The sequence below is a fragment of the Draconibacterium halophilum genome, assembly GCF_010448835.1.
Classification (GTDB): Bacteria; Bacteroidota; Bacteroidia; order Bacteroidales; family Prolixibacteraceae; genus Draconibacterium; species Draconibacterium halophilum.
Genome location: NZ_CP048409.1, coordinates 1,886,716 through 1,944,386 on the forward strand (window position 1 = coordinate 1,886,716; position 57,671 = coordinate 1,944,386).

At 41.0% G+C, this 57,671-nt stretch carries 47 protein-coding genes (2 of these 47 only partly in view); 25 read left to right on the plus strand and 22 right to left on the minus strand.

From position 1 onward, the window contains the following. Nucleotides 1–99: the start of a YfcC family protein gene (locus G0Q07_RS07650; protein WP_163345528.1), read on the minus strand. 1,500 nt of this gene lie to the left of the window's left edge; 99 of the gene's 1,599 nt are visible here — the first part of the coding sequence; the start codon lies at nucleotides 97–99; its stop codon lies off the left edge, out of view. A gap of 148 nt (nucleotides 100–247) precedes the next feature. Then, on the minus strand, nucleotides 248–1,021 hold the full coding sequence (locus G0Q07_RS07655; RefSeq protein ID WP_163345529.1) for a class I SAM-dependent methyltransferase: 774 nt from the start codon (nucleotides 1,019–1,021) through the stop codon (nucleotides 248–250). A 296-nt stretch (nucleotides 1,022–1,317) separates the two neighbouring features. Here G0Q07_RS07655 and G0Q07_RS07660 point away from each other — a divergent pair, with 296 nt between their 5' ends. Then, complete coding sequence (locus G0Q07_RS07660) at nucleotides 1,318–1,827, plus strand: hypothetical protein (protein ID WP_163345530.1); 510 nt, start codon at nucleotides 1,318–1,320, stop codon at nucleotides 1,825–1,827. A 70-nt stretch (nucleotides 1,828–1,897) separates the two neighbouring features. Here G0Q07_RS07660 and G0Q07_RS07665 read toward each other — a convergent pair whose 3' ends face one another. Next, entirely contained in the window at nucleotides 1,898–3,052 is a 1,155-nt protein-coding gene (locus G0Q07_RS07665; RefSeq protein WP_163345531.1) for a N(5)-(carboxyethyl)ornithine synthase, read from the minus strand. Nucleotides 3,053–3,363: 311 nt separating this feature from the next. Further along, nucleotides 3,364–3,495: a hypothetical protein gene (locus G0Q07_RS21035; protein ID WP_262887997.1), complete on the minus strand. Its 132-nt coding sequence runs from the start codon at nucleotides 3,493–3,495 to the stop codon at nucleotides 3,364–3,366. Between the two features lie 27 nt (nucleotides 3,496–3,522). On the opposite strand from G0Q07_RS21035, the gene G0Q07_RS07670 reads away from it, so the two are divergent. From G0Q07_RS07670 to G0Q07_RS07680, 3 genes are all read left to right on the plus strand, one after another. Next, complete coding sequence (locus G0Q07_RS07670) at nucleotides 3,523–5,946, plus strand: ABC transporter permease (RefSeq protein WP_163345532.1); 2,424 nt, start codon at nucleotides 3,523–3,525, stop codon at nucleotides 5,944–5,946. Between the two features lie 208 nt (nucleotides 5,947–6,154). Then, nucleotides 6,155–7,465: a PAS domain-containing sensor histidine kinase gene (locus G0Q07_RS07675; protein ID WP_163345533.1), complete on the plus strand. Its 1,311-nt coding sequence runs from the start codon at nucleotides 6,155–6,157 to the stop codon at nucleotides 7,463–7,465. Nucleotides 7,466–7,648: 183 nt separating this feature from the next. Continuing rightward, complete coding sequence (locus G0Q07_RS07680; RefSeq protein WP_246223005.1) at nucleotides 7,649–8,065, plus strand: DoxX family protein; 417 nt, start codon at nucleotides 7,649–7,651, stop codon at nucleotides 8,063–8,065. 759 nt (nucleotides 8,066–8,824) lie between these two features. On the opposite strand, the gene G0Q07_RS07685 is transcribed toward G0Q07_RS07680, so the two are convergent. The 6 genes from G0Q07_RS07685 to G0Q07_RS07710 form a co-directional block, all read right to left on the minus strand. Next, entirely contained in the window at nucleotides 8,825–9,406 is a 582-nt protein-coding gene (locus tag G0Q07_RS07685) for a hypothetical protein (RefSeq protein ID WP_163345534.1), read from the minus strand. 852 nt (nucleotides 9,407–10,258) lie between these two features. Further along, entirely contained in the window at nucleotides 10,259–10,822 is a 564-nt protein-coding gene (locus G0Q07_RS07690) for a hypothetical protein (RefSeq protein ID WP_163345535.1), read from the minus strand. A 40-nt stretch (nucleotides 10,823–10,862) separates the two neighbouring features. After that, nucleotides 10,863–12,593, minus strand: a complete 1,731-nt coding sequence (locus G0Q07_RS07695) for a tetratricopeptide repeat protein (RefSeq protein ID WP_163345536.1) — start codon at nucleotides 12,591–12,593, stop codon at nucleotides 10,863–10,865. A gap of 198 nt (nucleotides 12,594–12,791) precedes the next feature. Continuing rightward, nucleotides 12,792–14,216 carry an FAD-binding oxidoreductase gene (locus G0Q07_RS07700; RefSeq protein ID WP_163345537.1) on the minus strand — a complete coding sequence of 475 codons (1,425 nt, stop codon included), beginning with the start codon at nucleotides 14,214–14,216 and terminating at the stop codon, nucleotides 12,792–12,794. Nucleotides 14,217–14,374: 158 nt separating this feature from the next. Further along, entirely contained in the window at nucleotides 14,375–15,481 is a 1,107-nt protein-coding gene (locus G0Q07_RS07705) for a nickel-binding protein (protein WP_163345538.1), read from the minus strand. Between the two features lie 89 nt (nucleotides 15,482–15,570). After that, nucleotides 15,571–16,062, minus strand: a complete 492-nt coding sequence (locus G0Q07_RS07710; protein ID WP_203532697.1) for a cupin domain-containing protein — start codon at nucleotides 16,060–16,062, stop codon at nucleotides 15,571–15,573. Between the two features lie 285 nt (nucleotides 16,063–16,347). On the opposite strand from G0Q07_RS07710, the gene G0Q07_RS07715 reads away from it, so the two are divergent. After that, nucleotides 16,348–17,331, plus strand: coding sequence for an aldo/keto reductase (locus tag G0Q07_RS07715; protein WP_163345539.1), 984 nt, complete (start codon nucleotides 16,348–16,350; stop codon nucleotides 17,329–17,331). 41 nt (nucleotides 17,332–17,372) lie between these two features. Beyond that, complete coding sequence (locus G0Q07_RS07720; protein WP_163345540.1) at nucleotides 17,373–17,936, plus strand: hypothetical protein; 564 nt, start codon at nucleotides 17,373–17,375, stop codon at nucleotides 17,934–17,936. Between the two features lie 130 nt (nucleotides 17,937–18,066). Here the strand turns inward: G0Q07_RS07720 and G0Q07_RS07725 are convergent, their stop codons facing one another. Continuing rightward, the gene (locus G0Q07_RS07725) at nucleotides 18,067–18,810 is read right to left on the minus strand and encodes an energy transducer TonB (protein ID WP_163345541.1); all 744 of its coding nucleotides are present in this window, start codon (nucleotides 18,808–18,810) and stop codon (nucleotides 18,067–18,069) included. Nucleotides 18,811–19,127: 317 nt separating this feature from the next. Continuing rightward, nucleotides 19,128–20,228: a helix-turn-helix domain-containing protein gene (locus tag G0Q07_RS07730; protein ID WP_163345542.1), complete on the minus strand. Its 1,101-nt coding sequence runs from the start codon at nucleotides 20,226–20,228 to the stop codon at nucleotides 19,128–19,130. A 272-nt stretch (nucleotides 20,229–20,500) separates the two neighbouring features. Here G0Q07_RS07730 and hutI point away from each other — a divergent pair, with 272 nt between their 5' ends. Both hutI and ftcD read left to right on the plus strand, forming a co-directional pair. Further along, nucleotides 20,501–21,754: an imidazolonepropionase gene (hutI, locus tag G0Q07_RS07735; protein WP_163345543.1), complete on the plus strand. Its 1,254-nt coding sequence runs from the start codon at nucleotides 20,501–20,503 to the stop codon at nucleotides 21,752–21,754. A gap of 175 nt (nucleotides 21,755–21,929) precedes the next feature. After that, nucleotides 21,930–23,627, plus strand: coding sequence for a glutamate formimidoyltransferase (gene ftcD / locus G0Q07_RS07740; RefSeq protein WP_163345544.1), 1,698 nt, complete (start codon nucleotides 21,930–21,932; stop codon nucleotides 23,625–23,627). A 136-nt stretch (nucleotides 23,628–23,763) separates the two neighbouring features. On the opposite strand, the gene G0Q07_RS07745 is transcribed toward ftcD, so the two are convergent. The 3 genes from G0Q07_RS07745 to G0Q07_RS07755 form a co-directional block, all read right to left on the minus strand. After that, nucleotides 23,764–24,516: a DUF5995 family protein gene (locus G0Q07_RS07745; protein WP_163345545.1), complete on the minus strand. Its 753-nt coding sequence runs from the start codon at nucleotides 24,514–24,516 to the stop codon at nucleotides 23,764–23,766. Nucleotides 24,517–24,589: 73 nt separating this feature from the next. Next, nucleotides 24,590–25,366: a tetratricopeptide repeat protein gene (locus G0Q07_RS07750; RefSeq protein ID WP_163345546.1), complete on the minus strand. Its 777-nt coding sequence runs from the start codon at nucleotides 25,364–25,366 to the stop codon at nucleotides 24,590–24,592. Between the two features lie 12 nt (nucleotides 25,367–25,378). Further along, complete coding sequence (locus G0Q07_RS07755) at nucleotides 25,379–25,756, minus strand: MotA/TolQ/ExbB proton channel family protein (protein ID WP_163345547.1); 378 nt, start codon at nucleotides 25,754–25,756, stop codon at nucleotides 25,379–25,381. A gap of 221 nt (nucleotides 25,757–25,977) precedes the next feature. On the opposite strand from G0Q07_RS07755, the gene G0Q07_RS07760 reads away from it, so the two are divergent. The 6 genes from G0Q07_RS07760 (at nucleotide 25,978) to G0Q07_RS07785 (ending at nucleotide 31,020) form a co-directional block, all read left to right on the plus strand. Continuing rightward, the gene (locus G0Q07_RS07760) at nucleotides 25,978–27,054 is read left to right on the plus strand and encodes a sensor histidine kinase (RefSeq protein ID WP_203532698.1); all 1,077 of its coding nucleotides are present in this window, start codon (nucleotides 25,978–25,980) and stop codon (nucleotides 27,052–27,054) included. Next, nucleotides 27,047–27,757 (plus strand): LytR/AlgR family response regulator transcription factor, encoded by a 711-nt coding sequence (locus G0Q07_RS07765; RefSeq protein WP_163345549.1) that lies wholly within the window; start codon nucleotides 27,047–27,049, stop codon nucleotides 27,755–27,757. The genes G0Q07_RS07760 and G0Q07_RS07765 overlap by 8 nt, the downstream gene beginning before the upstream one ends. 332 nt (nucleotides 27,758–28,089) lie before the next feature. Then, the gene (locus tag G0Q07_RS07770) at nucleotides 28,090–28,749 is read left to right on the plus strand and encodes a TetR/AcrR family transcriptional regulator (RefSeq protein ID WP_163345550.1); all 660 of its coding nucleotides are present in this window, start codon (nucleotides 28,090–28,092) and stop codon (nucleotides 28,747–28,749) included. A gap of 4 nt (nucleotides 28,750–28,753) precedes the next feature. Beyond that, entirely contained in the window at nucleotides 28,754–29,608 is an 855-nt protein-coding gene (locus tag G0Q07_RS07775; protein WP_163345551.1) for an ABC transporter ATP-binding protein, read from the plus strand. After that, entirely contained in the window at nucleotides 29,601–30,299 is a 699-nt protein-coding gene (locus tag G0Q07_RS07780; RefSeq protein ID WP_163345552.1) for a fluoroquinolone export ABC transporter permease subunit, read from the plus strand. Before G0Q07_RS07775 ends, G0Q07_RS07780 begins: the two co-directional genes overlap by 8 nt. Before the next feature lie 10 nt (nucleotides 30,300–30,309). Continuing rightward, nucleotides 30,310–31,020, plus strand: a complete 711-nt coding sequence (locus tag G0Q07_RS07785) for a hypothetical protein (protein ID WP_163345553.1) — start codon at nucleotides 30,310–30,312, stop codon at nucleotides 31,018–31,020. 17 nt (nucleotides 31,021–31,037) lie between these two features. Here G0Q07_RS07785 and G0Q07_RS07790 read toward each other — a convergent pair whose 3' ends face one another. Further along, the gene (locus G0Q07_RS07790; protein ID WP_246223006.1) at nucleotides 31,038–31,790 is read right to left on the minus strand and encodes an NUDIX hydrolase; all 753 of its coding nucleotides are present in this window, start codon (nucleotides 31,788–31,790) and stop codon (nucleotides 31,038–31,040) included. Nucleotides 31,791–31,952: 162 nt separating this feature from the next. Next, on the minus strand, nucleotides 31,953–32,828 hold the full coding sequence (locus tag G0Q07_RS07795) for an AraC family transcriptional regulator (protein WP_163345554.1): 876 nt from the start codon (nucleotides 32,826–32,828) through the stop codon (nucleotides 31,953–31,955). A gap of 127 nt (nucleotides 32,829–32,955) precedes the next feature. On the opposite strand from G0Q07_RS07795, the gene G0Q07_RS07800 reads away from it, so the two are divergent. The 4 genes from G0Q07_RS07800 (at nucleotide 32,956) to G0Q07_RS07815 (ending at nucleotide 37,114) form a co-directional block, all read left to right on the plus strand. Then, entirely contained in the window at nucleotides 32,956–34,083 is a 1,128-nt protein-coding gene (locus tag G0Q07_RS07800; protein ID WP_163345555.1) for an L-rhamnose/proton symporter RhaT, read from the plus strand. Then, complete coding sequence (gene rhaM / locus G0Q07_RS07805) at nucleotides 34,083–34,397, plus strand: L-rhamnose mutarotase (RefSeq protein WP_163345556.1); 315 nt, start codon at nucleotides 34,083–34,085, stop codon at nucleotides 34,395–34,397. Before G0Q07_RS07800 ends, rhaM begins: the two co-directional genes overlap by 1 nt. 24 nt (nucleotides 34,398–34,421) lie before the next feature. Then, on the plus strand, nucleotides 34,422–35,681 hold the full coding sequence (locus G0Q07_RS07810) for an L-rhamnose isomerase (protein ID WP_246223007.1): 1,260 nt from the start codon (nucleotides 34,422–34,424) through the stop codon (nucleotides 35,679–35,681). Between the two features lie 71 nt (nucleotides 35,682–35,752). Further along, on the plus strand, nucleotides 35,753–37,114 hold the full coding sequence (locus G0Q07_RS07815; protein WP_163345558.1) for an FGGY-family carbohydrate kinase: 1,362 nt from the start codon (nucleotides 35,753–35,755) through the stop codon (nucleotides 37,112–37,114). Between the two features lie 61 nt (nucleotides 37,115–37,175). Here the strand turns inward: G0Q07_RS07815 and G0Q07_RS07820 are convergent, their stop codons facing one another. After that, complete coding sequence (locus G0Q07_RS07820) at nucleotides 37,176–37,895, minus strand: GntR family transcriptional regulator (protein WP_163345559.1); 720 nt, start codon at nucleotides 37,893–37,895, stop codon at nucleotides 37,176–37,178. Nucleotides 37,896–38,089: 194 nt separating this feature from the next. Here G0Q07_RS07820 and G0Q07_RS07825 point away from each other — a divergent pair, with 194 nt between their 5' ends. From G0Q07_RS07825 to G0Q07_RS07850, 6 genes are all read left to right on the plus strand, one after another. Then, on the plus strand, nucleotides 38,090–39,403 hold the full coding sequence (locus G0Q07_RS07825) for a dihydrolipoamide acetyltransferase family protein (protein WP_163345560.1): 1,314 nt from the start codon (nucleotides 38,090–38,092) through the stop codon (nucleotides 39,401–39,403). Between the two features lie 141 nt (nucleotides 39,404–39,544). After that, on the plus strand, nucleotides 39,545–40,906 hold the full coding sequence (gene lpdA, locus G0Q07_RS07830; RefSeq protein WP_163345561.1) for a dihydrolipoyl dehydrogenase: 1,362 nt from the start codon (nucleotides 39,545–39,547) through the stop codon (nucleotides 40,904–40,906). 149 nt (nucleotides 40,907–41,055) lie between these two features. After that, nucleotides 41,056–43,524, plus strand: coding sequence for an alpha-ketoacid dehydrogenase subunit alpha/beta (locus G0Q07_RS07835; RefSeq protein ID WP_163345562.1), 2,469 nt, complete (start codon nucleotides 41,056–41,058; stop codon nucleotides 43,522–43,524). A gap of 97 nt (nucleotides 43,525–43,621) precedes the next feature. After that, complete coding sequence (locus G0Q07_RS07840) at nucleotides 43,622–44,839, plus strand: PHP domain-containing protein (protein WP_163345563.1); 1,218 nt, start codon at nucleotides 43,622–43,624, stop codon at nucleotides 44,837–44,839. 62 nt (nucleotides 44,840–44,901) lie between these two features. Beyond that, on the plus strand, nucleotides 44,902–46,863 hold the full coding sequence (locus tag G0Q07_RS07845) for an SDR family NAD(P)-dependent oxidoreductase (protein WP_163345564.1): 1,962 nt from the start codon (nucleotides 44,902–44,904) through the stop codon (nucleotides 46,861–46,863). 243 nt (nucleotides 46,864–47,106) lie between these two features. Beyond that, on the plus strand, nucleotides 47,107–48,381 hold the full coding sequence (locus G0Q07_RS07850; protein WP_163345565.1) for a zinc-binding dehydrogenase: 1,275 nt from the start codon (nucleotides 47,107–47,109) through the stop codon (nucleotides 48,379–48,381). Nucleotides 48,382–48,523: 142 nt separating this feature from the next. On the opposite strand, the gene G0Q07_RS07855 is transcribed toward G0Q07_RS07850, so the two are convergent. The 4 genes from G0Q07_RS07855 to G0Q07_RS07870 all read right to left on the minus strand — a co-directional run bounded on the left by G0Q07_RS07855 (nucleotide 48,524) and on the right by G0Q07_RS07870 (nucleotide 55,638). After that, the gene (locus G0Q07_RS07855) at nucleotides 48,524–49,738 is read right to left on the minus strand and encodes a glycoside hydrolase family protein (RefSeq protein ID WP_163345566.1); all 1,215 of its coding nucleotides are present in this window, start codon (nucleotides 49,736–49,738) and stop codon (nucleotides 48,524–48,526) included. Nucleotides 49,739–49,893: 155 nt separating this feature from the next. Beyond that, complete coding sequence (locus G0Q07_RS07860; RefSeq protein WP_163345567.1) at nucleotides 49,894–51,603, minus strand: RagB/SusD family nutrient uptake outer membrane protein; 1,710 nt, start codon at nucleotides 51,601–51,603, stop codon at nucleotides 49,894–49,896. Nucleotides 51,604–51,618: 15 nt separating this feature from the next. Next, nucleotides 51,619–54,678, minus strand: coding sequence for a SusC/RagA family TonB-linked outer membrane protein (locus G0Q07_RS07865; protein WP_163345568.1), 3,060 nt, complete (start codon nucleotides 54,676–54,678; stop codon nucleotides 51,619–51,621). 51 nt (nucleotides 54,679–54,729) lie between these two features. After that, a complete protein-coding gene (locus G0Q07_RS07870; RefSeq protein ID WP_163345569.1) occupies nucleotides 54,730–55,638 on the minus strand; it encodes a glycoside hydrolase family 16 protein in 909 nt (302 codons plus the stop codon). Between the two features lie 319 nt (nucleotides 55,639–55,957). Here G0Q07_RS07870 and G0Q07_RS07875 point away from each other — a divergent pair, with 319 nt between their 5' ends. After that, nucleotides 55,958–57,671: the start of a hybrid sensor histidine kinase/response regulator transcription factor gene (locus G0Q07_RS07875; RefSeq protein ID WP_163345570.1), read on the plus strand. The gene runs 2,441 nt beyond the window's last position; 1,714 of the gene's 4,155 nt are visible here — the first part of the coding sequence; the start codon lies at nucleotides 55,958–55,960; the stop codon falls past the right edge of the window.

Below are 57,671 nucleotides of genomic sequence, written 5' to 3' on the forward strand. Positions count from 1 at the left end.
CTCAAACTCGCCACCGGGGATTAGCCATGTAAGTACAGCACAAATAACAATCAGGAAAAATATAATAACGTAGGTATGCGGAACTTTTTTAACATGCAAACAGATTTTGTTGCCAAGGTAATAAAATCTGAAAAAACCAAATTTGAAGTATAATGTCTGGTGGTACTAACTTTCCTTCAAACTGAGAAAAGTTCTTTAGTAAAAAAAAGGGCCACCGAAATTAACCGGCAACCCTGATGTTTAATTTCTAAATCTTCTTTCCAATATAAAACACATATCCATAAAAGTCCTTGTATTTGTTATACAGTTTCTTTTCGCGCCGTTGGTTGGCAACAAAACCTTCAGCGGTTTTATTACCGGCATGTTTTTTCAGGAAAACTTTTTGCGCTTTAGTTTGTAGCATATAAAAATGCTCAATCCAGCAGTTGTCGGGCAAAATAAAAGAAGCCACTGGTAAATAACCAGCTTGTTGCATTTGTGCTACTTTATTCGGGATAGTATCGATTCCGGGATAGGCATCCATCCAGAAATCATGGATTTCCTGGGGACGCTCCCCGGTGAACCACGATGCTTCACTCACGGCTACATATCCTCCCGGCTTCAGAAACTTTTTCCATTCGCGCAGGCCGCGTTCAAAACCAATGTTGTAAATGGCACCTTCCGACCAGATTAAATCCAGCTCCTCAGGCTGAAATGGCAGCTGGTCCATCGAACCAACTAATCCTTTAACGCGCTCCTGTAAATTAAGCTCTTCAGCATTTTTATTAAACAGGTCGATAAAAGTGGGGAAGAGATCGAGTCCCGATATTTGCCCCGGCGTATGTTGCGCTAAAATCATAGTTTGCCCACCGGTGCCACAACCCAGGTCAGCAATTTTTGCATTTTCGCTAAGATCCTCGATAAAACTCAAAGCTTTAGTCGTTACTTCCGGACTGCCCGGTCCCTGGCGTTCGAGGTGTGAAAAATATTCGCAAATTAAATTTAAATCGAATTCGTGTATAGATGAATTATCCTTACTCATTTTTTAAAATATTGTGCCCAAAAACCACGTTGTGTAATGCTTTTAGGTTTTAGGCGGTTTCTAATAAAAAGATACAAAAAATACCACTGACAGGAAACTGTCAGCGATTTACATATGGATAACCAAAGGCCAATTGCCAAAGGTTATTTACTTCACGGAATCCAAATTAATTCTTAACATGCATTAATTTTACAGACGTAAAGATAGATGTTTTTGTAAAAATGAAGCAGCGATTCAACTTTTTTCAATATTATACGTTGGATTGAGACCGTTTAAATAGGAAGATAAAATTGACAATGAAAAAAAGATATATCACTTTGTTAATCGGCATCATCGCCGTATTTTTTGTTTTAAATGTTAATGCCCAGGAACATAACGATCATGATGATCATGAACACCACGACCACACGCACGGACACAAAACCGAAATAGGATTTGGAAATTCACTCGTCTATTTTTTTGGTGAAGAGGAATTGAGCTATGGCCTGCATTTGCATGTGGTAAGAAATATTGGTCATTCGAATTTTGGTGTGGGGCTGGCCTATGAACGTATTTTCGACGAGCACACGCACAATACAATTGGCGTTGTTGGTAGTTATACGCCTGTCGACCGACTTCATTTTGCACTAACGCCCGGTATTGCTTTCGAAGGCAAGGACTGGGAAGAGAAAAACTTTGCCCTGCACTTTGAGACAGCCTACGATTTTCAGGTGGGCAATATACACATGGGACCAATGGTGGAGCTGGGCTACAATTTCGAACACGTTCATTTGAGCACGGGACTGCATATTGGTTTTGGCTTTTAGACCGGTAAAGAACTGTTGCCTGGCTATAAAAGCAATTCATAAAGAATGAAGTTGCTTAAACGAATTTATGCTAAGTTTTAGCTTTTATATATTCATGAGGATATTTCGACATACGATTCTGAAAAGTTAAAACAGATGCTTTTTTAACCACCCCATTTTGAATATTTATGGCCTTTTCTATGGTCGTATCTCCCATCCAACTTTTACTTCCTCCCAAAATTGTTGGTAAATAAACAATCAGTGCAGCAGAAATAGACCTCGAAGCACTTTCCCAAAGATAACTCGGTGTATGATCAACAGCATAATAGTCAATGTTGTCAATCTTTAAAATTGGATCGTTGAAGGTGGTTGGCCGGGCAAAATAAAATCCCATTCCTTCATCACAGCTAACATCAATAATTAATGTTCCTGCCTTTAAGGTATCTTTTTCATCTTCTGTAACAAAATCAACAGGATTATCCGTATCCTGGTAGGTGCCATTAATAATAATTTCAGATTCATTGATTAAATCGGACAGAGGCCTGACTGTACCATCGTGTTCTATCGTTACCATGCGGGCTTCGCCATCTTTCCCATCACGGATGCGTACATAATGAACGTCTAAAATTTCTTCTCGAACTTCATGGTCCGGCCTTTGAATACAAATGGTAATGTCTCTGAACCCATGAGATTTAAGTGCATAAATAGCGCCACGGCTAACAGCCCCGAAACTAAATATTATTACTTTGCGCTGATTGCCATAATGACCATCGATACCCCGTAATTGTAGGGCATGAATAACGGCACAATAGCCGGCCATTTCATTGTTCTTGTAAAAAGCATGTCGGCCAATTTGTCCATTTGGAGACCACACAAACATATCTTCAAAGGCAATTAGTGTAAGTTTCCGGTCTATGGCTGTTTGGGTAATATCTACCTGTTGTGCGCAATGCGGATATCCCCAAATAAATCCTCCTTCACGTATTTCCTGTAAATCAGCTAATACAGGTTTGGCAATAATTACAGAACCCAAATCAGATAACAGTTCATGACGCGTTGCAACACCTCCCGTTTGTGCTCTAAAAAAATCATCATCTATATTAAAAGGAGCACCATATCCTTTTTCAAAGACTAATTGTTTCCTGATATTCTCTGGTAAACGCGACAGATGATCCGGATGAATCGGCACACGCTTCTCGTCTTGTTTTCTTGAAGTTCCAATCACTCCTAAGGTTAGATTTTTCATAAATTCTCCTTTGTAAATTTGATCTGAGCAAATTAATGCTGGCCCGACTATCTGTAATTCAACGAGAAATTATTTGCTGGAGTGAAGTATATTGTATTTAAACAGCAAAATGGGGTAATGACTGATTGAAATCAAAAATGGTATAAACCTTTTGTAAAGATACTCTATTTATTAAGAGATACCGGAATTGTGCTGATAATAAATGAATTAATAACTGAATAGCTTGTGCGCCACTATGCTGTGGCTCTATTCGTTGTCGGCGAGCGCAATGAAAAGTTACACGGAACTCCTGACTGCTTTTGACAGGTGCTTTAGGGGCTGTAACCCAAACCTGTCATTGGCGATGCAACAAAGCAATCCAGTCCTTCATCCCCTAAAATAAAACAGCCAACCCTGTAACCAACAACAACTTCGCGCGTCTTTAAAATATCTGGTTCATTCATCTCCGGAAAACTAAAGCTATCGAAAACATGATTAAAAACTTATTAAAACACAGCCTGCGGGCATTAAAAAAACAAAAAGGATATGTTGCTATCAATATTTTAGGACTGTCCATCGGAATAGCCTGCAGTATTATCATAGCGCTGTTTATTATCCACGAGTTAAGTTACGATCAGTACAACGAAAACAAAGACCGGCTTTACCGTTTAACGCACGACGGTAAAATTGGCGAGCAGGAAGTAAATGCTTCTTATACGGCGGCGGTTATCGGGCCAACAATGGCAATCGATTTTCCCGAGGTGGAAAAATTTTGCCGCCTAAACACATGGGGCGATGCCATTGTAAAAAAAGAAGATATCGCTTACGTGATTGACGATTTTGCAGAAGTGGATTCTACCTTTTTTCAGCTGTTTTCCATTCCGCTGCTGAAAGGCAATAGCAAAACCGTACTGAACGAACCCAACACCATGGTGCTGTCGGAGTCGACGGCTAAAAAGATCTTTGGCGACGAAGATCCCATCAATAAACTGTTACGTGTAAATACTGGTCAGGATCCTTACCGTGTAACCGGAGTAATGGCCGATTTCCCCGAGGAAACGCATTTAAATGCCAACATCCTCACTTCGTTTATGACTAACCAAAGATCGGACGACAAGGAGTGGTTAAACCACAGTTTCTCCACTTACATATTGCTAAAACCGAATACTTCGCCCGATAATGTTGAAGCAAAGTTTTCGGGCATGATTGAGAAATATGTTGGCCCGAGGGTGCAACAGCTGTTTGGCGTTTCGTTGAGCGATTTTGTTACACAGGGCAACCGTTACGAATTTCACCTGCAGCCGGTAACAAAAATACACCTGCAACCAGAGGTGGAGCACGAAGTAAAACCTGCCACCGATCCAAAATACCTGGTTATTTTCAGCAGTGTGGCCATTCTGATCATTGTAATTGCCTCCATTAATTTCATGAACCTTTCAACTGCGCAGGCCACCAAACGCGCCAAAGAAATTGGGGTAAAAAAGGTAAGCGGTTCGTCAAAAGGAATGCTTATTCTGCAATTTCTTACCGATTCAACACTGATTTCATTTATTGCACTCATTCTTGCCGTGGTTATTGTTTTTATATCGCTACCGTTCTTTAACGATGTTTTTGATACGCAGGTACGGTTTGACCTACTCGAGCATTTTTATTATATCCCGATACTGTTGGTGTTTGCCCTGTTTGTAGGCTTTATTGCAGGCGCTTATCCGGCCTTTTATCTCTCGTCGTTTAATCCCAATACTGTGTTGCGCGGAAAACTTCGCGACGGGGCAAAAAACGGAAAATTACGCCGCATTCTGGTGTCGGTTCAATTTCTTATTTCCATTATTCTTATTGTAGGAACGGTTATTATGTACCGACAATTAACCTATATGGTAAATAAAGATGTTGGTTTCGATAAAGATCGTTTGATGGTCATTAACAGCGCCGGTGCAATTGGCGACCAGGTAAAGGCTTTTAAACAGGAAATACTAAAAATACCCGGTGTTGAGTTTGTTTCAGCGTCGACAGCTGTTCCCGGACACAACACCAACAACAACGGTTATATGCTGGAAGGCCGCGATGGGCAGACCTTCCTGATGCAAACCGCCTATGTTGATTACGATTTCCTGAAAACCTACAACATCCCGCTTAGCGACGGTCGCTTTTTCGATCGTGAGTTTGGGGCCGACCACGACGCGTGTATCGTAAACCGGAAAACCATTGAAGAGTTTGGTATCGACGATTATACCCAGGCACGATTTGTGGTTGTATTTAACGACGAAGGCGATAAAAAATTTATGCCCATTATTGGGGTTTCCAATAATTTTCATTTCGAATCGCTTCACAATCGCATAAACCCGTATGTGATGCGTTTTAAAGAAGACGACAACAACTGGGGGTTTATATCGGTAAAATTTAATACCGATGCATCGGCAGCGGCCATTAGCCAGATAGAAGACAGCTGGAAACGTTTTGCATCGAATAACCCGCTGCGCTACTTTTTTATGGATGAAGACTTTTCGCATATGTATAAATCCGAGCGGCAAAATGCCAAACTATCGGTGGTGTTTGCCATACTTGGGATTTTTATTGCGGCGCTCGGATTGTTCGGCCTCACCTCGTTTACCGTTGAGCAGCGAACAAAAGAAGTGGGTGTACGCAAAGCGCTGGGAGCTTCCGGGTACAGTATTTTTTACCTTATTTCGAAAGAAATCGTTGTACTGGTTTGTGTGGCAACCCTTGTGGCCTGGCCGCTTATATACTGGGTAGCTACCAACTGGCTGCATAATTATTACTACCGTATCCACCTCGGTGTATTTGAGTTTATTATTGGTTTTATTGTGGCCATTTCCATAGCATTGGCTACCATTAGTTATAAAACACTGCAAACACTGCGGATTAATCCGGCGCATACCTTGAGGTATGAGTAGCTTCCTCGTCCCCTTGGCGAAGAGCCTGTCCCGATCGTAGCATCGGGAGGGAATCAAAGGGGGATTGATTTGTGACACGCAGAAGATTAGCTAATCCTCCGTCCCGATCGCAGCATCGGGACACCTCCTTTTAAAAAAGGAGGACGCGGCTGCTTCTTCCCCCTTGGCGAAGGGCCTGTCCCGATCGCAGCATCGGGAAGTACCGCTGATGGAGTGCAATGGAATCAGTGGGGAGGTGGTGCCTGATTGCCACGGTCGTTCCTTCCTCGCAATGACACCGCTACCGCGCGAATTCCAACGTGTGGTTAATAGTACGGTGTTTAAGCTGACCGGACTATTTCAGTTATTTTTCGTAAGTTTAGTCGTAATTACTTTTAATATGACTAAAGTTAACATAGGCGAAGCTGAAAACCCCTATCTAAAAAAATGTGCTGAACAATTTCACCGAATAAGTGATCATGTTCCTATCGTGTTGTACGATTATATCTTACATCCTGATGGTTCCAGTGAGTTTCAATATGTGAGTTCCAGTTGCGAGGAGATTCTGGAATTAACAAAAGAAGAAATGCTCAATGACTCGATGTCATTTTGGAGCAGGGTACATCAGGATGATATTGAAATGTTGCAATCAGAAGATGAAAGAACAACCCGGGAAAATTCTTTTTTCAAATCTGAATTTCGTTATATTACAAAATCAGGAAAGACAAAATGGTTGCAGGCTGCGTCAAATCCCTCTAAGTTATTGTACGGGAATACCAGTTTATTTAGTGGCTATTGTTTAGATATTACCGAAAAGAAAAATCTCGAAAGCCACCTTAAAAATGAATTAGAAACGAAGGATAAATTTTTATCGATCCTTTCTCATGATATACGAACACCTTTGGGATCGCTGATGGTATTCGCTGAATTACTTTATGAAAAGCTAGACAACCAGAATTATACAGATCTTCTTGAATATGCGTCGATTGTTAAAAATACCTCAGAACAAACATTTCATTTTTTCGATAATTTGCTGGCTTGGGGAAGGTCACAGAAGGGTATAAACGATTTTAACCCTGACTTTTACTCGATTGATAGCATTATTCGCGATGTAATGGGATTGTTGAATGCAGCTGTATTGCAAAAAAATATTCAGCTTGAATTTGACATCGATAAAAATATTGAGGTATATGTGGATAAGGCCATGATAAAAACAGTACTTCGTAACTTGTTGTCAAATGCGATTAAGTTTACTGCTGATCATGGAAAAATAAGCGTCTCAACAAAAGTAGCAACTCAGACTATCGAAATCTCCATTAAGGATAATGGAAGAGGAATGAGAAAGGACAGGCTTGATAATCTTTTAAAATTGGATAAAATTGTTTCTGAAAAAGGAACAAAAGGCGAAAAGGGCTCCGGGCTGGGTTTGATTTTGTGTAATGAATTTGTTCAGAAACATAGTGGCACCATTAAGGCCGAAAGTGAACCCGGCAAGGGGAGTACCTTTACCATTGAACTGCCTCTAAAACATGTGAATTGAATAGCAGCGTAGCTAAACGTACATGGTATTCTATTCGCTCTTCTATAGAACATCAATTTGAAATGCGTTCATTTCTCCTGCCTGCCCCGGGCCGGGAGATGAATTGAATAGCAGCCTGACTTCAAACACAAAACAAATTGATTATCATACTGTTTCTCTTGTAATAAGCTAAATTTGTTGATTATGAAGTTTTTGCACACCGATAATTCCCGGACAACTTTTTTAATACGTATGATGGTTGGCCTCGTTTTCCTATCCGAAGGCCTTCAGAAATATCTATTTCCTGCCATTCGCGGAGCGGGGCGTTTTGAGAGCATTGGATTGCCAGCACCTGAATTACTGGGGTATACTGTGGGAGGTTTTGAGGTGGTTTGCGGGGTGTTCATTTTGTTGGGGTTTTTAACACGTTATGCTGCTTTCCCGCTTATTACTATTATGATTGTTGCCATTGGTACAACCAAAATAACGATTCTTGCAGATGATGGATTTTGGCAAATGATGCACGCTGCCCGTACCGATTTTTCGATGTTACTCGGTAGTATTTTTTTGCTGATAAGGGGAGGCGGTACCTGGTCTTTCGATTATCGATTGTTCCATTAACTTTTCAGAATATAGGAAACTGTTTATCTGAACAGTGAGATTGCCGTGGTCGTTCCTCCCTCGCAAGCACGTAATAAGTATTTTTTATCCGGCAGCGTACATTAAAATTTTCTATTCCGGTATGACTTATTGTTGCAAGTTATCCTGAATACGGTTGTTATAAATTATTGATGGTAGATAGAAGAAAAGAAGGGGAAAGCTCTATGGACGCTTTTTGAAGATGATTGATAATTTACAAACCCCTAAACACAAAACCAATCATTAATACAGAAGTCGCTTTCCCCTGGCTGAAGTTAGCAAAGCCAATACCATAATTTTATAAATCTGATATTTAGGTGTTTAACAAAATGTACATTTGTTTGGGTGTCTCTATTTGGGAAATATTTCCTGTAATGGTACAGGAAAAAGGAGACAGACAGGAGTGGCAATGGTTCTACTCCTGCGCGAATTATTCTTCCGTCAACTCGTCACTCGCGGCTTCCTCAATCCTCCTCCTTAATCAGTAATCTTTTTATTCGGATTGCTGCGGTCGTTCCTCCCTAGCAATGACTTTTTATTTGGGGAGTACCCCGAAGCGGACAATGACTTATTCATCCCGGCATGATTTATTTCTGTCCGCTGCCCTGATCATTATACTATCGTGTCATTGCGATTCCGATGAGTTTTACGATTCGGGAGAAGCAATCTCTCTAATCATTGCAACAAAAAAGGCTTAACAAGTTGTCAAGCCTTTTGTATTGGGGTATAAAGATCCGATTCTTACCGTTTGCCTTTAAGCATTGTAATGGTTCCTTCCCAGTAATGGTGCGAGTTATTGTCTTCTGTACTGTTGTAATCATCCGACCATCCTCCACCTGTTGCTCCGGCAAAACGTCCGGATCCTCCTAAAATTACAAATTCATCTCTCCAGTAATTCACCACATAATCGGGGTGATCATCCAGCGGCGGCGAAACTACAGCTCCTTCAATAGAGACAAATAGCGAATCACCATTGTCGGCTATAATATAAGCATCGGTATTACCGTAAAAAATAGAGTCTCCACTGGCTGTTGCGCCAAGAATACAAAAATCAAAATGGATGGTTGAAACGCCCACATGCGTTCCTTCGCCAACACCGTGTACAATAACATTTGTGGTGCCGGGACATTTGTCGCCGGGAGGCATGTAAGTTCCCAGGTAATGCACTTTAAAAGGTACGGTCACCATTTTAACGTCTCCATCTTTGCCGGATCCGTACTTTCCACTTTTCAGGTCGTTTGTAACATCTTCATTGAAATCTGCACAAGCAAAACACAAGCTGATGCAAAAAACCAGACACAGCAGTTTCTTGAAATTTTTCATAATTGGTAATTTTTGGTTAATAAAAAGTCTGGTTCTTCCACAACTGAAAATGGACGTAACTTTTCATACGCATATTACCGAATAAAAGTTATCCTATCTGTTTTATAGGAAGAATGTTGTTTGCTGAGAAGCATTGACTCACGGAGAAGTAAGCTCGCAACCACCCCGTCAGCGAAAGCATATTTATCATTCTGGTTTTATCATTTATCGCTGCCACCCTTCCTGAACCCCCTTTGTCGGCCAACACACAAGCTTTGCCCTGACATTTCCTCCGTCGGCTGACGGAGAAACAAAGCGGAATATCTGATTTAGTGGAGGGGAAAGGAAATTAGTGGAGAGGTGGTTTGGTTAGGATACCAAATAATCTCGTAGGGATTCGATTTTGGTAACCCCGGATGAATGATCCGTCGGCAGACGGAGCGAGAAATCCGGGGGTAAAAGGTAAACCGGAAAAGGCGCATCAGCCAAAGCATATCAGGGCAGGGAAGATCTATGCGCCGCAATTAGCAAAGTTAAATCACCACTCCGTAAGTGAAATATTATTGTTTCTCCACGGCGGAATGCCAAATTGTTGGGAGGGTCTCAATAAACGCTGGTAGAAAAAAAAGAAGGGGAAAGCTATATGGACGCTTTTTGAAGATGATTGATAATTTACAAACCCCTAAACACAAAACCAATCATAAATACAGAAGTCGCTTTCCCCTGTTTCATCTTTTCCAAGAGTCATACCAAAACTGAATGAGGTCTGACCTTTAGGTATTTAACAAAATAGTTCAATTTAAACCTTTCTCTATTTTGGAATTATTTTCCTTATTTGAGCCAATTTCCCGGTGAAAGGAAGTACGTGTATAATTACTTCTTCACGTATTTCGGTACCGGAATCATAATATGAACATAGGGCGTTCCGCTCCACATTACCCACGGGCCGCCGTTGTTTAAATTTGTTGGTATTCCTTCAATAACTGATTTGTCCGGTGAGACAACGACGATATGCGGCACTTGTATTTCCATCCATTCGTTGTCGGGAGTAGGACTGGTATCCCAGGGATTTGCATTGCTGCGCGGAGCTCCTCCCTGCAAAAAATAGCCAAAGCCTGTTCGGGTAATATCAGGGGTTCGTTTTTCTTTGATAGCACTAAAAAGCTCAATAATTTGATCGTCGACACACATGGGATTATAACCGGCCATGTGGGGATTGTCGGGGAAACAGGTCCACCCGTTGGTTCCTTCACGCAAAACGATTGGTTTTCCGTCGGGTTCTGACGAGTAGTCGAGAATGGTGGCATTTTTAGTAATCGAAGGTGGTCCGGCACTCATGGCTTCTTCGATTTTGGCTTTTATATCGTTGGGTTGCGCTTGTATGGAAAGGTGCACTAAACCTAAAAGTAAAATAGTTACAATTGAAAGTGTTTTCATCTCAGTATATAATTAAGGTATTCAATCAGCCAAAATGAGATTATTTAATCCTTGAACTGTTGATTGTAATATCTGCAGTTGCCCATATTTTCGTTAGTTGTTGATCGATTTCAGCAACTTTATCACTGTTTCCAAGCTTATTGTAAGCCCGTTTCAACCCGTGTAAAGCCCAACCATTTCGTGGAAAATTGGCAAGGTCTTCCCGATAAGTTTTAATGGCATCCTGATAGTTTTGAGCTTCAATTTGAACAGCTCCCAAATGATGGCGTACCGAGAAAAACCAATCAGGAGGTTCATTGTAGTTTAATGCATCTTCTACTGTTATGGCTTCGGTTAGTAATTTAACCGATTGCGAATAATCTTTTTGCGTAGCCATAATCTCAGCTTTCAAAACATGATGCGCTATCTGAACCAACTCGTAAGTTGAGTTAATATCCCAAATGGTCAGGTCTTTCAAACTTTCGTCCTGCGCTAAAATTTCAAGATTGTCAAGTTCCTTTTGCGCTCCGTCAACATCTTGTTTTGCCAGAAATGCCATTCCCCGGGCATAAGAACGAACTGCAGAAGGATAACTTAATGAAGGCGTTTCATCGGGTAAAGCAAGAATTTTATCCCACTTCCCGAATTTTACGTACACATAGTACGGGATAGTGTAAAAATGCTGAAGTGTTCCCCAGCCGGGTTCCTTCATCAACTGTATACTAATCATTTCGCCTAATTTTTCGGATGCCAGAATTCCCCAGTAACTGTTCCCTTCCAGTGTAGCTGTGGCTGCCATAAAATGATAATTGTGCGGATAATATGTTAGTGGATACACGCCCTGCGCATGACAGGCAGTGGTGTATGAGCTGTCGGCTGCAACGGCATTTATATTTGCAAAAGTTCCTTTATGATAGTGACCGGTGCGGATATAAATATGCGAAGGCATATGCACTAAATGTCCTGCTCCGGGTACAAGCCCGTTGTCGAATACATGAGCAGAAGGAATACCTCTTTCCGGAGTATTTGAGGACTCGACTGCATGAATGTACAAGTGATGAGCTCCCGGATGCAGTGGATTCTGGGCTATAATCTTTTCCAATACTTCCTCGATTTCCGGTGTCCAGGGTTGTGGTGTTCCGTCAGGGGTATAAAGATCCCAGGGGTGTATATTCATTAACGCTTCGGCATACATCGTTCCGATATCTGCATCGTTGGGGAAAGCTTCGAATACCGTTTTCATTGCCTCGGCAAAAGCTTTATCCAGAGGAGCTCTGTCTCTGGGTACGTCTTTGGTATAACGTTCAGCCATAGCCAGAATTAGTGCTCGTTCTTTTGGCGTAACATGATCAGCCAGTGCAACCGCTTTTTGTATGGCATCATAAGCCGGCGGGTAGTTTGTGCTTTCCATGTAACCCGCCGTGTTATAATTTGGCCCCAGCACATAAGCATAACCCCAGTAGGCCATGGCACAATCAGGATCGAGTTTCGCGGCATAGTAAAAAGAACGCGCCGCTTCAGCATGATTAAAAGCATAGGCCAAAATCAATCCCTGATCAATATATTTCTGAACCAGCTTGTTTTCGGTACTTACCGGAAACGAATGATTACCAAGATCATCAAACAGAGGTGCTTTTTGGTTGGTGCTGTACCAGTCGTCATCATCGGTAACAGGCATCGCATTACATGTTATCGTAGTATAGCTTAATTGTTTATTTTCCTTTTTTCCCATTCTACAACCCGAGAAAACGAGAAACAATAAAGGGATCAAGAAAAGTTGAAAAGTTTTCATAGTCATTCTTTTTAATACTGTTCTGGATTTTGCTGATTATTATGTTCCTGGGATAATGAAGGTTGTAGTGTTTACAATCTCGCTTGTAGGAATTACAAATCCTTCATCTGTCTGTCTGATGTCTGCCAGTCAACCTTCCCGAATAAGATCAGGACAAGTCAGGACTTGTCACCAAAGTTTTACTCAAAGTTTTACTCCTTATTCCACCGGTTTAATATTTTGGTTAATACGGAATAAATTGCCCGGATCGTATTTCTTTTTAATCACCGACAGGCGCTCGTAATTTTTTCCGTAGGCCGATTTTACCAGGTCGACACCTTCTTCGCCCAGACCGGCAAAGTTTACATACAAACCACCTGGTGACGATTTCTGCATATGTTTCAGGAATCCCCGGGCATAAGCCAGTACTTCATCATCAGCACTCGCATCGGCCCAGCAGGCATCAATGCTAAACAGGTATTTGTTTTTTCTTCCGGTAAATGCAGTTGCCGTATCCTTTATACGCGACATTGCTCCTCCATAATGCCAAATAGCGATCAGTATCATTGGCTGAGGTGGATTTACCGCCTGGTCAAACAGTGCATCAACCGTTTCATCGTTAAGCTCTTTTAAATAGGTTGATTTAAAATAGTAATGCTGGGCAGCTTTAGGGAAGAACGGATCAAACATACCTTGTAGCATCGTCCACGGAATTGGGGTGCTTAAATCCACGAGTGGAGTACTAATTTCCCGTAATGGCTGCAATAGCTTTTCTCCTTCATCCACTTCTCCGCAATGCACCGTTGCCAGAATCAGCACTCTTCTTCCATGTGTTTCTTCCGGAAAATCAGGTGCCGGAGGAATCGTCCAGAACATGGCACTTCCTGAAATTTCATCAGGCGAAGATTCGATAAATTCACGCCACACGGGAAGGATCTTTTTTGCTTCTTCAGCAGGATAAAAAGGAGCGGCCAGTGTTACCATCGGGCCCACGGGATACATGCGATATTCAAAAGACGTCACAATACCAAAATTTCCACCACCGCCGCGAACGGCCCAAAATAAATCAGAATATTCTTTTTCGCAGGCGGTTAAAAAGTTCCCGTCGGCAGTTACTACGTCTACCGACACCAGGTTATCGATGCTTAAACCGTATTTCTTTCGCAGCCAACCCAGGCCGCCGCCCAATGTTAATCCGGCAATACCCGTTGTTGATACCACACCCGCCGGCACCGCCATATTCAATACTTGAGTTTCGCGGTCAAGATCGGCAAGGGTTGCACCTCCCTGTGCATGAACGGTCCCTTTTTCCGTATTCAGACGAATGCCTTTCATTTGCGAAAGATCGATCATTAATCCGCCATCGTTTGAAGCACTGCCGCCCACATTATGACCTCCACCGCGTACCGAAAACAGAATGTCGCTCGCGCGCGCAAAGTTTACCGAGGCCATCACATCGGCCACTCCCGAACACTGGGCTATCAGCGCAGGTTTTTTGTCGTGCATGCCGTTCCAGATTTGTCGAACTTCATTGTAATTGGTATCAGCAGGAGTTATTACCGCTCCTCCCAACTTTGCGCCGAAATCGTCGATCAGCTGCTGATCGATGTTCGATTTCTCACCGGATTTTAAAATAATTTCCATGACTTTATAATTTTTGGTTAAAATGAAACCTTGCAAGTGCATATTTCACTACGGATGAACATTGTAGGTACTGCAATGCCATTCGGGTGAAATATTATCCTGGTAATCAGAGCGTAATTGAGTGGGGATTAGAACGAGCGGGATGGAGAGTTGCTAACTCATACAACTACCTGCGAAGGAAGGATTCCGTATTTCTCGTGAAAACACTTGGCGAAATAGGACGGATTGCTGATGCCAACTTCCAGGGCTATTTCGGTGATGTTTTTCTTTCGTTGTTTCATTAACGAAAGCGCTTTACTTAGGCGCAGGTCGCGAATAAAACCATTTGGAGAAGTGCCTGTTAGGTGTCGTATTTTTCGATACAAATGTGGGCGGCTAACGCCAATCTCGCGGCTTAAGCTTTCCACGTTAAAAGCTTCGTTGGGGTAGTGGCCGTCAACAATGGTAAACAGTTTGGTAAGAAAAGCTTCTTCCGCTTCATTCATTACTTTTACTGTTTGTTTTTCTATTTCCTGATCGCAGAAAACACTGAGTTTACCAAGAAGTGAAGAAGTGATAATTTCTCCGTTACCGGCAATCTTGCAAAAGCGGTAACTTTGTTCCACAGCCCGCTCAAAAATGGCGTTACCGTGATCGGTAACCGGTTGCCCAACGCTTATTCCCATTTTGTATCGGATATTCCAGCTGGCATCTTTTAGTTCAGCGATGTTTTTATTAAACGTCTCACGAATACCGATGGCACACTGAACGGCACTTTCGGGTGTGTAAAAGGTTGCAATAATACTGTCGTTTTGTAATTGTCTTAATATTCTTCCCTGATATTTGTGAATATAATCGCCGGCAATTTGTCGTGGTTTTTCCGGAAACTTTAATCGATCGAAATCAATGCTTTTTTTAATGGTTGTTAGCGAAATTATATCGAGCGTTAGAATAAAACGATAACCCGTGTCGGCCTGGCTGGCATTTTTCATTACAATGCCGTGGTCGAGTGCCTGGTCGTAGGCCATAAAGGCTGAATACATGCCTCCATCCACTTCCACAAGATTACATGTTTTTATGTCGTTTGCTTCTTTGTGTACGGCACGGCATGCTTCTTTGCTGGGGCCTTCCATCAGGCAAAACACCATGCCATCTTTTTCGTTCACCCAAAACTGGTGGTATTTTACGTTGTATTTCGACTGAACTTCAAGGTCTTTGAGGTGTGCTTTTTTAGCTTCTTCGAGTTTTATGCCGGGGGTTATGTGGTAATCCATAAATAGTGGCATAATCCAGTTTTAAACGTTCAGTATACATTGTAACATGGCGTTGTAATAAATAGTTCATCAGGCAGATACGCAGGCGGTACAATGAAAGCTTAGTCGTTTGATGACTGTGCTTCCTGCATTTCTTTCATTTTCTTTTCGAGATGCTCTCCCAGATGGTGCATACCTTCTTCGGGGCTAAAGCTTACCAATAGCAGGTCTTCCAATACTATACCGGTATGTCCGGGTTTCATATAAAAAGCTTCTCCTTTTTTAAAGGTCTCTTTGTTGCCGTCATCGTATTCAATCTCAATGGCACCTTCAATTACATAACCCCAGTGAGGCACCTGGCACAGGTCGTTCTCCAGTCCCTCAAGTAGCGGGCTAAAGTTGGTGCCTTTGGGCGTATTGTTAATATCTACGGTCATTCCTCCCCAGCCGTGAATCATTGGTATCACCATGTCTTTCGGAAAATCATCGAGGTGGACATGTGTATCTTCTGGAACATCGTTAGTGTTTAAAACAACCTTGCCATTTTGACTAATGGCTGTTGAGCTAACAAAAATAAGGGCAATAAAGCTTACAATAATTTTAATTCTTTTCATGACTGTAATTTTTAGTTAAACTATTAATGGACAAGTATTCTGGTCGCATTGTTACTACAAATTTACGCCATTACGACCATGCCAGTCGAACACAAATGAATCATAAAATGCAACATTTGTATCATGAATGTGTATATGGGGCGGAGGTTTGTTATTCTGCATTTTAAATTCTATATAAAGAATGGTATCTTGGTCAATTCTTCCCCGTTTAATAGATTGTAGCAATAAAACGGGGAGGAGTTATTTTAAAATGAGATACAAATTTCTGGTAAAAGACAGATTACGATGAAGACAAGAAAGTTAGGAAAGAATGGTTTTGATGTGAGTGAAGTTGGTTTGGGAACCTGGCAGATAGGGGCCGATTGGGGGAAGAATTTCCCAAGCGAAAAGGCACTGGAAATTTTAACCACAGCAGTAGAAAACGGAACTACTTTTTTTGATACCGCTGATGTTTATGGCGCCGGACAAAGCGAAAAATTTATCGGTGAGTTTTTAAAGCAAACGGATAAGGCTATTCGAGTGGCTACCAAATTTGGGCGTGGTGGTGATGTATTTCCCGATTCGTATTCAAAAGATGCCATGCGGAAATCGATAGAAGGATCTTTGTCGAGGCTGGGAGTAGATGCGCTGGATTTATTGCAACTGCACTGTATCCCGACCAGCGAATTACAAAAAGGCCATGTTTTCGACTGGCTGCGCGATTTTAAAAGCGAAGGCCTGATTAAAACTTTTGGTGCAAGTGTTGAATCGGTAGACGAAGGAATGCTATGTCTGGAACAGGAAGGAATACAATCTTTACAAGTAATATTTAATATTTTCAGGCAGAAACTGGTAACCGGGTTATTGCCGCAGGCCGAAGCAAAAGGAGTAGGTATTATTGTACGTTTGCCGCTGGCCAGTGGTTTACTCACAGGTAAGTTTAGTAAAAATACGACCTTTGAGAAAAACGATCACCGAAACTTTAATAAAGATGGCGAAGCCTTTAACGTAGGAGAGACGTTTGCCGGCTTACCATTTGAAAAGGGTGTTGAGCTGGCTGATGCATTAAAAAGCTTCGTTCCCGGAGATATGAATATGGTGCAGTTCGCGCTGCGATGGATTCTCGACCACAATGCTGTTTCAACCGTTATCCCCGGAGCAAGTTCTCCGGCACAGGTAACAGGAAATAGTGCGGCTTCTGAGCTGGCTCCGTTATCCGATGAACTTCACGCTAAACTGTCGGAATTCTATCTGTCGCGTGTTCACGATTCAATTCGTGGTGTGTACTAAATTTAACGGGAGTGCGTTAACCTTTTAAAAAAGAATCAGTAATGTCAAAAAATACTAAGTTTCTCGTTTTGTTTTTAGTGCTTGCCTTAAATGCCTGCATTTTTAATAACGACGACGATAAGCCCAAATCGTATTTGTTTGTTGAACAATTTACCCAAACCGATGGCGTTCTGATTTCCGGTCCGGAGCCACCATCGATGCAAATAGATTTCCCGACTTATCGTTATGATTCCGGGTTGAGAACTCTGAATGGTATTATCGATTTTGAAATCAACAAAGACCTTCGATTCATTTATGGCAGTGGAACCTGTTTATCGGGTACCGCAGGTGGAGGATGTGGAACCGGACTTACAGGTGTTTACGAAATGCCTTTTGAACAAGGAGCATTTGAAATGCTGAAAATTGAGGAGGACGGTATGATACGATTTATCTACGAAGACGAGGTTTTTAGTTTGGGTGTAAATGAAGAGCATGCGGTGGTAACTTCCTACATGGATACCACCGATATGGATGGGGTAAACAGTATCTCTGAAATTACCAGTACACACACCATTTCGAATTTTGGATTTATCAATGAGGAAGATGTTTTTCCGTGGGAATGGTAATCTTAAGCCACGAGCAATCAACTCTCTTCTCCCGGGATGGTCAAACACTGTCGGCTGCTAATGAAAAAGCCGTCTCGAAAATCAATTCCGAAACGGCCTTAAGCAATACATTCATGTAGTGCGTTTATTATTATTTGGTTGCAAAAATTTGCGTAAACTCTTCGTATGCATCCATGCTTTTTACTTTTTCAGCAAGATTGTCTTCCAGGAAATCTACATTTCCACCCTGTTTTTTAAATCTTTCTACATAGGCTTGTGCTGCCTGCGAATTTCCCTGATCCAGTTCGCAAATTGCCAACATGTACAGAGTTGCCTCATCGTATGGTTTGTAGCGAACTGCTGATTCAAATTGCCTGATCGCCTTTTTTGTTTTTCCGTCATTAAATAATTTATCAGCACCTTTGGTGAAATAAGTTCTGGCAATTTCATTAAAATCGCGTTTTGTGGCCGACGATTCTGACATTCCCAGTTTTACCTCAATAGCAACTTCTTTTTCCATTGCAACCGGAACACCGTTGTTTTTACCAGGCATCCACATATAATCGGTTTTGTCAATGATTCCTGTAATCAGGTTATCCACTTCGGGCGAAACACTGTTTACTACTTCAATGTTCGACAAACTTCCATCAGTGTTAATAATAAATCGAACGACCTCGGTACCTTCAGTAACCCGGCTGAATTCACTATCGTATTTAAAGTTCTCTGCTATAAAGGTTTTTAGTGAATTTTCATTGTTGGTTGGCGAGTACTTAACTGCTGTAAATTTTGGTGGAGTTACTTCTACATCGCTCATCATATGAGGAGGTACATTTTCTTGTGCATTTGCAAAAATGGTTGCAAATAAACATGCGAATAAAAATTTAATTGTTTTCATGACTTTGAGTTTTAATAGTTTTCAAATACTTGTTAATTCATTCTCTTTTTAAATTTCAATTGTTTTCTGTTGTAGTTTCTATATTTCTGTTTTCAGTGTTTTCCTTTTTAATAATTAAGAACTTTTGTTTTATTTCTTTACACCGGTTAATGTCTTAAATTTTGTTGGGTTTGATGTGCTTGTATCTGACTTCAGTATTGGTTCATATACTTCTTACTTGCAAATTTAAGGCAGAATATGATGCAAGTGTTAGCAATTTTGATTCAAAAAATGACAAAAAAAGATCAAAAGGTATTATATTCGCAGAATTGCAGATTTTAAAATTCCAGTTGGTAGTAAGAAGGTTTTATTCCAAATTCGTTCTGAAAACATTTTGAAAAATAGGATGGACTGCTAAAACCTGTATCGAATGCAATTTCGGAGATGTTACCACTTTTGTTACGAAGGAGTTCTTTGGCGCGGCTCAGGCGGTATGCTTTTATAAACGAATTGGGCGACTGGCCAATAATCAATTTCATTCTTCTATAAATTTGCGATTTACTACAGCCCAGCTGTCCTTCAAGCATCGAAGCATGTAAATCCTGGTTTTGCCAATGCTTTTCCATGTAATCCATCAGTTCAGTTAAAAACCGAACATCGTCGGGTGAAACTGATTGTATACGGTTACCTTTTATAACTATTTTCATGCTTTCGCTTTGAAACAGGTTTCGCACTTCGAGAGTGATCAGAATTTTTGATGTTGAAACGTAACACAACCTTTTGGCCAGTTTTACCGCTTGTTGAAATTCTATACTATCGTTATTGCTAAGAAAACAACCGCTTATTCCTGCTTTTAGAAATAACTGTTGTTCCAGGTTTTTAATGACCGGCGTAAAATCTTTATGCATTTTTAAAGCACAATTAACTGCAGCGCTCACCGAATCAAAAGTAACTTGTGCAGCATAATGGTCGCGTTTAATTATGGTTCCCTCAAATTGGTCGCTATACTCTACTAATAATCTTTTAAAATCTTTTTGAATAGCACCTCGTTCATTTGCCGCCATGCTGTACAACTCATTCGATTCAATACTGAGTGCCATTATAGTTATAAGCGGACGGGTGGCAATACTGTTGATATCAACTTTTTTGGTTTCGGTTTGTCTTTCAATTTGTTTTAGAAAAAAATCAATTATCCTTGAATCGACTTGTATAATATGGTTGGGCACATTCGCATGTTCTTCCTTGTGCAATTGTTCAACGCAGCTGCGATTGGGGGCTTCAAACAAACAAAAGGCTATTCTTCTTATCTCGTCGAAACAATAACCCAGTTTTCGGCAGTTGTAACGGTATTGGATTTTTAAATCTTGAAGGTGCTTTTGTGCTATTATCGCGGAGGGGGGATCATCATTTAGCTCGTGACTATCGATAAAGTATGGCATATTCTCAAGCTTTTAATTAGTGGTTAAACACTTGGGAACTACCAGAAAGTATATAAGGATAACCGGGTTAGCATGGATGCAAAAGTGGTAATTAGAGAAACGCTTGGGTTGAGTAAATGTTCAAGAGAGTTGATAATTGGTGAATCATGGTATTTTGTTTTTTTATGTGTTTCGGTTTCCCTGATTTCCATCATTTCAAAAACGACTTGGAAAAGGTTGATTTACCTATACATTTTTGTACCTTGAAAAGCAAACAGATAACAGCAAACAATATGAAACTATTACTTGAAAATATAAAAGAGTTGGTTCAGGTAGAAGATCAACCCGTTCCGTTCAGAGCCGGAAAAGAAATGGCAAAAGTTAATACTATAAAAGATGCTTTTCTGATTATCCGCGATGAAGTGATTGAGGAATTTGGCCCAATGGAGGAGCTGAAAGATAAATATATTGATGATGATTTGTTGATTGAGATCGATTGCACTAACCGGCTTGTTTATCCCAGCTTTTGCGATTCGCACACACACCTGGTTTATGCGGCACCTCGCGAAAAAGAATATGTAGATCGGATAAAAGGACTTTCGTACGAAGAGATTGCCCGCAAGGGAGGAGGTATTCTGAATTCGGCAAAACTGTTGCACGAAACTTCGGAAGACGAGCTGTACGAAAGTGCTATGGATCGTGTTTGGGAGATCGTGAAAATGGGAACCGGAGCGGTTGAAATAAAAAGTGGTTACGGACTAAATACCGAAGACGAATTGAAAATGCTTCGTGTAATTCGCCGGATAAAACAGACTGCACCCATTTGTGTGCGTGCCAACTTTTTGGGGGCACATGCCATTCCATTGGAGTATAAAAGTAATCCGGCTGAGTATGTCGACATCATAATCAACGAAATGATTCCGCAGGTGGCAGCTGAAGAACTGGCCGACTTTATCGATGTGTTTTGCGACCAGGGTTTTTTCTCAGTAGAAGATACCGAACGTATTCTTATGGCCGGAATGAAATACGGGCTGCGACCAAAAATTCATGCCAACGAACTGGGATTAACAGGCGGTATTCAGGCTGGGGTAAAATACAACGCCCTTTCGGTTGATCATCTGGAGTTTGTGGGTGACGAGGAAATTGCTGCGTTAAAAGACTCGGAAACAATGCCCACCGTTTTGCCGGGTGCTGCCTTCTTTTTAAATATGAAATTATCGCCGGTGCGCGAAATGATAGAAGCCGGTTTGCCGGTGGCATTGGCATCGGATTTTAACCCGGGATCGTCGCCAAGTGGAAACATGAGTTTGATATCGGCGATGGGATGTATAAATTTTAAAATGTTGCCCGAGGAAGTGATAAACGCTACCACACTAAACACGGCCTACGCCATGGGAATTAGCGAAAGCTACGGAAGTATTGCCAGGGATAAAATTGCCAACCTGTTTATTACCGGCGAAATTCCGGGAATAGAATACCTGCCATACGCATACGGCTCTAACCTGGTAGAAACGGTGATAATTAACGGCGAGATTCAAAACTTCTAGTCTTCGAATCCGCTCAGTCTGACTGTCTTTAATCACTGTGAAAAATCATAATGAAAATCTTTTGCAATTTATACATTCGCATAAATTGTCATTTCGACGAGTTAGCGAGGAGAAATCTGTTACAAAACGAAGAGATTTCTCTCTGCGTTCGAAATGACAGAAAAACCGAAACGAGATGAAAAAAATAATCGAATGCGTTCCAAATTTCTCTGAAGGGCGCGATATGAGTATAATCAAAGAAATTACAAATGCCATTGAAAGTGTGGCGGATATCAGCTTGCTGGATGTCGATCCGGGAAAAGCAACCAACCGCACCGTAGTAACTTTTGTTGGTACGCCTGATGATGTGATTGAAGCTGCTTTTCGCGGAATAAAACGTGCTGCAGAGTTGATCGATATGAGTCAGCACCATGGTGAACATCCTCGTTTTGGCGCTACCGATGTGTGTCCGTTGGTGCCAGTGGCCAATGTCACGATGGAAGAAACCATCGAATATGCCCGCAAGCTGGGACAGCGTGTTGGCGAAGAACTGGGAATCCCGGTGTTTAGTTACGAATTTGCCGCTTTTAAAGAAGAACGCCGCAGTTTGGCTACTTGTCGCTCGGGTGAGTACGAAGCTTTAAAAGAGCGCATTACTACTGAAAAATGGAAACCTGATTTTGGGCCGAATGAATGGAATAAAAGAGTGGCAGGAAGTGGTGCAACAGCCATCGGAGCACGTAATTTTTTGGTGGCATACAATATCAATCTGAATACTACTTCAACGCGTCGGGCGAATGCAATTGCTTTTGATATTCGTGAGGCCGGTCGTGTTAAACGTGAGGGAAATCCAATTACAGGAAAAATTATAACTGATGAAAACGGTGAGCCGGTTCGTATTCCGGGAAGCCTGAAAAAGACCCGTGCCATTGGCTGGTACATCGAAGAATATGGTGTGGCACAAATCTCCATCAACCTGACAGATATTACGGTAACGCCCGTGCATGTTGCTTTTGATGAAACCTGCAAAAAAGCTACCGAGCGCGGAATTCGAGTGACTGGTTCCGAGTTGGTGGGCTTAATTCCGCTGCAGGCCATGTTGGATGCCGGAAAATATTTCCTGCGTAAACAAGAACGTTCCACCGGAATTTCAGATGAAGAGATTATAAAAATTGCCATAAAATCATTGGGGCTTGACGAGCTTGGCCCGTTCGATCCGAAAAAGAAGATCATTGAATATATGATCGAAGACAAATCGGCGAAAAAGCTGGTGGATATGACACTAACCCAGTTTAAAGATGAGACGGCGTCAGAATCTCCGGCGCCGGGTGGTGGTTCTATTTCTGCTTATGTTGGAGCCTTGGGAGGAGCTTTGGCTGCCATGGTGGCCAACTTATCAGCACACAAACGTGGCTGGGATCAGCGTTGGGAAGAATTCTCCGATTGGGCAGAAAAAGGAAAATACTACCACACCGCTTTGCTGAATTGTGTGGATGAAGATACCGATGCTTTCAACAAGATTATGGCAGCTTTTGGATTGCCAAAATCCAGCGAGCAGGAAAAAGCTGAGCGTAAACAAGCCATTCACGATGCTACAAAAAATGCCATTGAAGTGCCGTTAAAAGTGATGCAACTGGCGCACGATTCGCTGGAAGTTATGCAGGCCATGGCAGAAGTTGGAAATCCGAATTCGGTTTCCGATGCCGGAGTAGGAGCTTTGTGTGCACGAACAGCTGTTGAAGGTGCTTTCCTGAATGTGAAGATTAATGCGGCTGGTTTTGGTGATGCTGAATTTTTGAAGGATGCTTTGAATAAGGCAGAAAACTTATTGAAATCAGCTAAAGAAAAAGAGGCAGCAATTCTGGATATAGTCAATAAAAAGATTGAAGGATAACTTAGTTTGTCATTTCGAAGGAGGAACGACTGAGAAATCTCTTACTCTACCGAATTCAGCTACAGATTTCTCTCTTCGTTCGAAATGACATTCATATATGCTACTGATTTGATAAATTAAGGCGGTGAAGAAAATTTCATCGCCTTAATTTTTGAATTTTATCGCTTACCGTTCCGCGTTCTGTCCAGCGAATGATTTGAAACAAAAAGCGGATAATTTTTCCCGGATCGGTAATCAGCCGGGTTTTATCGGCTACTTTTTCATCTCTGATTTTGATGGTTTTCGGCCAACCAGTTTTTTCAACAGCAGCTACTTCTTTTGCATATTTCCAGGCTCCTTTGCGGGCAATCTTCATACTAAAATCGACCAGCAAATTATCAACTTGCCCTAACCATAAAAGCAGTTTGCGTAAAAACGGCCAGATGGAAGAAAGTCCTTGCTGCACTTCGTCAACCATCGAAGCCAGTATTTCGTTTATTCGATTAAAATCATCTTCCAGCTCTTCGATAGAATTAGTGCTTGAAATTTCTGCGGCCGCTATGCCAAGATCGAGATTAATATGGGCGTTCATTCCCAGTAAAAGATGTTGAACCACCAGCAGATTATTGTTTGAAGCCGCTGTAAAAGCAATTTCCCACGATTGTGTTACCGGCTCGTTATTCATCCACGCAAAATAGGCATCGATGTAACGTTTGGCAAAAACAACATCGAGCTTCGCCATTCGCGGGCCATCATCAAAGTAATTATTCTTAATTTCTTCTTTTACTTTGACTGTCACTTTTTGGTAGAGCACTGCAAAATAACCCAGTGTATCGCCGGTTTTTAATGATTCTTCAATAATTAAATTCAGCGTGAGAATAACATCGTCAATATTTTCGATTGGTTTCATTTGGTGCCTGTTTTGGTTGCGACATAATTATGCAACAACAAACCTCGTCAGCTCTGCTGCGAGGAGTTTCAATTTACTCTTTCCAAATTTCAGCACACCTCTGTTTCTCGGCAATGCGTAAAATTGAAAATCCCAGTTCAATTGCCCGGTTAAAGTCTGCACAGGCTTGTTCTTTCTCTCCCAATTCGTAACGAGCCAGCCCTCGAAGGAACCAGGCATTTTTGTTATCCGGATCCAGCTCAATTGCGTGGTTGCAATCAGACACTGCTCCTTCCATGTCGGCAGGAAACCGGGTTCCTGCCCGGTTAATGTAGGCTCTGGCATCATTCGTATATTGTGCAATGTAAACATCGAGATCTGCTTTGGCTTCTTTCGATTTCCCTATGGCAAGGTAAATTCTGGCACGTGTAAGATTTAGGTCAGGATTTTCACTTATTGAAATCTTTTGCGACAGTTCCTCTAATAAATCCTGGAAGTTTGGTTTTGTCCAGAAACCCATGGTCATTTTTATCCGCCCGTTGCACATGTCGTCAATTAAATCGAAAGCCAGGTAATAATCGGTTTTTATAATTTTATATGTTCCGGATTCCGGGCACATAATGCCTTCTTGATCATCGAAACGAACTGTATTTTTATCAACTTTGTAATCGGTCACCACGTCAACGTTTTGGTTGTCGTTAAAATCAACTGCAACCGTTCCGTCGTTTTTAAATTCCAACGAAACAGGTCCTGTCTGGCTCATTCTAACCCATTTCCCTTCAATTGGTATAGATGTGTTTGCCTGTGCAGCTAATGAGAAGGTGAAAAGACACAGAGCAATGGTTGGTAGTATATTCATTGTGAGTTTCATTCTTGTATTGATTTAATTGTTTTCCTGTGGTTTAAAATCTTTTTGTAGTTGTATTAATACAACGATTCCCAATCGTGTTAACGCAAAAACAAGAATTCCGCACAAGGGAGCAACCAATGCTATCTTTAATCCGTCGGCAAATACACTTGGCGCTACATCTCCCATTGCCTGAACTTTATCGAAAATCGAGATTAGTCCAAAAGTGCGACCTAAGAATCCCCAGGCTACAGCAAACCAGCTTATCGATTTCATCAATTCAATGGTTTTGTACTTATCGCCTTTTATGATAATACCCCGCACAAACAGCCCGATTAGTACCAAAAATGCCAGCATAATAATGTAGGTAAAAGCGGGGCCGCCATCGTTTAGTTTGTCAATTATTGAATTCATAACTTTTAGTTTTTAAATAAATACTAATCAAATGTAAGCCGGAAATTGATTGTATTTATTTTATTGCGACAGATGGACGATTCTGTACGTGTTTTTTCAAAATTACGTTTATAAACCGATAATGAAATGGTATAAATGCAACAAAGCGAAGAAAACCCGCAATTCGTCGCTAAAAAAATGCCGGTTCATGAAAAATCAGTAGTATTGTATAAATGAACCTTTTGAAGAAAATAAACTTTAAGACAATCCTTTTCCATTCGCTGTTTTGGGTGGCGGTTTGGTTTTTCTTTTTCTATTTTTTTAGCTACAACTCTGATAAAGTTGATTATGCGCTGTGGTTTTCAAGTGGACTATTGCCGCTAACTATTGGTGTTACCTATTTTGTAAATTACCACCTCATTCCCCGTTATCTGCTGGCTAAACGCTACTGGAAATTTGCCCTTTACAGCTTTTATACTTTCGTCTATATTTCCTACGTTATTTCCTTGCTGATTTATACCTGTCTTATTCTTGTGCTCAAATTTAACCTGAATGAGATGCCACCAATGAGCAAGAATTTCTTCTTCGTTCTACTGCTGGTTATAATTGTTGTTGGGGTAATTAGTTTTGTAAGCATTCTAAACCAGAGCTTTAAAACAGCTACTGCAAACAAAGAGTTACAGAATAAAATTCTGGAAACGCAACTTCAGTTAAAAGAGCAGGAACTGCACTATTTAAAACGCCAGATCCATCCGCATTTTCTTTTCAATACTTTAAATACAATTTATGGATTTGCCCTGAAGCAGTCGAAACAAACGCCCGATATAATTCTGAAACTTTCGAATTTGCTGGATTATATTTTGTACCAGGTAAACAAACCACTTGTAAGTTTAAAAGAAGAGGTACTGCATATTCAGGAGTACATTGAGTTGGAAAAAGTGCGTTTTCAGGATACGTTGAAAGTGGATTTTAGTGCATCTGAAATTAATGATGAAATTCAGGTGGCGCCCATGTTGTTAATACCTTTTGTTGAAAATGCCTTTAAACATGGTAACTTAGTGAATGGATTTTTGAGGATAAAAATTGAAGTTCGGGTTGACAATGACTGCCTGGAATTTGTGATAGGAAATTCATTTATTCAAGAGGATAACGAACATAAAAATGGCGGGCTTGGGCTGTTGAATATCCGAAAACGGCTGGATTTAAATTACCCGAATAATTATGAGCTTACAAACGAAATAAAAGAGAATTGGTACTTTGCAAAACTTGTGATTTGCGACCTGACAAAAACAAAACAATCAGACCGGGGAGATGAGTAAAATACGTTGCATTATAGTCGATGACGAGCCCATGGCACGCGAAATTCTGGAGAGCCATCTCCGGAAGATCGAAACCGTTGAAGTGGTGGCGTTGTGTAAAAATGCCATCGAGGCATTTAATGTGATCAGCAGTCAGCCTATCGATTTGGTTTTTCTCGATATAAATATGCCGGAGATTTCGGGCTTGTCATTCGCCAAATCCATTAATAATTCGGTAAAAGTGATTTTTACAACAGCTTACCGCGAATATGCTGTTGATGGTTTTGATTTACAGGCGGTAGATTATTTGCTAAAACCTATTTCGTTTGGCCGCCTGATGCAAAGTATCAACAAATACCTGAGCGAAAATCAGCAGGTGGATTTTGACGAGCCGGCACGGATTGAGCCCGAACAAAGCGAATCGATATTTGTGCGCTCCGACCGGAAAATGATAAAAATTAATTTCCCGGAAATCCTTTACATTGAAAGTCTTGCCGATTATATTAAAATACACCTGGTTGATAAAACAGTTGTAACGCGAGAAACTATTTCCAGCATCGAAGCCAAATTACCTCAACAGGATTTTCTGCGCGTGCATCGTTCGTTTATAGTGGCTGTTAATGCCATCAACTCATTCACTTCAGAAATAATCGAAATTGGTAAAAAGCAAATACCGGTAAGCCGCAGTTATAAAGATGTGGTGCTACATAAGCTTCAGTTTTGAAATCTTTAAGTCAGTGTTAATGTCTGTATTTCAGTATAAAAATCGCATCACTTGTCTGGAATATTAATCGAGATAAATATCCGTATACGTACCTATTTAGGCTGACAGCCTAATTTATTTCAGCCCATTGGCAAGCGGATGCGATGCCTTGGGTATATTTTCAGCCCGATGTCATCCATTTTGTCAGTCTGCGCAAGGCGCTGCCTTAGGTTGAAATCAGTTGTTCTTTCAGGACGAAAAAATTAATTGGGTTACCATTAGGATAATTATTTTAATTGATATGACCGTGCAGTCATTTTTATTTCTATATTTGTGACCACGTAGTCATTGTTATGCCAAAAGAGACATTTATAAAGCTAAAAGAGGAAAAGAAAAAGCAAATTACAGATGCTTTTTTAAGGGAGTTCGCGGTGAAAACCTACGACGAAGCTTCCATATCTATGGTGGTGAAACAACTGGGAATTGCCAAAGGTAGTGTTTACCAGTATTTCAACGATAAACTTGATTTGTTTATGTATTTGGTAGGTGAATCGGTGGCGGTAAAGTCTCGGTACACAGCTTCATTAAAAAGAGAGGACTACTCTGATTTCTGGACTTATTTTTCTGATTTGTATGTATATGGATTTCAGTTCGATGATGAAAACCCCTTGCAAAGTCATTTTTTGCATAACCTTACACAAAACCTCAATTCACCTTCCATAAAACATTTGTACAACGAGTTGCTGTCGCAGGTTGTGACAGGGTTTGAGAAGATGGCGGAATATGAGGTGCAAGAGGGCTTGTTTCGTTCTGATATTCCGGTAAAAACACAAGGATTTTTTCTGTATAAAATCGGTATCAGTATCCAGGAACAGTTGGAAGTAACCGGCGTAATCAATCCGAAGGAAAGTATAAAAACGCAACAGCCGGTTTATTTCGGAAAAAAGAACGATTTAATGGAGGTTGTTGCTGACTATATTAAACTGGCCAAACCGGCTTTTGATAAAAACTAAACGAATGATACAAGTTGAAAATTTGGTGTTTCAATACCCCGGAAACGATGGGCCAACATTAAAAGGTCTTGATTTTTCCATTAAAAAAGGGGAGATATTTGGCTTTCTAGGTCCTTCGGGAGCGGGGAAAAGTACCGCGCAAAAAGTGTTGTATAAAATTCTGGAGGGCTACAAAGGACAAGTGAATATTGATGGGAAAAATCTTTCGGAGTGGAATAATTCTTATTTCGAACGTATTGGAGTAGGATTTGAGTTGCCCAATCATTACCAGAAATTAACGGGGAGGGAAAACCTGGAGTTGTTTGCTGCTTTTTATCCAAACAGCGCGAAAAAAACGATGTTGGAACTTTTTGAAATGGTTGACCTGCAGGACGCCATGGATAAACCGGTTGAAACCTATTCGAAAGGCATGAAAATGCGCCTGAATTTTATTCGCGCCATTCAGCACGATCCTGATATTTTGTTTTTTGATGAGCCAACCACCGGTCTTGATCCGGTAAATGCACACAAAATAAAACAGCATATTCTGGATTTGAAAAACTGTGGAAAAACCATTTTTGTAACCACGCACAGTATGGAAACTGCAGATGGTATCTGCGATCGTGTATCGTTTATTGTGGATGGGAAACTGGTGCTGACCGATACACCACGAAACCTGAAAAGCAGTTATGGGAAAGAAGCTGTTAAAGTTGATTTAAAAAGTGGCAAATCAGAGGAATTTCCGCTGAAGAATCTGGGTGTTAATCCGGAATTTCTGGACTTTATAAAAAAGGATGCGGTAAAGCGTATTCATACGCTTGAAGCTACTTTGGAAGAGGTTTTTATACGTGTAACCGGAAAATCACTCGATCATGAATAGCTTTGGTTCGCAATTAAAATGGCAGTTTGTTTTGCTGCAAAAGAATAGCATTATCGCGGTCAGTTTTGCGGTAACGCTGATGTACGGGCTCGTGCTGTATTTCCTGCGTGATATTAATGGTTTGGATAAATTGGTGGTAGCACTTGTTTTGAATGATCCGTCGGTAATTGGTTACTTTTTTATTGCATTGTCCATTTATATCGAGCTGAAACATCAGATTTTGCAGGCAATATTTGTAACGCCCTTCAACTTGCATCATTTGCTGATCTCAAAAGTTATTTCCATTTCTCTGATTGGCGCGGTTTGCTCCCTGGGACTGGCTTTTTCAGTAAAAGGATTCGATTTTAATATTGTCCTGTTTGCTATTGGCTCGCTTGCTATTTCTGTTCTTTCAGCTTTGCTGGGATTGTATATGCTTACTTTTTCAGATGAGATCTTAAAGTTTACCATGACTTCCATTCCCGTATTCCTTGTATTTGTAAACCTGCCGCTCATTCAATATCTCGGAGTATTGGAGTTGGGCGTAGTGAAATATATTCTCCCCATTCAGGGAAGTCTCGACCTGATAGATTACGCGGTTAGCGGCACGACAGTTAATTTTGTTTATGCCGTTGTTTCTATCGTTGTTTTTATTCCGCTTTTTTACTGGATGGCATTTCGCCGCTTTTCAAGCAAAATCGTTCACCAATAAAACACGAGAAATGAAAAAGATTTTAAAACTGGCTTTTACTGATTTTAAGCTGATCTTTCGCGATCCGTCGTTAAAATCGTTTTTAATATTGCCTCTTGTTTTGTTTGCACTGATAATCTGGGCAGTACCGCCACTTCTTGAAGAATATGTTTTTCTTGTTCCGTATCTTTCTTTGTTTTTGGTGGTTGCTGTTATTGAAAATACCCAACTATTTTGTTTTATAAATACAATGGTGTTGATCGACGAGAAAGAATCGGAAGTGGCTAAAGTCTATGGCATTGTACCGCTGAGCAAACTGGAATACATCGTTTCCCGTTTTTTGATACCGTATTTATTCACCGTAGCTTTGAACCTGATTTTATTGTTCGTTCAAACCATTTGCGAACTTTCGGTAGTCTCCATATTGCTTATCTCGTTTTTGGCGGCCCTGGTGGTTCCGGTTTATGCATTAGCTGTAAATTCAATAGTGCAAAACCGTATGCAGGGAATGGTTTATGTAAAAGCTTTTAATATGCTGGTATTGATTCCGGTAGCCGCTTTTTTTGTGCCGGATAAATTTGTGCATTTGTTTGGCGTATTTCCAACGCACTGGGTATTTCAATCCATCCATGTTGCTACACAAAGTTTGTCGATTGGTTTACATGCAGCCATCGGTTTTGTATTCCTTTTGACTTTACTGTGGTTGGTTAGTCGTATTTTTATTCGGAAACACTTTGGTTAGAAGTGAGCCGGTGTTATTTACCAATCGCCACTCAGTCCATCTTCAAGAGCTTTTTTGTAGCTCTCGCGTTTAAATTCGTATAGGAACGGTGCTTTGTGTGCTCCGCCTGTTTTCCGCTCATTCAGCTTGTTCAGAATTTTATACGATAAAATCTTGCGTTGAAAATTTCTACGGTCGAGTTCGCGTCCTAAAATCGTTTCGTACAACTTTTGCAATTGCGGCATGGTAAATTTGCGGGGCAGCAGTTTTAATCCAATAGGTTGCTGGTTAAGTTGTATGCGCAACGTTGTTAGCGCTTTATCGATAATGTTTTTGTGGTCGAGATACATCTCAATATCGGCAAACGGGCTGATCCATTCGCAGGCCTCTGAAAGTGCATCGGGTTGTGGATTTACTTTCGAAAACTCAACCAATGCATAAAATCCAATTGAAATGAATCGTTTTTTAAAGAATTCGACAACCTCTGGCGGTTCATTTTCTAAAAATTCAGGATTGGGCTTTTGGGGTTTATTCCTGTCCGGATTGCTGAATACTTTAAATTGCTTCAGAAAAATGTTATCCAGTCCGGTTCGTTCTTTTAACGTTCGCTCTGCTGCTTGTTCCAGTGTCTCGTCGTATTTTAAAAATCCTCCGGGTAAACCGTAGGCTTTTGTGTGTTTTAAACGTAGCATTAAAACCTTTAGTTCGTTGTCGTGAAAACCAAATATTACACAATCGAGAGAAATATGATCGAGAACTTCCGAAACCTTTATATGATGATTAGTTGCCAATTTTTAAATATTTTATAAAGTGCAAATTAACCGATTTTTTTTTGAATCTGCGTATTCTGTGCAAACCTAGCTTTATTGGCGATTAACGCCAATGACTTTTTACGCCATTTAAAAGAATGTAACACGAATACCTATATTCAATTTATAGAACCTTTTAGTTGATCAATTCAGACGTTTGCGAAATTCGGAAGGGTTCATTCCTACTTTCTTTTTAAAGATCAAACTGAAATAGTGAATGGTTTGAAAACCAAGCTCCAGACTGATCTCTTTAATACTTTTGTCGGTAGAAATTAACAACTCCTTTGCCCTGATGATTCGTAGCTGCAAATGATACTGTCCCGGAGAAACACCCGTGTATTTTTTAAACATTTTCCGGAAATAGGAGTACCCAACATTATGCTGGCGCGCCAACTCTTCCAGGTCGAATTCCTGTGCAGCATTTTGGCGCATTTCAAAACGCACCTCCTCAATTACTTTGGCAATATGTTTCCCTGAGAATCCTTTTCGTTTTTCGAATGATACGATATACCCCAACAGTTTTACAACCATTCCGGATGCTATTTGCTGAAATCCGGGGCGCTCTTTCTCCACCAGATCATTAATTTTCAAATAGGTATCAATAATTTCTTCTTTAATTCCGCATTGTATAACAGGCTGTCTGCGCGAGAATGCCGGGTTTTTTAAAAGCTCATCGGCAATCTGGCCTTTAAATCCAACATAGTTTTCTATCCACCCGGTTTTTTTTAGCGGACGGTAACGGTGCCACTGGTTGGGGAAGATTAAGATTAAACTCCCCGGTTTTACCTGAAATTTTTCGTGCTCATTCTCAAAAATACCGCTTCCTTCGGTAATATAGTTGAGCTGGTATTCGTCCAAAATCCTTCCAGTTTTCCAGTCAAAATAATATTTTGAAGGATGTTTTTGCGGCGGATACAAAGTTTCCGGCTTTATGCGTGCCGTTCCTGCAACACTTAAATATAAACCCCAATTTATATCGTCCTCTGCAGTTGTAAGATATTTAAAATAGTCCTTGCTCATAGTTGTGCCAAAAAATATAAATAATTTGCCAATTTCTGTATTGTTTTCACTAAAAAATGCAAATATTTTTGGATCATCAAATCGAACTAAAATGTATCAATTTAATTAAACCATAAAATTAATCAATATGCAAGCTCTACTTGGAATTATTTTTCATTCGCTTGGCGGAATGGCATCAGGAAGCTGGTACATGCCTTATAACTGGGTGAATAAATGGCGTTGGGAAATCTACTGGATTGTCGGTGGTATTTTCTCCTGGCTAATTATGCCTTATTTAGCCGTTGTTTTAACTATCCCAGATTGGCAGGGAATTCTTCAATCAGCTCAGGGACCTGTTATCAGAAATACTTTTATTATGGGTTTGCTTTGGGGGGTAGGAGGACTTACTTATGGCCTTGCAATTCGTTATTTGGGCATGTCCTTGGGTAATTCTGTTTTATTAGGAATTACGTCTGTGGTCGGGTCGCTGGGTTTACCGATATTACGTAATATTCCCGGAATGGCAGAGTTGCTTCCCGATGGACTTTCATTTTCTGACCTTTTTAGTACTACCGGTGGTAGAATAGTGTTGTTAGGTATAGTTATCCTGGTGGTCGGTATTATTCTTAGCGGACGTGCAGGTATTATAAAGGATAAGGATCTGGCCGGGAACAAAGAGGGTGTTAATAAAGAATTTAAACTTGCCAAAGGCCTAATAATTGCAGTTGTATCAGGTGTTTTAAGTGCATTCTTTAGTTTCGGAATCGATACCGGAAAAGAAATGGCCGAAGTAGCCCGGTCGATGGCTGTGGAGCAAAACTATTCTTTCGTGAGTGAATCGGTAGGCGGATTTAAATACCTCTTCGAAAACAACATTATATTTTTTGTGATTCTGTGGGGTGGTCTAACAACTAACCTGATCTGGTCGGTTGCACTGATCTTTAAAAATAAAACAGGCGGCGACTTTATTGACAGGAAAACGCCGTTACTGAGAAACTATCTTTTTTGTGCACTCGCCGGAACTACATGGTTTCTTCAGTTCTTCTTTTATGGAATGGGCGAAACCAAAATTGGCAACGGTGCCAGTTCGTGGACACTTCACATGGCTACCATTATACTTACGGCCAACTTGTGGGGATTTTACAGAAAAGAGTGGCGAAGTGTTTCCAGAAGAGCTTTTAATATGATTCTTTTTGGAATCGGAACCATTCTTTTATCGGTAATCGTAATAGGAGCGGCCAAATGGCTATATCCTGAATTAAATGCTTTAGGATAATGAAACGTTTAGCTTTTAAAATGTACCTCAACGAAGGGCAGAAAGAGGAATATATAAAACGTCATTATGAAATATGGCCGGAACTAAAGCAGCTGTTAAAAGAGGCGGGCGTTTGCGAATATTCCATTTTTTTGGATGAGGAAACCAATACCTTGTTTGCCTTTCAGAAAGTAAATGGTGACGGAGGCTCGCAGGATTTGGGGCAAAAAGAGATCGTACAAAAGTGGTGGGCTTACATGAAAGATATCATGAAGTCGAACCCCGATAATTCGCCAGTGTCTGTTCCGCTGGAAGAAGTTTTTTACATGGAATAGTTAGAAACAAATAAAACAATTATGATGAGTGAATTAATAAAAAAGGCTTACGAAATAGCCAAAGAGCAATATGCGGCAATTGGTGTTGACACCGAAGAAGCCATTGCAAAAATGAAAGATGTAAATATTTCGTTGCACTGCTGGCAAACGGATGATGTTGGCGGATTTGAAACAGCTGATGGCGAACTTTCAGGTGGAATTCAGGCAACCGGAAATTATCCCGGAAAAGCAACGACTATTGAGCAAATGCGCACCGACCTTGAAAAAGTACTGACTTTGCTCCCCGGTAAACAACGTTTAAACCTACACGCAATTTACGGCGATTTTCAGAGCGAAAAAGTGGATCGCGACGAGATTGAAGTAAAACATTTTCAAAGCTGGATAGATTGGTGTAAAGCACAGGGAATTGGTATGGATTTTAACGCCACTTGTTTTTCACACGACCGTGCAGCCGATGGTTTTACCTTGTCGAGTAAGAACGAAGAAAACCGAAAGTTTTGGGTGGAGCACGTAAAACGTTGTCGCGCTATTTCTGCCGAAGCAGGGAAGCAGCTGGGTACACCTTGTGTGCACAATACCTGGATTCCCGATGGAACAAAAGATACACCGATTGATCGTAATGGATACCGTGCAAATTTGAAGAAATCGCTTGACGAAGCGATGGCAACCGAGTACCCAAAAGAGCACATGAAAGACGCAGTTGAGAGTAAATTATTTGGTATTGGTGTGGAATCGATGACGGTTGGTTCGCACGATTTTTACCTGGGATATGCCATTAAAAACGATAAGTTGATTTGTTTAGATAACGGGCACTTCCATCCAACCGAGCAGGTAGGCGACAAAATTTCTGCGGTACTTCAGTTTGTTGATGAGATATTGTTGCATGTTACCCGTCCGGTTCGCTGGGATTCTGATCACGTTGTTACATTAAACGAAGATGTTCAGTTGATCGCTTCAGAAATTATGCGTAACAATTTTCTTGACCGTGTAAATATTGGTTTAGACTTTTTTGATGCATCTATCAACCGTATTGGTGCGTATGTAACTGGTACGCGCGCTGCTCAAAAAGCTTTCCTTATTGCTGCTCTTGAGCCTACAAAAGCTTTGGTAGCCATTGAAGAAGCTGGTAAAAACTTCGAGCGTTTGGCCATGTTGGAAGAATTGAAAACGATGCCGTTTAGTGCTGTTTGGGATTATTACTGTTTGCAGGAGGGTGTGCCAACCGGTATGGATTATATTGGCAAAATTCAGCAGTACGAAAAAGACGTGCTTTTAAAAAGATAAGTTAAGTTTCTAATTTCAATCCTCTTCTGTCTCTTTTTGATAGAATAGGGGAGGATTTTTATCATCAAAAAATGATCGAGGTAATAGCTGTTTTCGATATTGGAAAAACCAACAAAAAAGTATTGTTGTTCGACAGCAATTTTAAGGTTGTAAAACAGCACGAAGAGAAGTTTCCGGTAATATCCGACGATGACGGATTTGAGTGCGACGACATCGATCTGATCACTTCGTGGATAAGCAAAAGCCTGGAAGAAATTGCAGCCGGTAACGAATACGATTTGAAAGGTGTAAATTTTTCAACTTACGGTGCATCGTTAATGTTTCTTGATGAAAAAGGACAGCGACAGACACCGGTTTACAACTATTTAAAGGAGATTCCTGAAACTATTGCAGCGGATCTTTTTAATCAGTATGGTGGTAAAAATGAGTTTTGCCGAAAAACGGCCAGCCCGGCGTTGGGATTATTGTTGAATTCCGGAATTCAAATATTGTGGTTAAAACAAGAGAAACCAGAAGTGTCTAAGAAGGTAAAATCTGTGTTACATTTTCCGCAATATTTATCGTACACTTTATCAAACGAGATTGTTTCGGAGCCGACATCGATCGGGTGCCATACCTTTATGTGGGATTTCGATCAAATGCAATATCATCAGTGGATATCGGATAATGAAATTGCTTTACCGGAACCTGTCAACAATGCTGTGGTTTTTCCGGTCGACGTGGCTGGAAAAAAGGTGAAAGTTGGAATAGGTATTCACGATAGTTCGGCTTCGCTGGTGCCTTATTTAAAAGCCAGTCCGGCAAAATTTATTTTGGTATCAACCGGGACGTGGTGTATAAACATGAATCCATATTACGAAGAGCCATTAACCGCTGATGAGTTGGAACAAGACTGTTTGTGTTTCTTGACACCAACCAAGGATCAGGTAAAATCGTCTCGTTTATTTATGGGGTATTTTCACGAGGTTTGGGCTGAAAAACTGGCCAAACATTTTGATGTTCCCGGAGATTCATTTAAAGCCGTTAAAAATAATCCGGAATTAATAAGCGCGCTTTCAAATAAGTATGAAGACACTTCCGTATATTTTTCCAATGGCAAGGAAAGTTTTCAGGAAGGGTTGAAGGCAGTTGACCTGAGTGTTTTTACAAATTACGAGGAATCATACACCAAATTGATGATCGATCTGACCGCACTTTGTGTAACAAGCATCAAGCTGGTTGTTCCTGAAAATGATAATACTGAAATTTTGTACGTTTCAGGAGGTTTTGCCCGAAACCCAACTTTTATTGAGTTACTGAAAAAGAGCTTTCCGGCTAAAACGGTTCTGATATCAGAGATTGATAATTCAAGTGCACTTGGTGCTGCAATGGTTATTGCCGATACTTTATCGGATGCCGATGTTGCAAACCTTGATCTCGGGATTCAGGTGTAATTCGCCGGTAAATATGCATTGTGTGTTCTAATACTGTAGCGGATTTAATTTAGATGTAGAATTAAAACGTCCCAAAAATAGCGTACTTCTCGCTGTTGCAGTAAACCTGGCTGTAAATAAAAAAACCTTCGCGACTGGTTTCCATTTTTCGGTTGATATGAAGAATAGGGTGGCCCTCTTTTACATTCAGGTACTCCTGAATTTTATCATCGGCCAAAATGGCCATCAGGCGTTGTTCGCCACCGGTAACTTCAATGTCGTAAATAGTGCGCAGGATGTTGAAGAGCGATTTGTTCTCCAGGTTTCGACTGATAAAACGACGCAGGTTGATGTTGGGCATCATGGTAATGTCATAGAAAACAGGCTGTTTGTTCATGATCCGCAATCGCTCGAAATAAATACAGCCAAATTCTTCTTCATTATTCAAGAGTGGATAGGCGAGATTTGTGGTATCCCACTGTCTTATCTCCGGTTTTACAATAATTTTTGTGATCAGGTTTTCTTGTCCAACTGCACTGGTGGTACCCGATAACGACAAAATTCCAACCCCTTGTGGAACGCCCATCACGATACTTCCTTTGCCTTGTTTTTTTTTGATGTATCCTTCGTGAACAAGACGATCAAGTGCTTTCCGAATGGTTGGTCGTGTGGTCTGATGTACCGCACATAGTTCGTTTTCCGATGGTAGAATGTCTCCTTTTTGGTAAACTCCATCTGATATGTGTTTGCGAATAATTTCGTAAACAACTTTGTATTGCGGTAAATTTTTGTTCAGACGCATTTTTTGATTTTTTGTCGAGTGACAAATATAAGCGATTTTCTTATTAGATGTAAAGACAAAATTAAACAAATGTGTTTACAAGTTACTTGTAAATATGTCAAAAAGATTGTAGATTAGGGTTTTAGGTAAAAACGATGAATTAACTTGTAAATACAAGTAGCGTAGGTTATGTTTGTCCAAAATATTAAAAAATTATGGCTACACCAATTATAATGCCTCGCCAGGGGCAATCCGTTGAATCCTGCATCTTTACCGAATGGACGAAAGAGGTAGGCGAAGAAGTTAAAAAGGGCGATGCGCTCTTTGCTTATGAAACTGATAAAGCATCCTTTGAACAGGAAGCTGAAGAAGATGGCGTTTTGCTGGCTGTGTTTTGCGAAGAAGGAGATGAGGTGCCTGTTTTGCAAACTATTGGCGTAATTGGAAAGCCGGGCGAAAACATCGATGAGTTTTCTGCCGGAACAGCACCGGAAGATGGTGCTGAAGTAAAAGAGGAGGTTGAAGAAGTTTCTGAGGAAAAAGAGGAAGAGGTTCAGGTAGTATTAAAAGAAAATACTGAGGGTGAGAAAGTGAAGATTTCTCCGCGGGCTAAAAGGCTTGCGGAAAAGAAGGCAGTACCTTACGAATCGATTAAAGGTTCAGGTCCCGAAGGACGCGTTATTGAGCGTGATGTGAAAGCGTTTGCTGCATCGCAACCTAAAATGTCGCCACTGGCAAAAGAAGTTGCTAAAGCTGAAGGACTGGAACCAGCTAGCGAAGGAAGTGGATTGGCCGGAACAGTTAAAGCTTCAGATCTTGGAGCAAATCCTGTTTATGCCGATGATTTCGAAATCAAGAAAATGCCACATATTCGCAAGTTGATTGCCAAAGCAATGTATCAGTCCTTGCAGAATTCGGCACAATTAACGCACCATTTAGGTGCAGATGCAAGAAGAATGCTTGCCTTACGAAAAGAAATAAAAGCTAAAGAAGGTGCTCCGAATATTACATTAAACGATATGGTTTGTTTCGCGGTTATTAAAGCGCTGAAACAATTTCCTGATGTAAATGCACATTTCCTTGGCGACAGCGTAAAATATTTCAATAAAGTACATTTAGGGCTGGCTGTTGATACCGACCGTGGTTTGATGGTTCCGGTAATTAAAAATGCCGATGACCTGTCAATAACCGGATTGTGTAACCAGCTTAAAGATGTTGCGGATTCTTGTCGTACAGGAAGCGTAGATCCGGAGTTACTTTCTTCTGAGGCTGCATCGTTTACCGTTTCGAACCTTGGAAATTACGGTGTTGAAATGTTTACACCGGTAATCAACTTGCCGCAGGTAGCAATTCTGGGAGTAAATACCATTGTGCCTCGACCAAAAGATCTGGGCGACGGAGTATACGGTTTTGTGCCTTATATGGGCTTGAGTTTGACTTACGATCACCAGGCACTTGATGGCGGAATGGCAACACGTTTTGTGAAGCAGGTAGCTATTGAAATTGAAAACTTAACGATTGAATATTAGCCCCTCCTTACCTCCCCGAAGGGGAGGAGAAGAGACGTTGATATGTGTTTGTTAGAGAGTTTACGATGTTAAAAATAGGTGTTTGAAAAATAGATTTTAAAAAAATTAAACCCTCCCCTTTGGGGGAGATGGAGGGGGCTTATGAAGTACGATTTAGCAATTATAGGTGCCGGACCGGGTGGGTATGTTGCCGCCGAAAGAGCCGGAGCAAAAGGACTGAAAGTGGTTCTTTTTGAAAAGAAGGAACTTGGCGGTGTTTGTTTAAACGAAGGTTGTATTCCTACAAAAACTTTGCTGTACGGTGCTAAAATATACGATAGCGCAAAAAGCGGAAGTAAATATGGTGTGGAAGCGAATGATCTGTCGTTTAGCTTCAAAAAAATGATGGCCCGCAAGAATAAAGTGGTGAAGAAGCTGGTAGGCGGCGTTGGCATGAAAATGAAGCAGTTTAATGTGGATGTGGTCAACGACGCTGCAGTGATAAAAAAGAGAGGCGCTGAAGGTATTGAGATTGAAGCAGGAGGCAAAGAATATAATGCAGCCAACGTGATGATCTGTACCGGCTCCGAAGCTTTTGTTCCTCCAATTCCTGGTGTTCAGGGGAATGAAGAAGTTTTAACCAATCGTGAGATTTTGCAACTGAAAGAACAGCCAAAATCGTTGGTGATCATTGGCGGTGGTGTAATCGGAATGGAATTCGCCAGTATTTTTAACAGTCTGGGTACGAAAGTTACCATTATTGAAATGCTGGATGAAATCCTGACCGGAATGGACAAAGGACAAAGTGCCCTATTGCGTCAGATGTACGCCAAAAAAGGCATTGAGTTCAACTTGTCGTCAAAAGTTACAAAGGTTGACGGAACAAAAGTAACCTTCGAAAAAGACGGAAAAGTAACCGAAATTGAAGGCGATAAAATATTAATGAGCGTTGGTCGTAAGCCGGTAACTCAGGGATTTGGATTGGAAAATCTGGGTGTTGAGTTATTTAAAGGCGGAATTAAAGTCGATGAAAAAATGCGCACCAATATTCCGAATGTTTACGCTGCCGGCGATGTAACAGGTTTCTCATTGTTGGCACATACTGCCAGTCGCGAAGGCGAAGTGGTGGTCAACAACCTTTCCGGTCGTCCGGATAAAATGCGCTACAATGCTATTCCTGCTGTAGTTTATACTAATCCTGAAATTTCGGGTGTTGGCTTGACCGAAGAGACAGCTAAAGCAAAAGGTATCGATTATAAAATTGCCGAACTACCAATGGCTTACGCCGGAAGATTTGTTGTCGAAAATGAAGGTGGCAGCGGATCGTGTAAAGTATTGGTTGGTGCAAAATACGGCGAGGTGCTCGGTGTTCACATGATCGGAAATCCATCGAGTGAAATGATCTACGGTGCCTGCATGGCCATCGAAGCCGAAATGACACTGAAAGAAATGGAAGAAGTGGTATTCCCGCATCCAACAGTTTCGGAGATATTTAAAGAAACTGTTTTTAGTTTTGGGCATTAAAGCCCCCTTTGTCCTGCGGACATTTCCCCCGAGGGGGAAAACAGAGGGCTGCTAAGAAGGCAGAAATGAATTATAAATTTAAATAATAACCAATAGCAACCATGTCCTCCCCCGAGGGGGAGTTAGTGGGGGCTTCAAAACAAAATAGTATGCCTAAGTCGCAATTTATTGATCCGGTTGAAGTAAGAAAGCCGGGTTCAATTCAATTCAAAGAAATACCTGTAAATCAATACAACAAAAGTATTGAAGAGGAAAAAGCAAATTTTTCGAACGACCAGTTTATGGATATTTTCCATGATATGGCTTTGATTCGGGAGTTCGAAACCATGTTAAACCTGATCAAAACCAAGGGCGAATACGAAGGAATCGAATACAACCATCCCGGTCCTGCTCACTTGTCAATCGGACAGGAATCGGCAGCTGTTGGTATGGCTTACCACCTGGGAGTTGAGGATTTTATTTTTGGTTCGCACCGTTCTCACGGCGAGATTTTGGCCAAAGGTATGTCGGCTATTCATAAAATGAGCGACGACCAATTGATGGATGTAATGACCAACTTCTTCGACGGTACAATTCTGAACATCGTAAAAGAAGGTCATGAAGGCAACGTAAAATCATTGGCACGCCGTTTCCTGATTTACGGAACACTGGCCGAGATTTTTGCCCGTGAAACAGGTTTTAATAAAGGTCTGGGAGGCTCGATGCACGCTTTCTTTACACCGTTTGGTGTATATCCTAATAATGCAATTGTTGGTGGTTCGGGCGATATAGCTGTGGGAGCTGCTTTGTTCAAAAAAGTAAATCAGAAAGATGGTATTGTAGTGGCCAATATTGGCGATGCATCAATGGCTTGCGGCCCGGTTTGGGAAGGTCTGACTTTTGCATCGATGGACCAGTTTGAGCAATTGTGGGAAGGAGCCTACAAAGGTGGTCTGCCAATCATTTTCAATATTATGAATAACCAGTACGGAATGGGTGGACAAACCTGTGGAGAAACCATGGGGTATGATATTGCCGCTCGTATTGGTGCGGGTGTAAATCGCGACAGCATGCACGCCGAACGTGTTGATGGATACAATCCGCTGGCAGTAATTGATGCGTACAAGCGTAAAATGGAGCTGCTAAAAGATAAAAAGGGGCCTGTTCTGCTTGATGTTTTAACTTACCGTTACAGTGGTCACTCACCTTCTGATGCTTCGTCGTATAGAAGTAAAGAAGAAGTTGAAGCCTGGGAAAAGCAGGATTGTATTGTTTCTTATGGAAAAGAGCTGGTTGATAACGGAGTAACGAAAGAAACAGAACTTGAAAATATAAAAGCTGATATTGTTGAGTTGATGAAATATGCCATGAAACTGGCCATCGACGAAAAAGTGTCGCCAAACATGGATATGGAAAAATATCCGGAATTAATTGGCGACATGATGTTCTCTGAAGAGAGCGTTGATAAAATGGAAGACCGCGAGGTAGAGGTGAATCATCCGATGGAAGAAAACCCACGGGTTAAACAACTTACCAAAAAAGAGCGTTTTGCTTTTGATGCCAACGGAAAACCATTCTCAAAAATTAAACAGTATCAGTTACGCGACGGTATCTTCGAAGCTGTTGTTGATCGTTTCTACAAAGATCCGACATTGGTGGCTTATGGCGAAGAAAACCGGGACTGGGGTGGCGCTTTCGCTACTTATCGTGGACTCACAGAGGCTTTACCGTACAACCGTTTGTTTAATTCGCCAATTTCTGAGGCGTCGATCATTGGAACAGCCATTGGTTATGCCATGTGTGGTGGTCGTGTAATTCCTGAAATTATGTACTGCGATTTCCTCGGACGTTGTGGCGATGAGGTTTTCAACCAAATGCCAAAGTGGCAAGCGATGTCGGGTAACGTAATTAAAATGCCTGTTGTGGTTCGCGTTTCTGTAGGATCAAAATATGGTGCACAGCACTCGCAAGACTGGACGTCACTGGTAGCTCATATTCCCGGATTGAAAGTTGTTTTCCCGGTAACGCCCTACGATGCAAAAGGTTTGATGAACACTGCTTTGCAGGGAACTGACCCTGTGATTTTCTTTGAAAGCCAGCGTATTTACGACATTGGCGAGCAGTTTCACGAAGGTGGCGTACCGGAAGAATATTACGAAATTCCGTTTGGCGAGCCGGATGTAAAACGCGAAGGAAAAGACATTACAATTCTTACAATTGGAGCAACGCTTTACCGCGCATTGGAAGCTGCGGACAAACTGAAAGAAGAATACGGCATGGAAGCAGAGGTTATTGATGCCCGTTCCATTGTTCCGTTCAATTACGAAAAAGTGATTGAGTCGGTTAAAAAGACCGGTAGAATAATCATCTCAGGCGATGCCAACTCAAGAGGTTCGTTCCTGAATGATATGGCACGGAATATTACCGAGCTGGCATTTGATGAGTTGGATGCACCACCGGTAGTTGTTGGTTCGCGTAACTGGATTACTCCTGCTTACGAATTGGAAGAGTATTTCTTCCCGCAGGTTGACTGGTTCCTCGATGCCATTCACGAAAAGATCGTTCCGTTGAAAGGACATGTAGCAAAAAATAATTTCACAAATGCGGAGCAGATTCGTAGAAATAAGTTAGGTATATAATTTTAGTTAGTTATAAAGCATGGTGTGAATAAGTTTAGGTAGGAAAGGATTTTTTATATTCACACCTGCTTTTTAACCAATAACTGTAATAATAGATATGAATTTTTTAAAAGAATACCCGGATATTGAAACATTAATGCGAATAGGAGGCGATATTAGCGTGCCTCATGTTAATGGTCACATCCATACTCCATACTCTTTCAGCTCTTTCGATAATATTGCACAGATTTTTGAGCTGGCAAACGACGAAGAGGTTGAAGTGTTGGGGATTAACGATTTTTTTGTTTCCGACGGATATAACGAATTTTATAATTACGCTGTAAAAAACGGCGTATTTCCATTGTTTAACGTTGAGTTTATTGGGTTGATTCAGGAGCTTCAACGACGCAATGTTACCATAAACGACCCAAATAATCCGGGCCGCATTTATTTTAGCGGGAAAGGGTTGAATTATCCGTATCGGGTTTCAGAAGAAAGCAAAAAGTTTTTGGATGATCTGATAGCTGAAAGCCAGAAACAAGTCGCGAAGATGATTGAAAAGGTGAATTACCTGTTGCAGTCTATCTATCCTGATATGAGCCTTACGTACGAGGAGGTAAAGAAAAAATATGCTAAGGAGCTGGTGCGCGAGCGCCATATCGCCAAAGCCATTCGTATTTTGGTAGAAGAGAACTATCCTCAAAAGTCGGGAAAAATGATGTTCTACACCGAACTTTTTGATGTAGAACCAAAATCAAATCCTGAAGATATTGCTGCTATCGAAAACGAAATCCGCGGTAAACTTCTAAAAGCCGGAGGTTCTGCTTTTATTCCTGAATCGCCTGCTTCATTTCCACCTGTGGAACGCATAAGTGAGTATATTTTGGACGCCGGTGGTATTCCATGTTATCCGGTATTACTCGACGACAGAAAAGGGAATCTGATCACCGGTTTCGAGAGGGATTGGAAGGTTATGGACGAACAATTTAAAGCAATGAATGTGCATATGATCGAACTGATCCCGTCACGAAATTCAGTGCAAAAATTGCGCGAGTTTATAAAATATTTTACCCGTTTGGGATATGTGATCTCGCTTGGATCAGAGCACAACACGCCGGGAGTTTTCCCTCTTGAAGTGAAGGTTGATGGTGAGGATATTTTACCCGATGACCTGAAAAAAGTATCATACGATGGTGCTTGCGTAATTGCAGCTCATCAATATTTAAAAACCAATGGTGAAGAAGGATTTGTAACTACAAATGGTAATCGTACCGAACGGTCGATAGCAGACCTGATCACCTTAGGTAATGCGGTTGTTAAAGAAATGATCGCATAAAAAAAGAGAACGGAAGCCTGTGGGGGGTTTCTGTCACAAAAAAAATAACGATCCAGAATATTATGGAAGGATTAAAAAATCTGATTAAGATATCGCAATTCTATGGCCAAAATCCAGAGATGGTTATTGCCGGAGGCGGAAACACCTCCTATAAAAACGACGAAAATATTTGGGTGAAAGCCAGTGGTTTTGCACTTGCTACGATTACCGAAGATGGTTTTGCAAAGCTCGACCGTAAAAAATTGGGACTCATCTCAGAAAAAACATACAGTGCCGATTCATTTGAACGCGAGCGCCAGATTAAAGACGATTTGATGGAAGCAACCATCACAAAAGATCGCAGGCCATCGGTTGAAATATCAATGCATGATGTTATCGATTTTGCTTATGTGGTGCACCTGCATCCAACAAAAGTAAATGGTTTGATGTGTGGCAACCAGGTGGAAAAATACCTCGATGAGTTGTTTGGCGACCAGGTGGTTTATATTCCATATATCGATCCGGGTTATGTGCTGTTTAAAGGGGTTGAAAAACAACTGGACAAATTTAAAGCGAAAAATGGTAAAACTGCGCAGATAATCTTTTTGCAAAACCACGGAATTTTTGTGGCAGCCGATTCTATCGATGAAATTGAAACGATTTACAGTGATGTATTTGCAAAACTGAACGGTGCGTTAAAAGAGGAATTGTCGGAAGAAGCCCTTCCAATTCGCGAAGATGTTGCTGAATTTGTTCCGGCCATCCGTATGATGGTTTCAGAAGTGGAAATTAAAACGCTGAGACTTCGGAACAATGCGGTAATTGCTCAATTCACAAAAGATGCACAGGCTTATGAAAAAGTGACAAAGCCATTTACTCCTGACCTGATCGTGTATTGCAAATCGAAATATATATTTATTGAAAATACTGAAAACGTTGAAGACCTGTTGAAAGAGGCCAAAGAAAAGATCGAAGCTTTTATTTCAACAAACGGATTTGCTCCAAAAGTAATCCTACTGAAAGGAATTGGCTTGTTGGCTGTTGGCGATCATGCCGTACAGTGCGACACGATTCTGGATGTGTATGAAGATGCAATGAAAATCAGTGCTTATTCTGAATCGTTCGGTGGTCAGCATTTTATGACTCCGGAACAAATTGCATTTATCGATACCTGGGAGGTTGAGAATTACCGCCGCAAAATTGCTGCCGGAACATCTGTTGGCCGTGTTCAAAATAAAACCATTATTGTAACCGGCGCTGCCATGGGATTTGGTGAAGGTATTGCCCTCCATTTAACCGAAGAAGGCGCCAATATTGTTGTGGCCGATATTAACGAAGAAGTTGGACAAAAAACGGCAGCAGAACTGGCTGCGATGAAAGGTAATAACAGGGCGATTTTTGTAAAAACCAATGTGGCCGATATGGAAAGCCTGGCCAATTTGATGAAAGAAACCGTTGCTACTTTTGGTGGACTGGATGTATTTGTAAGTAATGCCGGCGTATTACGTGCGGGTGGTCTGGATGAAATGACACCGGAGAATTTTGAGTTTGTTACCAAAATAAACTACAACGCCTATTTCTATTGCACAAAAGTAGCCTCTAAAATATTGAAACTTCAAAATGCTTATAAGCCGGATTACTATTCTGATATTATTCAAATCAATTCAAAATCGGGTTTAAAAGGAAGTAAAAAGAATTTCGCATATGCCGGTGGTAAATTTGGTGGAATAGGTCTTACTCAGTCGTTTGCATTGGAACTGGCACCGGATAAAATAAAAGTCAATTCGGTTTGCCCGGGTAACTTCTACGAAGGTCCGCTGTGGAGCGATCCTGAAAATGGATTGTTTATTCAGTACCTAAATGCCGGAAAAGTGCCGGGAGCAAAGACAATCGACGATGTGAAGCAATTTTATTTAGACCAGGTGCCACTTGGAAAAGGATGTTCGCCAAAAGACGTGGTGAAAGGAATTTTATACCTGATCGACCAGGAGAATGAAACGGGACAGGCGCTGCCAATTTCGGGTGGACAATCGATGTTGCATTAGAAACTTAAGGCAAAAGTAGAACGTTGAGAACAGCTGTGCTGGTCGAATTGAAAATCGGCCACAGCCAAATCCCGACCGAAGCGTCGGGAGCAAAAGTTAAAAGTATAAAGGCAAAAGGTTGGGAAGGATTAAGGATGAATGATTAAGAAAGCTTCGAGTCACTAGCTACGAGTTTCGAGTTGGAAGCTTCAATCTTTTATCAATCTAAATCAATCTCTTTTCAATCTGATAAAATAAAAGAAAATGAAGACAAAAGCAGTTCGATTATACGGTAAAAAAGACCTTCGGGTAGAAGAATTTGAATTACCACAAATTAACGAAGATGAGATTTTGGCAAAAGTAATAACCGACAGCCTTTGTATGTCGAGTTACAAAGCAGCCAACCAGGCAAGCGACCACAAACGTATTCCGGATGATATTGCCGAGAATCCGATTATGATTGGGCATGAATTTGCCGGAGAAATTGTTGAAGTAGGAGCAAACTGGCAAGATAAATTTAAGTCAGGTCAGAAATTTTCAATTCAGCCGGCAATTTATTACGAAGATGGTCCGGTTGGTGTGTTAAGTGCTCCTGGTTATTCATACAAATACATTGGCGGTGATGCCACTTATGTGATCATTCCGAAAGATGTGTTGGTACAGGATTGTTTGCTGGCCTATGAAGGACCGGGTTATTACCCTGCGTCGCTGGCCGAGCCGTTGAGCTGTGTTATTGGTGCTATGCACGCTAATTACCACACCACTGCCGGAAGTTATGTGCACAAGATGGAAATTGTAGATGGTGGGAAAATGGCAATTCTTGCCGGTGTTGGTCCAATGGGATTGGCTGCCATTAATTACGTTTTGCGCCGCGAAGACAGAAAACCATCATTGATGGTGGTTACCGATATCGACCAGACAAGACTGGACAGGGCTGCTGAGCTTTACACTGTTGAATTTGCCAAAGAGCGTGGCATTGAATTAAAATACATCAATACCGCAGAAATGGCCGATCCGGTTGCTGGATTAAAAGAATTAACCGGAGGCACGGGATACGATGATGTCTTTGTTTTTGCTCCGGTTGCTCCTGTAGTTGAGCAAGGCGATGCAATTCTTGGTTTCGATGGTTGTTTGAACTTTTTTGCCGGGCCATCAAACACGGAATTCTCGGCAAAAATGAACTTTTACAATGTTCATTATGCTTATACGCACATTGTTGGAACATCGGGTGGTAACACCGACGATATGAAAGAAGCATTGGAAATTATGACTGCAGGATTAGATCCGGCAGGACTGGTAACCCACATTGGTGGTTTAAATACAGTGCCTGAAGCAACTTTGAGTCTGCCGAATATTCCAGGTGGTAAAAAATTAATTTACCCACATTTTGATTTTCCGCTTACGGCAATTGATGATTTTGAAGAGAAAGGAAAAGAAAATCCGGTGTATGTAGAGCTGGACAAGCTGTGCAAAAAATACATGGGATTATGGAATGTGGAAGCAGAAGCCTATTTATTGGAAAATGGCGAGAAACTTTAGAATTTAATCGAAGCTTGGTGTGTTGACATCAATCGGGTGTTAGATATAAACTTGAAAATAAACGTAAAAACAGCAGCAAGGTTCTCTTGCTGCTGTTTGTTTTTATGATGTGTTAAAGCTCAGTCGGAATAAATTCCAATTACTACAATTCCCCCTGTTTTGTTAACTCTTTTGCTCGCATTAAAGCTTCAACAAAATAATAATCAGCGTAAGTGAGTGGAACATCAATCTCGGTGCGATTAGGCATGTGCCCGACGCTGTGTTTCAGAATAAAATTGGCATTCTCACCGGGGTTTGCCAGATACTCGTCGGAACTTAAAGTTCGGATTTGTATTTTTGCTACATTCAGATACGATTTAGCTTTGTAGTCTGCTACATACTGACTTAGTTCCAACAGGGCAGAACACATAATTGCACCTGCCGAGGCGTCGCGCAATGTATTTGGAATATCCGGTGCATCGAAGTCCCAGTAAGGAATTTTGTCCTCAGGAAGATTTGGATGATTGATAATAAAGTCCGCAATATGATTTGCTTGTTCCAAATAGCTTTCCTTACCCGTTTCACGGTACATCATGGTGTAACCATACAATCCCCATGCTTGTCCGCGTGCCCACGCTGAATCGTCAGAATATCCCTGTGCGGTATTTTTCTTTTCAACTGCTCCGGTTATGGTATCGTACGAAATAACATGGTAACTGCTGTAATCATCACGAAAATGATTTTCCATGGTGGTGTTAGCGTGTGTACGTGCTACATGGCTGAATGTAGTATCGTTAAAGGTTTGGGCGCTCCATTCAAGCAATTCCAGATTCATCATATTGTCGATAATTACCGGGTATTGCCACTTGGCACTCCATGGTGCATAATCCCACGATCGGATACAACCAACGGTTGGGTTAAACCGGGTGATCAGCGATTTTGATGCATTGTGAATCACTTCTTTATATTTTGGATTACCCGTAATTCGATAGCCGTTTCCAAAACTACAAAATATCATAAATCCAACATCGTGATTGTCGGTAGTGAATTGCTGATCTTCAACACGCAAGGTGTAATTTTCTGCCCAAAGTTTCAAGCTGTCTTCAGGATTGTTTTCATACAAATACCATAAAACGCCTGGGAAAAATCCGCTAACCCACCAGTCAGAATTGCAAGTAACCAGCTTCCCATCTTTGCCAATTGTTTGGGGAAGTTTATCCGGTTGATCTTTCAGTGATTCGGCCATTCTGAGGCTTTGTTTAGTGGCAAGCTCAAGCGATTGATCGATTGCCGAACTTAGTGATTGATTATGATTCTGTGGTGTTTTACAACTGGTAAAAAAAATGATTAGAATAAAAACAGAAGTGGTTTTTAACATGGCTCGAAAGGATTTAATAAAATGCAACAGACGAAAATAATAAAAGAAATGCCCCGAAGGGCATTTCTGTAGATTGTAGATACTTAATCAAATCTAACTAAACTATAAGAACTATCGAATTGTCAATATGTCCTTTTATTTTCAGATCAGAACTACTAATTATATCCAGGATTTTGATCCCACTGAACATCTTTGTTACGTTGAATTTCGCTTAATGGAATAGGGAACAACAGGTTGTTGCTACTTACTCCACTAATGGTACCTTTAATGGTACTTTCTGTATTCAGTGCTGTCCGCTCCACTAAGGTTCCGGTTCTCATCAATGTCATGCGGCGGTTTTCCTCAGCAAACAATTCGCGGGCACGTTCGTCCAGAATAAAATCAAGGTCGATATCTGATGAAGATACTTTTCCAAGGTCGCTGTTTCCACTTTCTGCACGGGCAGCTTTAAAAGCACGATCGCGTAAAACATTAATATCTTCAGCTGCTCCGCTTGTGTTGTTTTGTTTAAAACGAGCTTCAGCACGAAGCAGGTAAGTTTCACCAAAACGCATCATCGGGAAATCTTTGATATTTGTCCAACCCCACTGATCATCCGGATCGAATGAGTCCCATTTGCGGGTGTATGGATATGCTACCTCGATGGTGTCGCTTGCTGCAATTAAGGCAGTATCGCCTTCATGAACTTCAACTACCTTAACCGCATTGGGTGAATCTTTGTCAACTCTGTAACCGTTGGCATCTACACCCCAGGTAGCACTATAGCCAACTGAATTGTAATAGAAGGTTCGGGTAATGTTGTTTTCCGAATTACGGATGTCGCCATCATTGTATAACTCGTACTTCACCCAGTTGCTTGGGCGCATACGACCATTACCACGACCTCCGTAAGGATGTACAAAACTGTCATCAACATCATCATAATATGGTGTCATTCCAGGCACATTGTGGTAAGCAGGCACCCAGTTACGACGCTGCTGAGGAGCTCCGGTAAAACCACCGGCCACATTTTTTGTATATTCCAGTTCGAATGTCCAGATAGCTTCTGAATTTCCCTGCGAACGACGCTGGTTTCCGAATTTAAACATATCGCTGAAATAGTCGCCATCCACATCTAAAGCAATACCATAACGTTCTTCAACCAAGCTAAATAAACCACTGTTGATAATTTTGGTTAAAACAGTTTCTGCCAGGTCTGGTTGGTCAACACGTAAGTATACTTCTCCTAAACACTGCATAGCCATATGTTTATTAGCGCGGCTTTCCGTTATTGTACCGTTAATGTCGGGTAAGTTATCAGCGGCATATTTTAAATCTTCAATGATTTGAGTGTTTACCTGTGCCACCGGAGTACGCTCGAGGTCGGTGCGTGCTGATGATGTTGCTTCAACAAGTAAAGGAACATCGCCATAAAGTGTGGCAAGAATATTATAACAGTAACCACGGAAAAATCTGGCTTCTGCAATTTTTGCAGGATCGCCATCCTCGCCAATTGCTGCAAGTGCAGTATTGGCATTGTTAATTACCAGAAAACATCTTTCCCACATGTAGTAAACAGCGCCATTTTCCGAGTTTAAATCTTCATATTTAAAGAATGGAATTTCAACGCCTTCAATTCCTCCGGGAGAACAAACATCGGTTCCTACCTGCCACACGCAGTTCCAGCCTTGTCGGCCTGCCCAGGTCCATATTGTTCCAAAGTTGTAGTGTAATCCTTTCAACGCTGCTTCAACACCGGCTTCGTCAGTTAAAGTTTCAGGAGCATACGACGACATTGGTTTTTCATCCAAAAAGTCTTCGCTACATGAGACAGCTATCATTGTAATAGCTATCAGTAATATTAAATATATTTTATTCGTTTTCATAATTGTTATACGCTATTATAATGTAAGATTAATACCAAATACGATTGTCCTCACACTTGGGTAGTTGATATCCCAGTTGTTCGAACCTCGGCCAATACTTCTTTCTTCAGGGTCCCAGCCAATCCAGTCGGTGAAGGTGTAAAGGTTACGACCACTCAAATACATGCTCAATGCATCAACACCAATTTTGTTGGTTAGCTGCGATGGGAAGTCGTAATTGAGTGTAATGTCTTTAATTCTTGTAAAGTTATTTTTAACCGGGAATCCATATCCGTGAGGATTTGAATTTTTATTTAGCGAACGCCATTCGTTGCTTTGGTTTTCAGGAGTCCAGTATCCAATTTCGGCAAAACTGTTACGACGTTCAATTTCGTCGGAAGCCATACTCAGGTGAGCATTTCCGCGCATTGCACCTTGTGTGGTTTGAATAAATACATTAAAGGTGAAGTTTTTATAGCTAAATGTATTGGTTAAACCACCGGTCCACTTAGGTGCTCTTTGTCCCAGAATCGAACGGTCATCGTCATTAATCACTCCGTCAGGCACACCGTCAGGACCACTTATGTCGGCTAATTTTACATCACCTGGTTTTGCTACCGGATCCCAATCTAAATGATCGCCATTGGCAATTTCATCTTCCTGCCAAATTCCCACTTTGGTATAATCGCGGATTACTCCGATAGGTTCGCCAATAAACCAGCCACTTCCCAGGTCGTCCTGTCCATCGCCATATAATTCAACAATCTCAGTTTTGTTTGTAGAGAATACAATTGAGCTGTTCCACTTAAAATCAGTAGTAGAAATATTTACCGTATTCAATGTAAGTTCAAGTCCCTTTGTTGAAGTTTTACCAATATTTGATGTTACTGAAGAGAATCCAGATGCGATAGGAAGTTTTCGTGCCAACAGCAAATCAGAGTTTGTTGCTGTATATACATCCACCGAACCGTTTATCCGGTTATCAAAGAATCCAAAATCCAAACCTGCGTTAAAACTTTCTTTTGTTTCCCAGCTTAAGTCGCTGTTTCCTAGACGGTCGGTAACCATTGCAATATTGGTTATTCCGCCTAATGCAATTTGGCGGTCGGCCATTGTTGTAAATGTTCTGTAAACACCCACAGCTTCGTTACCCGACTTACCATACGATAAACGCAGTTTCAGGTTGGTAATGTTTTCAGCATTCGCCATAAAGTTTTCGTGGCGCATATTCCATCCCAACGCAACAGATGGGAAAGTACCATATTTTAAGTCGTCAGAAAATACAGAAGAACCATCACGACGTACTGTAAATGTGAATAAGTAACGGCTGTCGTAGACGTAATTTAAACGTCCCATTTGCGATATTGAAGCGTACCTGTCGGCATAAGAACTAACACTTGAGCTTGCACCCGCCTGCATTCTGTTCCAATCCAGTTCGTCGTTCACAAAATCGCGCGCTTGTGCCCAGTTATTGTTATAGTTTCTTTCCTGGGCAGCATATACAGCAGTAACATCAAAATGATGTTTGTCGATATCGCGGTCGTAACGTAAAATATTCTCAATTGTATACGCTTGTGTTTCTGCGTGGTAAATTTCTGCTGTTCCCAGCTGGTCGTTTACCGATGCTCCGGTATAGCTGCTGGTTCGGCGTGGGATATACGAGAAACCTGCATTTAAACGATAGGTTAACCCGGTTAATGGTTTCCACATGTCGCCAAATGTTACAAATGCATATCCGTTTAAATTCACGTTATACTGACGTCTTTCAGGATTGGTTGTTGTTGGAAGCAATGGGTTTGCCCAAAGCGTTTCGCCGAACATTGGATAAATGGTATACGATCCATCTTCTTCAAACATTCTTCCGTATGGACTCATCGCCTCAGCATTTAACAGGTTGGCACGGCCACCGTCTCTGTTGTGATGAACGATTGATGAGTTGGTACCGATTTTTAAGTAATCAGTAACCTGAGCATCAATGTTTGTACGTAGAGAATAACGTTTGTAGTTGTAACCTTTAACAACACCTTGTTGATCTAATATGTCACCAGAAATGTAATAGTTCATATTCTCGGTTCCACCAGAAATGCTAACATTATGATTTTGCTGAACACCGGTTTGTGAAACTGCGTCAATCCAGTCGATAATGTGGTTGTTTGCATAGTTCTCAACCTCATATTCATACTTTACAGGTGCGTCATACAATGGAGAACCATTGATTCTGTTTCCTTCAGCATAGCGGTTAAGCAATTCTTCAGGAGAAACCATTTCCGGAATATGAGCAAATTCCTCTACTCCGTAATAGCCTGAATAACGGATTTTTGGTGCTGATGATTTACCACGTTTTGTAGTTATTAAAATTACACCGTTTGCTCCGTTCATACCATAAATTGCGGTAGCCGATGCATCTTTCAAAATCTCGATTGATTTGATGTCGTTAGGGTTGATGTCGTTGATCGATCCGTCCATTTTTGAAATAGGAATACCGTCAACTACAACATACGGACTTGTAGAAGCGGTAAGTGAACCACCACCGCGAACAACAATTGAAGGAGACTCTCCCGGGATAGAAGAGGCCTGGCTAATATTAACGCCGGAAACCGCTCCCTGAACGGCCTGCATAACGTTTGAAACAGGAATTTTTGCCAGTCGTTCTTCCGATACGGAACTTACTGATCCGGTAACATCCGATTTCTTTTGCGTACCATAACCTACTACCACAACCTCGTCAACACCAATTACGGCATCTTCCATGGTAACCTCAATGCTGGTTTGATCACCAACAGTTACCTCAACCTCTTTCATACCAATAAAAGAGAAAACAAGGATATCTTCAGCGCGAACATCATTAAGCGAAAAGTTCCCGTCAACATCGGAAATAGTTCCGCGAGTTGTTCCTTTTACTAAAATCGAAACACCGGGTAATGACTCGCCGCTAGTGCTAAACACTGTACCAGTGACTGATTTTTCCTGTAATGCAGTTCCGGAACCGGCAAATGCTGCTGTTCCGTGAACAATGATTAACATCAATGTAACAGCCAGGGTTTTTAAAAGCCCATTGCAGAAATTACATTGATTCAATTTACTCTTCTTTTTCATAAAGATTTACGATTAAATTATTAAAATTGAAATAGTTATAATTTTAAATATTTAGTTGGTTTCTGTGGTTGCTTTGTATACTCTTACATAATCAACTTGGAATCGAATTGGGAACTCGGTAAGCGCAGGATCTCCGCCATTGCCTCCAATTGCCAGATTAAGTAGTAAGTAGAATTTCTGATCGGAGGTAAAAGGGTTACCGCCGTCAGGGTTAATAGTTTGTTTCAGATCGACTTGGTTCAACAATTCATCATCAATATAAATGCTGATCTGTTCTTCATCCCAATGCATCGACCAGGTGTGGAATTTTTCGGCCCAGTCGGGATCGGCTTGTGTAAAATGCTTTAACGGTATTTTGGCATCGTCCCAGTGGGGCTGGTATTTGATTTCCGATCCCCATGCAGCATTAGCTAAAATGTGTGGTACATTGTTAATTCGATAAAACTCCATAATATCTATCTCGCCGCAATAAGGCCAGTTTTGCTTGGTCCCCAACATCCATATTGCAGGCCATGCACCGTTCGATACATTAATCTTTGCTCTTATTTCAAAGTAGCCAAACGGGAACCACTCTTGAAGATCTTTAGTAATAAGGCATGCTGATGAATACTCAGCGCGCGAACGATTCGTGCGCCAGTCGTCGCTAAGCGGATTATAATTTGGGTTATACGTGTTTTCTCTCTTTCCTTCTATGGTTAAATGGCCGTTAACGCAATACGCATTTTGTGGTTTATACCATTGAAGCTCCCGGTTGCGCACAAAACCATATTCGAAACTCCAGTTTCGCGGATCAGGATAACCGTCGGTATCAAAATTATCCTCCCAAATAAGTTGAAAGTCTTTGGGAACTGTTTTTTCTAAATCTTCTTTTTTGGAGGCATAGCAACTGCACCCAACAAAAAAGCATATAATTAGAAACAGCTTAATAAGAATAGTTTTCGTATGGTTAATACGAGTCATAAATTAAAGTTTTGGTTCAATGGTTTCGTTTCCTTCTGTTTTGAATAGAACTTTACAAATTTGTGGTTAAATTTTATTAATGATTTGAACAAAATCGAAGGACACTTTCAATTAATTGAAATCGATTGCATAAATTTGAAAATTACTAACACTTATTTGATGATGTAAGTAGTTGTTTTTCTAATAAAGAGTCGCAACTAGCATATTATTAGCGCCTTATGTTTTAATAGTAAAAGTTACTATTAATGAAAGGAGTGCCGGTTTTCGGCAGAAATTTGTTATTTTGAAATTGAAAACTTTAAACGACGTGTAGACTGCAATGCAGAAGACTTTTATTATACTATTTTTTGTACTTGTTTATAGCTATATAACCACGGCTCAAAACGAGCTTTATTTCTCACATTTGGGAACTGAGCATGGACTGACCATAGATAAAGCTAATGACATTGTTCAGGATCAAAAAGGATTTATTTGGATTGGTACCATAAATGGATTGACCCGGTATGATGGTTACGACTATGTAACTTATCAGCCCCAATATCATGATTCAACTTCTATCTCGAACCGTGAAATTACGAAGTTACTGGTTGATAAAACCGGAAATTTGTGGATTGGAACAGCAAGTGGTTTAAATTTTATGGATGTTCGGGACGGTACAATAAAACGCTATAAAATCAGAAACCGAATAATGTCGTTGCTGGAAGATGACAAAGGTTTTATATGGATTGGTACCTGGAGCGACGGACTCTACATTCTCGATCCGGAAACAGGAGAAATGAAACACTATTTAGCCAATGATGTAATTAGCGATTTACACCTTGATTCCAAAAATATTGTGTGGATTGCTTCGTACAACGGCTTGCTGCGTTTTAACCCTGAAACCGGAGATTATAAACGTTATGTTCCGGAAACAGGAATAAATTCAATTTCAAATGCAACCGTTACCCAGGTAGTAGAAGCAGATGAAGGGGTTCTTTGGATTGGAACCTGGGGAGGAGGATTGAACAAAGCTGTTTTAGATGATGACGGAGAGATTGTTCGTTTTCAGGTGTATCGGGTGGAAGACAGAGAGGGCAGTATTGGAGATAATGGAGTTTATCGTTTGTTTTACGATCAGTTTCATAATCTTTGGATCGGCTCATGGAACGAGGGATTAAGTTTATTGAAACGCGATCAGCAACAACTTTCGCCTGAAGAAGCTCAATTCTGGGTTTATGAAGTTTCGGTTGATAATCCGGGGAGTTTGTCTTCGAATGCAATTTCAACAATTTTTGTCGATAAAAGCGGCTTACTTTGGGTTGGTTCAGCAAAAATCGACAGAGCTTCGATAACAGATAAAGGATTAAGCCGTTATGTTTTGCCATTGAGGATCGACAACCTGGGAAACAAAATCGTAGTGCAGTGTTTTGCGGCCTACAAAGATCAATTATGGGTGGGAACATCTTATAATCTGTTACAATATGAAAAACAAAATGGGGTATATGTGCTGAAAAACAATTACGGAGAACAAACTTATACGCACAATGGGAATACTTTTATCGCTTATTCCATTTTCGACATGTTTGCAGATAGCACCGGATTATGGTTGGGTACGGAAGATGCCGGAGTAATTCATTACAATTATACGTCCGATCTCAGTCTTGATCTTACACATCGTGAATATTATAATTCACTAACACAGCCTTTATTACCCGGGAATAAGGTTGTTGATATAATTCCATCAAAAAAATATTCGGATGTAATTTGGGCCGGTATCAGAGAACGGGGCTTAGTTAAAATGAAGACCGATTCGCGAGGGAAACTGTCAATTGAAAGTATTGGCCGGAGAAATGGATTTGGCGCATTAAGCAGCAATATAATTAGAACCTTGCACGAAGATCGCTCAGGAAAGGTTTGGATTGGCACCGAAAACGGGCTTAATTGTTACGATCCCGAAACTGGAAATATGAGCTATTATTTTTATTCACCTGCTGATACGAATTCGTTAAATGATAATACCATAAATGCCATTCTCGAAGATTCGTTTGGTAATT

Coding starts and splice junctions, on each gene's coding strand:
- G0Q07_RS07785 (WP_163345553.1), top strand. CDS start 30,310: ATGAAAAAGATTTTAAAACTGGCTTTTACTGATTTTAAGCTGATCTTT.
- G0Q07_RS07715 (WP_163345539.1), top strand. CDS start 16,348: ATGAAGACAAGAAAGTTAGGAAAGAATGGTTTTGATGTGAGTGAAGTT.
- G0Q07_RS07855 (WP_163345566.1), bottom strand. CDS start 49,738: ATGTTAAAAACCACTTCTGTTTTTATTCTAATCATTTTTTTTACCAGT.
- G0Q07_RS21035 (WP_262887997.1), bottom strand. CDS start 3,495: ATGAATGAACCAGATATTTTAAAGACGCGCGAAGTTGTTGTTGGTTAC.
- G0Q07_RS07795 (WP_163345554.1), bottom strand. CDS start 32,828: ATGAGCAAGGACTATTTTAAATATCTTACAACTGCAGAGGACGATATA.
- G0Q07_RS07840 (WP_163345563.1), top strand. CDS start 43,622: ATGAATTTTTTAAAAGAATACCCGGATATTGAAACATTAATGCGAATA.
- G0Q07_RS07725 (WP_163345541.1), bottom strand. CDS start 18,810: ATGAAAACAATTAAATTTTTATTCGCATGTTTATTTGCAACCATTTTT.
- G0Q07_RS07660 (WP_163345530.1), top strand. CDS start 1,318: ATGAAAAAAAGATATATCACTTTGTTAATCGGCATCATCGCCGTATTT.
- G0Q07_RS07865 (WP_163345568.1), bottom strand. CDS start 54,678: ATGAAAAAGAAGAGTAAATTGAATCAATGTAATTTCTGCAATGGGCTT.
- G0Q07_RS07705 (WP_163345538.1), bottom strand. CDS start 15,481: ATGCCACTATTTATGGATTACCACATAACCCCCGGCATAAAACTCGAA.
- G0Q07_RS07770 (WP_163345550.1), top strand. CDS start 28,090: ATGCCAAAAGAGACATTTATAAAGCTAAAAGAGGAAAAGAAAAAGCAA.
- G0Q07_RS07685 (WP_163345534.1), bottom strand. CDS start 9,406: ATGAAAAATTTCAAGAAACTGCTGTGTCTGGTTTTTTGCATCAGCTTG.
- G0Q07_RS07815 (WP_163345558.1), top strand. CDS start 35,753: ATGATCGAGGTAATAGCTGTTTTCGATATTGGAAAAACCAACAAAAAA.
- G0Q07_RS07775 (WP_163345551.1), top strand. CDS start 28,754: ATGATACAAGTTGAAAATTTGGTGTTTCAATACCCCGGAAACGATGGG.
- G0Q07_RS07695 (WP_163345536.1), bottom strand. CDS start 12,593: ATGAAAACTTTTCAACTTTTCTTGATCCCTTTATTGTTTCTCGTTTTC.
- ftcD (WP_163345544.1), top strand. CDS start 21,930: ATGAAAAAAATAATCGAATGCGTTCCAAATTTCTCTGAAGGGCGCGAT.
- G0Q07_RS07825 (WP_163345560.1), top strand. CDS start 38,090: ATGGCTACACCAATTATAATGCCTCGCCAGGGGCAATCCGTTGAATCC.
- G0Q07_RS07745 (WP_163345545.1), bottom strand. CDS start 24,516: ATGAAACCAATCGAAAATATTGACGATGTTATTCTCACGCTGAATTTA.
- G0Q07_RS07755 (WP_163345547.1), bottom strand. CDS start 25,756: ATGAATTCAATAATTGACAAACTAAACGATGGCGGCCCCGCTTTTACC.
- rhaM (WP_163345556.1), top strand. CDS start 34,083: ATGAAACGTTTAGCTTTTAAAATGTACCTCAACGAAGGGCAGAAAGAG.
- G0Q07_RS07750 (WP_163345546.1), bottom strand. CDS start 25,366: ATGAAACTCACAATGAATATACTACCAACCATTGCTCTGTGTCTTTTC.
- G0Q07_RS07870 (WP_163345569.1), bottom strand. CDS start 55,638: ATGACTCGTATTAACCATACGAAAACTATTCTTATTAAGCTGTTTCTA.
- G0Q07_RS07710 (WP_203532697.1), bottom strand. CDS start 16,062: ATGAAAAGAATTAAAATTATTGTAAGCTTTATTGCCCTTATTTTTGTT.
- G0Q07_RS07835 (WP_163345562.1), top strand. CDS start 41,056: ATGCCTAAGTCGCAATTTATTGATCCGGTTGAAGTAAGAAAGCCGGGT.
- G0Q07_RS07690 (WP_163345535.1), bottom strand. CDS start 10,822: ATGAAAACACTTTCAATTGTAACTATTTTACTTTTAGGTTTAGTGCAC.
- G0Q07_RS07700 (WP_163345537.1), bottom strand. CDS start 14,216: ATGGAAATTATTTTAAAATCCGGTGAGAAATCGAACATCGATCAGCAG.
- lpdA (WP_163345561.1), top strand. CDS start 39,545: ATGAAGTACGATTTAGCAATTATAGGTGCCGGACCGGGTGGGTATGTT.
- G0Q07_RS07780 (WP_163345552.1), top strand. CDS start 29,601: ATGAATAGCTTTGGTTCGCAATTAAAATGGCAGTTTGTTTTGCTGCAA.
- G0Q07_RS07765 (WP_163345549.1), top strand. CDS start 27,047: ATGAGTAAAATACGTTGCATTATAGTCGATGACGAGCCCATGGCACGC.
- G0Q07_RS07720 (WP_163345540.1), top strand. CDS start 17,373: ATGTCAAAAAATACTAAGTTTCTCGTTTTGTTTTTAGTGCTTGCCTTA.
- G0Q07_RS07655 (WP_163345529.1), bottom strand. CDS start 1,021: ATGAGTAAGGATAATTCATCTATACACGAATTCGATTTAAATTTAATT.
- G0Q07_RS07820 (WP_163345559.1), bottom strand. CDS start 37,895: ATGCGTCTGAACAAAAATTTACCGCAATACAAAGTTGTTTACGAAATT.
- G0Q07_RS07800 (WP_163345555.1), top strand. CDS start 32,956: ATGCAAGCTCTACTTGGAATTATTTTTCATTCGCTTGGCGGAATGGCA.
- hutI (WP_163345543.1), top strand. CDS start 20,501: ATGAAACTATTACTTGAAAATATAAAAGAGTTGGTTCAGGTAGAAGAT.
- G0Q07_RS07675 (WP_163345533.1), top strand. CDS start 6,155: ATGGAGTGCAATGGAATCAGTGGGGAGGTGGTGCCTGATTGCCACGGT.
- G0Q07_RS07730 (WP_163345542.1), bottom strand. CDS start 20,228: ATGCCATACTTTATCGATAGTCACGAGCTAAATGATGATCCCCCCTCC.
- G0Q07_RS07860 (WP_163345567.1), bottom strand. CDS start 51,603: ATGAAAACGAATAAAATATATTTAATATTACTGATAGCTATTACAATG.
- G0Q07_RS07845 (WP_163345564.1), top strand. CDS start 44,902: ATGGAAGGATTAAAAAATCTGATTAAGATATCGCAATTCTATGGCCAA.
- G0Q07_RS07850 (WP_163345565.1), top strand. CDS start 47,107: ATGAAGACAAAAGCAGTTCGATTATACGGTAAAAAAGACCTTCGGGTA.
- G0Q07_RS07665 (WP_163345531.1), bottom strand. CDS start 3,052: ATGAAAAATCTAACCTTAGGAGTGATTGGAACTTCAAGAAAACAAGAC.
- G0Q07_RS07680 (WP_246223005.1), top strand. CDS start 7,649: ATGAAGTTTTTGCACACCGATAATTCCCGGACAACTTTTTTAATACGT.
- G0Q07_RS07670 (WP_163345532.1), top strand. CDS start 3,523: ATGATTAAAAACTTATTAAAACACAGCCTGCGGGCATTAAAAAAACAA.
- G0Q07_RS07810 (WP_246223007.1), top strand. CDS start 34,422: ATGAGTGAATTAATAAAAAAGGCTTACGAAATAGCCAAAGAGCAATAT.